The sequence below is a fragment of the Sphingobacterium bovistauri genome (assembly GCF_020295405.1).
Classification (GTDB): Bacteria; Bacteroidota; Bacteroidia; order Sphingobacteriales; family Sphingobacteriaceae; genus Sphingobacterium; species Sphingobacterium bovistauri.
The window spans coordinates 1-57,671 of record NZ_JADEYP010000023.1; the positions used below are offsets into that span (position 1 = coordinate 1).

General features: G+C 35.1%; 47 protein-coding genes (1 of these 47 running past the window's edge). 25 read left to right on the plus strand and 22 right to left on the minus strand.

Annotated features, from left to right (window positions below):
• Positions 1–166 precede the first annotated feature (166 nt).
• Genes IPZ78_RS11995 through IPZ78_RS12020 form a run of 6 tightly spaced genes read right to left on the minus strand, consistent with a single transcriptional unit; the run spans position 167 to position 6,361 of the window.
• Positions 167–1,495, minus strand: coding sequence for a DUF58 domain-containing protein (locus tag IPZ78_RS11995; protein WP_225554019.1), 1,329 nt, complete (start codon positions 1,493–1,495; stop codon positions 167–169).
• The gene (locus tag IPZ78_RS12000; RefSeq protein ID WP_394371243.1) at positions 1,495–2,493 is read right to left on the minus strand and encodes an AAA family ATPase; all 999 of its coding nucleotides are present in this window, start codon (positions 2,491–2,493) and stop codon (positions 1,495–1,497) included. The genes IPZ78_RS11995 and IPZ78_RS12000 overlap by 1 nt, the downstream gene beginning before the upstream one ends.
• On the minus strand, positions 2,493–3,698 hold the full coding sequence (locus IPZ78_RS12005; protein WP_225554024.1) for a DUF4350 domain-containing protein: 1,206 nt from the start codon (positions 3,696–3,698) through the stop codon (positions 2,493–2,495). Before IPZ78_RS12005 ends, IPZ78_RS12000 begins: the two co-directional genes overlap by 1 nt.
• Complete coding sequence (locus tag IPZ78_RS12010) at positions 3,695–4,522, minus strand: hypothetical protein (RefSeq protein ID WP_225554026.1); 828 nt, start codon at positions 4,520–4,522, stop codon at positions 3,695–3,697. The genes IPZ78_RS12005 and IPZ78_RS12010 overlap by 4 nt, the downstream gene beginning before the upstream one ends.
• Positions 4,491–5,408 carry an ABC transporter permease gene (locus IPZ78_RS12015; RefSeq protein WP_225554028.1) on the minus strand — a complete coding sequence of 306 codons (918 nt, stop codon included), beginning with the start codon at positions 5,406–5,408 and terminating at the stop codon, positions 4,491–4,493. Before IPZ78_RS12015 ends, IPZ78_RS12010 begins: the two co-directional genes overlap by 32 nt.
• Positions 5,396–6,361: a stage II sporulation protein M gene (locus tag IPZ78_RS12020; protein WP_225554030.1), complete on the minus strand. Its 966-nt coding sequence runs from the start codon at positions 6,359–6,361 to the stop codon at positions 5,396–5,398. Before IPZ78_RS12020 ends, IPZ78_RS12015 begins: the two co-directional genes overlap by 13 nt.
• A 31-nt stretch (positions 6,362–6,392) precedes the next feature.
• On the opposite strand from IPZ78_RS12020, the gene IPZ78_RS12025 reads away from it, so the two are divergent.
• From IPZ78_RS12025 to IPZ78_RS12060, 8 genes are all read left to right on the plus strand, one after another.
• Positions 6,393–7,121 (plus strand): RDD family protein, encoded by a 729-nt coding sequence (locus IPZ78_RS12025; RefSeq protein WP_225554032.1) that lies wholly within the window; start codon positions 6,393–6,395, stop codon positions 7,119–7,121.
• Positions 7,122–7,393: 272 nt separating this feature from the next.
• On the plus strand, positions 7,394–7,984 hold the full coding sequence (locus IPZ78_RS12030) for an RNA polymerase sigma-70 factor (RefSeq protein ID WP_225554033.1): 591 nt from the start codon (positions 7,394–7,396) through the stop codon (positions 7,982–7,984).
• Between the two features lie 80 nt (positions 7,985–8,064).
• Complete coding sequence (locus IPZ78_RS12035; RefSeq protein ID WP_225554037.1) at positions 8,065–9,207, plus strand: FecR family protein; 1,143 nt, start codon at positions 8,065–8,067, stop codon at positions 9,205–9,207.
• Positions 9,208–9,404: 197 nt separating this feature from the next.
• Positions 9,405–13,001, plus strand: a complete 3,597-nt coding sequence (locus IPZ78_RS12040; protein ID WP_225554040.1) for a SusC/RagA family TonB-linked outer membrane protein — start codon at positions 9,405–9,407, stop codon at positions 12,999–13,001.
• An 11-nt stretch (positions 13,002–13,012) separates the two neighbouring features.
• Complete coding sequence (locus IPZ78_RS12045) at positions 13,013–14,545, plus strand: RagB/SusD family nutrient uptake outer membrane protein (protein WP_225554042.1); 1,533 nt, start codon at positions 13,013–13,015, stop codon at positions 14,543–14,545.
• Positions 14,546–14,547: 2 nt separating this feature from the next.
• Positions 14,548–15,537 (plus strand): hypothetical protein, encoded by a 990-nt coding sequence (locus IPZ78_RS12050; protein ID WP_225554044.1) that lies wholly within the window; start codon positions 14,548–14,550, stop codon positions 15,535–15,537.
• 7 nt (positions 15,538–15,544) lie between these two features.
• The gene (locus tag IPZ78_RS12055; protein ID WP_225554046.1) at positions 15,545–16,501 is read left to right on the plus strand and encodes a fibrobacter succinogenes major paralogous domain-containing protein; all 957 of its coding nucleotides are present in this window, start codon (positions 15,545–15,547) and stop codon (positions 16,499–16,501) included.
• 10 nt (positions 16,502–16,511) lie between these two features.
• Positions 16,512–17,954: a thioredoxin family protein gene (locus IPZ78_RS12060; RefSeq protein WP_225554048.1), complete on the plus strand. Its 1,443-nt coding sequence runs from the start codon at positions 16,512–16,514 to the stop codon at positions 17,952–17,954.
• Positions 17,955–18,095: 141 nt separating this feature from the next.
• Here the strand turns inward: IPZ78_RS12060 and fabD are convergent, their stop codons facing one another.
• The 4 genes from fabD to IPZ78_RS12080 all read right to left on the minus strand — a co-directional run bounded on the left by fabD (position 18,096) and on the right by IPZ78_RS12080 (position 23,983).
• Positions 18,096–18,986: an ACP S-malonyltransferase gene (fabD, locus tag IPZ78_RS12065; protein ID WP_225554050.1), complete on the minus strand. Its 891-nt coding sequence runs from the start codon at positions 18,984–18,986 to the stop codon at positions 18,096–18,098.
• Between the two features lie 76 nt (positions 18,987–19,062).
• On the minus strand, positions 19,063–20,298 hold the full coding sequence (locus IPZ78_RS12070) for a M16 family metallopeptidase (RefSeq protein ID WP_225554052.1): 1,236 nt from the start codon (positions 20,296–20,298) through the stop codon (positions 19,063–19,065).
• Between the two features lie 93 nt (positions 20,299–20,391).
• Positions 20,392–23,217 (minus strand): outer membrane beta-barrel protein, encoded by a 2,826-nt coding sequence (locus IPZ78_RS12075; RefSeq protein WP_225554054.1) that lies wholly within the window; start codon positions 23,215–23,217, stop codon positions 20,392–20,394.
• Between the two features lie 16 nt (positions 23,218–23,233).
• Positions 23,234–23,983, minus strand: a complete 750-nt coding sequence (locus tag IPZ78_RS12080; protein WP_225554056.1) for a hypothetical protein — start codon at positions 23,981–23,983, stop codon at positions 23,234–23,236.
• 140 nt (positions 23,984–24,123) lie between these two features.
• Between IPZ78_RS12080 and IPZ78_RS12085 the strand changes: the two genes are divergently transcribed.
• The gene (locus IPZ78_RS12085) at positions 24,124–24,720 is read left to right on the plus strand and encodes a ribonuclease HII (RefSeq protein ID WP_225554059.1); all 597 of its coding nucleotides are present in this window, start codon (positions 24,124–24,126) and stop codon (positions 24,718–24,720) included.
• Between the two features lie 40 nt (positions 24,721–24,760).
• On the opposite strand, the gene IPZ78_RS12090 is transcribed toward IPZ78_RS12085, so the two are convergent.
• From IPZ78_RS12090 to rsgA, 5 genes are all read right to left on the minus strand, one after another.
• A complete protein-coding gene (locus IPZ78_RS12090) occupies positions 24,761–27,223 on the minus strand; it encodes a YfhO family protein (RefSeq protein ID WP_225554060.1) in 2,463 nt (820 codons plus the stop codon).
• Between the two features lie 76 nt (positions 27,224–27,299).
• Positions 27,300–27,965 carry a potassium channel family protein gene (locus IPZ78_RS12095; RefSeq protein ID WP_225554062.1) on the minus strand — a complete coding sequence of 222 codons (666 nt, stop codon included), beginning with the start codon at positions 27,963–27,965 and terminating at the stop codon, positions 27,300–27,302.
• 24 nt (positions 27,966–27,989) lie between these two features.
• Positions 27,990–29,777, minus strand: coding sequence for a TrkH family potassium uptake protein (locus IPZ78_RS12100; RefSeq protein ID WP_225554065.1), 1,788 nt, complete (start codon positions 29,775–29,777; stop codon positions 27,990–27,992).
• A gap of 37 nt (positions 29,778–29,814) precedes the next feature.
• On the minus strand, positions 29,815–31,641 hold the full coding sequence (locus tag IPZ78_RS12105; RefSeq protein WP_225554067.1) for a hypothetical protein: 1,827 nt from the start codon (positions 31,639–31,641) through the stop codon (positions 29,815–29,817).
• Positions 31,642–31,719: 78 nt separating this feature from the next.
• The gene (rsgA, locus tag IPZ78_RS12110; protein ID WP_225554069.1) at positions 31,720–32,640 is read right to left on the minus strand and encodes a ribosome small subunit-dependent GTPase A; all 921 of its coding nucleotides are present in this window, start codon (positions 32,638–32,640) and stop codon (positions 31,720–31,722) included.
• 114 nt (positions 32,641–32,754) lie between these two features.
• Here rsgA and polA point away from each other — a divergent pair, with 114 nt between their 5' ends.
• The 12 genes from polA (at position 32,755) to IPZ78_RS12170 (ending at position 46,656) form a co-directional block, all read left to right on the plus strand.
• Positions 32,755–35,550, plus strand: coding sequence for a DNA polymerase I (gene polA / locus IPZ78_RS12115; RefSeq protein ID WP_225554071.1), 2,796 nt, complete (start codon positions 32,755–32,757; stop codon positions 35,548–35,550).
• 13 nt (positions 35,551–35,563) lie between these two features.
• The gene (locus IPZ78_RS12120; RefSeq protein ID WP_225554073.1) at positions 35,564–36,682 is read left to right on the plus strand and encodes a toxin-antitoxin system YwqK family antitoxin; all 1,119 of its coding nucleotides are present in this window, start codon (positions 35,564–35,566) and stop codon (positions 36,680–36,682) included.
• Between the two features lie 46 nt (positions 36,683–36,728).
• Positions 36,729–37,382, plus strand: a complete 654-nt coding sequence (locus tag IPZ78_RS12125) for a phosphatidylserine decarboxylase family protein (protein ID WP_225554074.1) — start codon at positions 36,729–36,731, stop codon at positions 37,380–37,382.
• A gap of 55 nt (positions 37,383–37,437) precedes the next feature.
• Positions 37,438–38,475 carry a sensor histidine kinase gene (locus IPZ78_RS12130; protein WP_225554076.1) on the plus strand — a complete coding sequence of 346 codons (1,038 nt, stop codon included), beginning with the start codon at positions 37,438–37,440 and terminating at the stop codon, positions 38,473–38,475.
• A gap of 66 nt (positions 38,476–38,541) precedes the next feature.
• On the plus strand, positions 38,542–39,189 hold the full coding sequence (locus IPZ78_RS12135) for a DUF47 domain-containing protein (RefSeq protein WP_225554077.1): 648 nt from the start codon (positions 38,542–38,544) through the stop codon (positions 39,187–39,189).
• 31 nt (positions 39,190–39,220) lie between these two features.
• The gene (locus tag IPZ78_RS12140; protein WP_225554080.1) at positions 39,221–40,231 is read left to right on the plus strand and encodes an inorganic phosphate transporter; all 1,011 of its coding nucleotides are present in this window, start codon (positions 39,221–39,223) and stop codon (positions 40,229–40,231) included.
• 238 nt (positions 40,232–40,469) lie between these two features.
• On the plus strand, positions 40,470–41,849 hold the full coding sequence (locus IPZ78_RS12145; protein ID WP_225554081.1) for an OmpA family protein: 1,380 nt from the start codon (positions 40,470–40,472) through the stop codon (positions 41,847–41,849).
• Positions 41,850–42,020: 171 nt separating this feature from the next.
• Positions 42,021–43,433, plus strand: coding sequence for a tetratricopeptide repeat protein (locus IPZ78_RS12150; protein ID WP_225554083.1), 1,413 nt, complete (start codon positions 42,021–42,023; stop codon positions 43,431–43,433).
• A complete protein-coding gene (locus IPZ78_RS12155; RefSeq protein WP_225554085.1) occupies positions 43,426–44,175 on the plus strand; it encodes a shikimate dehydrogenase family protein in 750 nt (249 codons plus the stop codon). Before IPZ78_RS12150 ends, IPZ78_RS12155 begins: the two co-directional genes overlap by 8 nt.
• 2 nt (positions 44,176–44,177) lie before the next feature.
• Positions 44,178–44,750 (plus strand): gliding motility lipoprotein GldD, encoded by a 573-nt coding sequence (gldD, locus tag IPZ78_RS12160; protein WP_225554087.1) that lies wholly within the window; start codon positions 44,178–44,180, stop codon positions 44,748–44,750.
• Positions 44,751–44,767: 17 nt separating this feature from the next.
• Complete coding sequence (locus IPZ78_RS12165; protein WP_225554090.1) at positions 44,768–45,409, plus strand: MBL fold metallo-hydrolase; 642 nt, start codon at positions 44,768–44,770, stop codon at positions 45,407–45,409.
• Positions 45,406–46,656, plus strand: a complete 1,251-nt coding sequence (locus tag IPZ78_RS12170) for an FtsX-like permease family protein (RefSeq protein ID WP_225554092.1) — start codon at positions 45,406–45,408, stop codon at positions 46,654–46,656. Before IPZ78_RS12165 ends, IPZ78_RS12170 begins: the two co-directional genes overlap by 4 nt.
• A 7-nt stretch (positions 46,657–46,663) precedes the next feature.
• Here the strand turns inward: IPZ78_RS12170 and IPZ78_RS12175 are convergent, their stop codons facing one another.
• Positions 46,664–47,260, minus strand: a complete 597-nt coding sequence (locus tag IPZ78_RS12175; RefSeq protein WP_225554094.1) for a hypothetical protein — start codon at positions 47,258–47,260, stop codon at positions 46,664–46,666.
• Between the two features lie 126 nt (positions 47,261–47,386).
• Positions 47,387–47,665 (minus strand): NifU family protein, encoded by a 279-nt coding sequence (locus IPZ78_RS12180; protein ID WP_225554096.1) that lies wholly within the window; start codon positions 47,663–47,665, stop codon positions 47,387–47,389.
• Between the two features lie 208 nt (positions 47,666–47,873).
• Between IPZ78_RS12180 and IPZ78_RS12185 the strand changes: the two genes are divergently transcribed.
• From IPZ78_RS12185 to coaBC, 3 genes are read left to right on the plus strand one after another with little or no spacing between them, the layout of a single operon-like run.
• Positions 47,874–48,794 carry an outer membrane protein assembly factor BamD gene (locus IPZ78_RS12185; RefSeq protein ID WP_225554098.1) on the plus strand — a complete coding sequence of 307 codons (921 nt, stop codon included), beginning with the start codon at positions 47,874–47,876 and terminating at the stop codon, positions 48,792–48,794.
• A 27-nt stretch (positions 48,795–48,821) separates the two neighbouring features.
• On the plus strand, positions 48,822–49,151 hold the full coding sequence (locus tag IPZ78_RS12190; protein ID WP_225554100.1) for a DNA-directed RNA polymerase subunit omega: 330 nt from the start codon (positions 48,822–48,824) through the stop codon (positions 49,149–49,151).
• Positions 49,152–49,164: 13 nt separating this feature from the next.
• Positions 49,165–50,373, plus strand: coding sequence for a bifunctional phosphopantothenoylcysteine decarboxylase/phosphopantothenate--cysteine ligase CoaBC (gene coaBC, locus IPZ78_RS12195; RefSeq protein ID WP_225554102.1), 1,209 nt, complete (start codon positions 49,165–49,167; stop codon positions 50,371–50,373).
• Here the strand turns inward: coaBC and IPZ78_RS12200 are convergent.
• A complete protein-coding gene (locus tag IPZ78_RS12200; RefSeq protein WP_225554104.1) occupies positions 50,368–51,735 on the minus strand; it encodes a methyltransferase RsmF C-terminal domain-like protein in 1,368 nt (455 codons plus the stop codon). The genes coaBC and IPZ78_RS12200 overlap by 6 nt on opposite strands.
• A gap of 65 nt (positions 51,736–51,800) precedes the next feature.
• Between IPZ78_RS12200 and IPZ78_RS12205 the strand changes: the two genes are divergently transcribed.
• A complete protein-coding gene (locus IPZ78_RS12205) occupies positions 51,801–52,184 on the plus strand; it encodes an SRPBCC domain-containing protein (protein WP_225554106.1) in 384 nt (127 codons plus the stop codon).
• A gap of 49 nt (positions 52,185–52,233) precedes the next feature.
• On the opposite strand, the gene IPZ78_RS12210 is transcribed toward IPZ78_RS12205, so the two are convergent.
• The 4 genes from IPZ78_RS12210 to IPZ78_RS12225 all read right to left on the minus strand — a co-directional run.
• Positions 52,234–53,523, minus strand: coding sequence for a hypothetical protein (locus tag IPZ78_RS12210; protein ID WP_225554108.1), 1,290 nt, complete (start codon positions 53,521–53,523; stop codon positions 52,234–52,236).
• A gap of 3 nt (positions 53,524–53,526) precedes the next feature.
• Positions 53,527–55,284: a LamG-like jellyroll fold domain-containing protein gene (locus IPZ78_RS12215; protein ID WP_225554110.1), complete on the minus strand. Its 1,758-nt coding sequence runs from the start codon at positions 55,282–55,284 to the stop codon at positions 53,527–53,529.
• 53 nt (positions 55,285–55,337) lie between these two features.
• On the minus strand, positions 55,338–57,305 hold the full coding sequence (locus IPZ78_RS12220; protein ID WP_225554113.1) for a M60 family metallopeptidase: 1,968 nt from the start codon (positions 57,303–57,305) through the stop codon (positions 55,338–55,340).
• Positions 57,306–57,366: 61 nt separating this feature from the next.
• Positions 57,367–57,671, minus strand: the final stretch of a protein-coding gene (locus IPZ78_RS12225) for a LamG-like jellyroll fold domain-containing protein (RefSeq protein ID WP_225554115.1). 1,423 nt of this gene lie beyond the right edge of the window; the window shows 305 of its 1,728 coding nt (coding positions 1,424–1,728); its start codon lies beyond the right edge, outside the window; the stop codon is at positions 57,367–57,369.

Sequence of the window (57,671 nt, forward strand, 5' to 3'; positions counted from 1 at the left end):
TATAAACTCTTCTATTAGCAATAAAACAGAATCCAAAACTGTCAATAATTACAAAATATCCAAAATATCCTCTGTATCCAAGTATGCAGCTTAACAATTAGAAGTTTTCTTAAAAATCGAAATAAAACAAAGAAGCTGCCCTTTTTGGACAGCCTCTTTTATTTTTTTATATTAGGCCTCGCGCCTTTATTTCCAAGTATTTGTTAATAGATTTAATACTCAAATCTTCTGGAGCAGTATAAATCGTCTGCAAACCATTTCGATTTAACTCCTGAATAATCAAGCCTTTCTCGTAAACAAATTTTTCTGCTATAATCTTGTTGTAAATCTCAATAGAAGAATTTGCTTCCTCTCTTGCCATCTGAATAAGTTCCGTATTTTTAAAAACAACAACGACAATTATATGACTCTTTGCCATCATGCGCAAGTAAGACAGCTGGCGATTTAAGGAATCTAAAGTCTCAAAATTACTATACAGGAAGATCAACGACCTTTTATTGATATGTCTACGCATAAATGCATACAAATTCCCGAATTCGGACTCTTCAAAATTTGTATTAATACCATATAGCTTATCTGAAATTAACTTCATCTGCTTATTATTCTTCTCTGGAATAATATGGTTGTCAATTTTCTTTCCGAATGTCAACATACCTGCACGATCTTGCTTCAAAACTGCAGCATTTGATAAGACCAACGTAGAATTAATTGCATAATCCAATAGGGTCATCTCGTTGAAAGGCATACGCATCACTCTGCCAATATCAATAAAAGAATAAATAGGCTGTGACTTTTCTTCCTGATACTGATTGACCATCAGCCTCTTGTGTTTAGCCGAAGCCTTCCAATTCATTTTTTTGTATTCATCACCCTTGACATATTCGCGAATATGATCAAACTCCATTGTACTACCAATTTTTCGAATACGCTTCACTCCCATTTCCACCAAGCGATCCGTCGTTGCCAAAAGTTGGTACTTACGCATTTGAATAAATGATGGATAACAAGGTATTTCGAGATTATCATCCAAAACAAATTTTCGCTCGAAGAGCCCCAAATGACTTACCAACACATTACATTTACCGAATACATATACACCTCGCTTTTTTGGCTGCAATTTATACTCGACCAGATGCTGCTTTCTCGGGATAAGCTCAAGATTGAATTCATTATTACGCTGCTGCAATTCAACAGGAATTTCTTCCAGAACACGTGCATTTACTCTGAATGGAAAAGTACTTGTCAACCCAATACTAAATGGATTTTCATCTCCATTAGATAGCTTGTCTGGGTATTTGCGTTGAATAATAATTTGATGTTTTGGCAAATGCAAAATTGTCAAATCCCAAATACAAACAGCTACCCATACCCAAAGTAGAATCGTAGATATGATGCGTAGTGGTTCTATATAAAAAGACAGCGCAAAGCAGGCTGCTAATAATAACAGTATATAGAAAAACCTATTTGCAATATATAATCTACGTATGTATTTCATTATCTTGGAATTTCAACACTTTCTACTATTTGGTGAACAATATAAGTTGCTGTAAAACCTTCCATCTCCTTTTCAGGTGTTAATTGAATACGATGCGACAAAATAGCATCAGCGACGTACTTGATATCTTCTGGAGTTACGAAATCTCGCCCTTGTATTGCGGCTGAAGCTTTTGATGCCTCCAGAATTGCAATAGAAGCACGAGGAGATGCTCCCAACGACAAATATGGATTTGTACGCGTTTGGATTATAATTTGTGCAATGTAACTAAGAATGTCCTCATGCACGTAAACCAACTTCGTTAAATGCTGAAAATGCACTATCTCATCTACCGAGACAACCTCATGTACTAAATCTTCCTTATTTTTAGCCTTTTGCAGATGATGTTCCTTCAAAATATTAAGCTCCTGCTCCAGTTCAGGGTAGCTTACATCGATCTTAAATAAAAAGCGATCCAATTGCGCTTCAGGCAAACGATATGTCCCTTCGTGCTCTATCGGATTTTGAGTTGCAAATACTATAAATGGATGTGCCATCGGATAGGTTTGTCCATCGACGGTAACTTGATGCTCACTCATACACTCAAATAAAGAAGACTGTGTCTTTGCGGGTGCACGATTAATCTCATCTATGAGAATGATATTACCAAAAATAGGGCCTTTACGAAATTCAAACTCATTGGATTTAATATCCAAAATAGTGGAGCCTGTAACATCTGAAGGCATTAAATCCGGTGTAAATTGTATACGTTTGAAATTACTTCGTATAGCTTTAGCAATTAGTTTTGCGGTTAGCGTCTTTGCTACACCAGGTAACCCCTCAATTAAGGAATGTCCCCCAGCAAGAATTGACAATAACAGCATATTAATAACCCTATCTTGACCTATAATGACTTTTTTCACTTCAGCACGCACCGCCTCCAATTTCTCTTGCAATGCATTAAGATCCACACGGTTTTCAAAGTCTGGTTTATATTTTTCCAAATTTTCTTGTTCCATCATATCAAATTGGCTTTTTGTTTGAACTCTTCAATCTTTTGATTTATTATTTTGACATCATGTATTGATGCCTCTCTTTTATTTCTATACAATTCAACCATACCCAATAGTTGTTTTATTTCCTCCATATTAACACCTGATTTGGAAGACAATTGCTTTATTAATCGATCATCATCCAGCTTCAACGTATCAACCTGATAATTATTCCGAATGTCAAATAAGAAATATTCAATTTTCTTTTGAATAATATTTCCCGGCGAACCATTTTCGTAATAAAGATTTCCTATGGTTTGAGCAAACTCTTTTGACTTGTTGGGTTCTGGTTTTATAACAGGAACTGCTCTTTGTTCTCTCTTTGATTTAAACAACATCAATAAGACTAATCCTATTAACAACAAATACCACGCTTGCGCAAAACCTTGCTTATTTAATATTACGCGCAAAGGTGTACGAGGCTGCTCCCAATTGTATCCATAATCATAAAGCCAGACATCTTTGCTATTAATCACATTAATAACCTTGGAGGCATACTTATAACTATTCTCCTGCAACATGTAATAATTACCAAATACCGCGGGTACCATATGTAAATACAATGCGCCTTTACCATAACTAACCTTTACAAAATTTGGCAGAGCTCTACCCCTACTGTTCAAATGCCCCAATATCGTAGTGGTTTCCGGGTTTAACTTTGAAAAAACAGGAAAACTTGCGACTTTATCAAGGTACAATCTTGATGTATCCCTACCAAGTGTGTAATACACCGAATTTGGAAGTGGACGAAACTTCGCATAGTCTAATAATTCGAAATAAAGTCCAAGCGTATCCAAAAAATTATCAGGAAATGACTTGCCTGAGAGAAACACCTCTCCGCCTCGCTCTACATAATGCAATAATGCATCTGTCTGTTCCTCGTAAAAATCATGGTATTCATAAATATCTATAAGAGCAGAATTTACTTGAGCTAGAGAATCCTCTGTATAAAATAATTCATAATAGGAGTCCCCAGTATCGGTATATTTTCTGTCCTTAGACAATATATTCGGGAGTTCTTCGCGAAATACGTAGGTGCCGAACGGTATTTTTTCTTTGAAAAGGTAGCTTTCACGCCAATCAATAGGTCGCTTTGCACCAGCATCAATCAATACGATCCCCATAAAGACTATCACTATCAATGCAACTCCAAACCAAGTCCCCTTACTCATGACCACCTCCTTTGAAATTCATTAAACTCTTTTGTAATCTCCTCAAATTTTGTTGCATCTATTTCAAAGTCACCAAACCATACGTAATCAAATAAGGATGAACACCTTTTGAAATCCTGTCTAACACCTTCTTGCTTGATTTGATCCATCAATTCCATGTTCGTTTTTGTTTGATCCCATGCAATAATGTTTTTCTTAGCTAGCAATTGAATATTCAGCAATTGCTGATAACGAATAGCTAATGAATAATTGGTCGAGTCTATTGCACTCTTAATATATTCATGAATATCTATATCCAAAAGATTTTTCTCTACAAATGCTAACGTTGATTCTTCATCAACGGATTCTTCTTTCGGATTAATAAGAAATTGTCTTCCAGAGAAGAAAAATTTGTACAATAAAAATACGACAAACACAGCCCCTCCAATCCCTAATAAATTATAAAACCAATCCCCCGGATTAGCATCTATATCTGGAAATAAATCTTTAAAAAACTTATTAATCCAATCATAAATAGAACCCCATACCGAAATTTTATCTGAGATACTTTCTACATATTCGAATTCCTTTGTTTGATACTTACCTATCATTTCGTGATATTCTTGATTTTTTGGCTGATCAAGCGTATCAATACTTCTAATATCCTTGTAATAATCTTTTTTCCAGTACTCGTACTTAGGATGTACAACTTCTTCCGGAATAGATGCAGAATCCGTCATCTCTGATAACGTGTCCTGATGCGCCTTTAAACAATTATGCTGAACACAAAAAAGAAAAAGAATCAACAAATATTTACGCATTCGAGGACCCTCCCAATTTTTCAATTCGTTCAAAAACATCCTCACCATATTGTAATTCTTTCGCCGTTTCGTAAATTATACCATAGCTAATAACCGATAACATATAGTATACAATGAATAATAATACCACGACCAATCCCCCAAACGTTGCCATTGCTCTGCCTAATCCCGATTCGAAAAAATCATTATCAAAACCAATAAAGTTATATGCTATTACAAATGCAATTATCAAGGGCATAATAGTAATAATACTAAGTAGCGCTTGAAATATAAACGAGACAACATAAGACGCTAAGCCATATTCAAATATTTTTTTCTTCAGCATCCTAAAAGACGAGCCAAAGCAATCAATCAATTCTACATAGTTTTCCCGATACAACATGAAAGCTGAAAAAAACCACAACCCAATGATAGCAAATATAATTCCTGAAGCAAATGAACCTACAATAGGTATAAAAGCTGATAATAAAATAGATAACGCCGCAGGAATAGAGATTAAAACACCTACCACAAGCATAGCTATGAAAAACCGCAAATAATAGTAGATATGATTTCGGAATTGAAGCCATATATCCTTTGAAGTGAAAGAAATATTCTTCCTGTTACGTAGTAAAATAAAGTACTCTATAGCAAAGCCAAAAGCAAAAAGTGAGACAAGCATGATCAGTAGAACCAAACTTACGACACTGACCCCCACATTAAAGTAATCAATATTAGTATGGTTAGCATTCATACTCATTTGAGTAGATAAATAATAACCTATTAAAACAACTAAGCAAATAGGAATTACCAATAAGCGAAACAAAACAATTACTAAATGTTTATAAATAACCTTTAATAAGTTGATAAAATCTTGGACAAACTCGCCCAACTTACGCTCGCGCTTAAATTCGAAATCTATTTGTCCCATCCGTAAATTTCTGCCATTTGTTTAGGTTTTAGAATATAGACATACACAATTGCTATGGCGGATAGCAAGATGATGATTGCACACAACCATATTGAAACTTGATAGTATCGTGTTACATATCCTTCTAAAGTACCAGCCACTATAAAAAAAGGAATCGTACTTATTAATACTTTTGACGCATTTTTCACTTGTCTTTTGAACGACTCAAGCCTTGTGTATGATTTTGGAAACAAAATACTATTGCCCATCGCCAAACCACACCCTCCTGCTATTACAATCACAGACAATTCTATCGTGCCATGAATCCAAATCGCAGTCATCGCCTCACCCAACACATCATATTTGTAAAACAAATAATGGAAAATACCCACCATAATCCCATTAGTCATTAGAATATAACCTGTTCCAAGACTAAAAAATATTCCGAATATAAAAGCAAAGAAAGCTACACGAACATTGTTAATGGTAATCGCCAATGCACCACCCCAGTTTGATCCTTGTTGGTAAACGCCTGCTGGATTGCCTTCTCTAATATTCTCTAATGTCATATCCACATAATGGGAGCCCATAATAAACTTGAGAAAACTCTCTTCATAATGGGCGGATATAAAACCTATTACATTAGCCAATAAAAAAATCAATAACGAATAAAGCAGTTGTTTTCTTATTCGCCAAATTGACTCAAAAATTTCATATGTAAAAAAATGCTTAAGTTTATTACTCGAAGATTTTTGATCTTTATATATTAATTGATGAGCACGAATCGACAATTCATTTAGATAATCCTTGGTCTTACTTTGCGGATAAAATGTCTGGGCGTAGGCTAAATCATTGGTCAATTCAATATAGTTAGAAGCTAAAATATCAGGGTCAACATTAATAATATTGATTAAATTATTTTCAATTGACAACCATTTTTCTTTATTTCGTTCAACAAATGAGGCTTCACGCATATTTAAGCATAATTGACTTTAATTCAAATATATGAATAACCTGTTAATAAACACACCTCAAAACGTAAATTTTGAGTACAAATTAGCCTCTGTGGGCTCTCGTATATTAGCATTTGGTATTGACTATGGTATTATGCTGTTGTACGCCTTTCTTGTAGCACTATTTTTTCAAATTACCGACATATTAACGGGTTTAGATTCGTGGGCAACCTGGGGCATATATTCGTTGATGTACTTGCCTATTTTTTTCTACCCACTTTTGTGTGAAACATTTATGAATGGACAAACATTTGGAAAAAAAATACTGAAACTAAAAGTCGTTAAGATTGACGGCACACGTGCTACATTTTACCAATATTTCATTAGATGGGTATCAAATGCTGTAGATATATTTTTAAGCATGGGGGGAATTGGATTAACAAGCATTATACTTTCACAAAAAGGTCAACGTTTAGGTGATATTGCGGCAGATACAACCGTAATTAGTCTTAAAGAAAATTTAAATTTGAAAGAGACAGTATTTGAGGATTTAGCTGTGGAGCACGCAATAGTTTATCCTGAAGTCTATAAAATATCAGACAAGGATATAAATGAAATAAAAGACATCTACAACACGGGCTATCGTCGGAAGAATTATGAAATTATTAAAGCCTTAGCCTCAAAAGTAGAAGTTATGATTGGGAAGAAAGCATCAGAACGCCCAGAAGACTTTGTTGCACAAGTCATTCAGGATCACTACTATTCCTTCAAAGACAATTAATAAGAAAGATGACACTGAAGTCACCATGTACATCTATTATAGGTTATTAGTCTGCGGTTTGAACACAAAACATTTACACTTGTCTGTCTTCTTTTTCACCAATCCTTACTACACCTTTTCCTAAAAAAGTATCAGCACCTTAAGCTCACTATTTTATTTACTTGACAGCTTTATACCAATAGATTTATTTTTTTGGTTGGCTCACCCAAAATCCTAGTAGATATTTTCTTAATTTTGTGTGCGCTTATTATTAAAAAACATAGCATTACAAGATGAACTCAATTGCAGTGGATTATTCTGAATTAGAAGATTCAGACTTATGGCTGTTAATACGTAGGGATGACGAAAAGGCTTATACAACGATTTATAACAGATATCTACCACTATTATACATTTATGTACACAAAAAATTATTAAATAAGCAAGAGTCTCAAGATATTACGCATGAAGTATTGATTTATCTCTGGAAAAATAGGTTGACTATTCCAGAAAACACAAATTTAGCCGCCTACCTATTTGCAGCCGCTAGAAATAAAGCCTTTGATCTTTTCGCTCATCGAAAGGTAGAGGAAAAATATATAACCTCTCTACAAAATTTCATACCCACATATACAGGGACTGATTATCTCTTACGTGAAAATGAAATTAAAAAATTAATAAAAAATGAAATAGAAGCTTTACCTCCTCGTATGCAAGAAATATTTCAATTAAGTAGAAGAGACAAACTTACGAATAAAGAAATTGCAGCCTTATTATCATTATCCACCCACACCGTTGACACACAGATAAAAAGAGCTTTAAAAATCCTTAAAAACAGATTAGGACCTTATTTTTTCTTACTATTTCTATTTTTAGAAAAATAAATTCTATTCGTTGTACCCAGTTCCCCCCATCTATCCCGCTATAGTACTATATACCGTGTAAGATATATAGAAATCCAATAATGATTGATTCTAAATTACTGTTAAAAAAATATAGAGACGGCCAATGTACGCCCGAAGAAATAGACCTTTTACATTCATGGTTTCATGAATTGAATATTTCTGATAATACATCTCTAACAGAAGAAGACTTAAAAGACGCCTTAATTCCAGCCGTTTCATCCAATGAAGATGGAATTAGTGGAAAACAATATTGGAAAAAATTAGCCCTTACTGCGGCAATCGTTGTTCTAATTTCGTTAAGTGCATTATTAGTTTTTCAATATAACAATAACACTTCAGGTGAAGTATTCCCTGCTGACGCTGTAGTGTTAACTCTAGAAGATGGTAAAAAAATTAATTTAAAAGATGTCGAAAAAGAGACATTCGATGAAAAGTTAGGTTTTTCAATTGTGAAAACCGCATCTGGTCGGATACAATACAACTTTGATGTTCAAAACAAGCCTTCTACACATAAAGTTGCCTATCATACTCTTCAAACTCCAATTGGGGAAGTTTTTGAAATAATATTGTCCGACGGGAGTACTGTTGTTTTAAATGCACAATCTACACTCCGATTCCCAACTAGTTTCTTAGGATTGGAGGCTCGTCAAATGGAACTCGTTGGGGAAGCATTTTTTGATGTAAATAAAGAATATATAGACTCAACTAAAACAAGCCGCAAACCATTCATTATAAAATCAAAAGACCAATACGTAGAGGTATTAGGGACTGCGTTTAATATTCATGCCTACCCTAATGAATCGCTTTTCAAAACCACATTAGCACATGGAAAAGTGCGCGTATTTTCTCAAAATAGGAATAACCAAATGGTGATTTCGGCGAGTGGAGATCAAGTAATATTGCAAAATAATCAATTACAAAAAGGAAAAGTAAAGCTAGAAAATGAGCTTGCTTGGAAAAGTGGAAAAATTGTTTTTGAAGATCAAGACATCTACAGTATCATGCGCTCAATAGCGCGGTACTATCCTATTGAGGTAGAATACCTAGCTGATTTCAAAGGGGCCAACTTTGGAGGAGTTATTTCTAAAGATAAATCATTGGAAGACATATTAAAACTTGTTGAAGAAACAGGCGAAATCAAATTTGAAGTATCACAAATCACCAATATTAAGTCTGAAAGGAGGGTAAAAGTAATGAAATAACCATTACCTATACATACATACTGGTAATTCAAAACCAGAAGTGCGGGAACACTTCTGGAGTTGCTTGGGTCCAGTATAATTGAAGCTAAACTTTAAACGTATTTATCAATAAAACCCAAACTAATCAAATGTATGAATTATTGATTAAAAGAGTGTTACACTTACCTGAGTCCACTTTTTTTAAATTTATTTTAATTATGAAATTCATCTTGCTATTTCTATTTACAGCAATGATGCATGTTAGCGCTAATACAATGGCGCAGAAAGTAACATTATCTAAAACCAATGCTAGCTTAAAGCAAATTCTACTTGAGATACAAACACAAACTAATATTGATTTAGTGTATTCTAGTCGTCATTTAGATAAAGCGCATACGGTCTCATTAAATGTAAAAAATAAGCCATTAAAAGATGTGCTTGATATATGTTTTGAGAATCAACCTTTAATTTACTCATTCAACAATGGATCTGTCGTAATTAAAGAACGAGCTATAAAAACGCTTTCGGCAACTGAAAAGATCGTACAAGATTTTGCTCCACTAAAAGGAAAGGTTGTTGACCAAAGCGATAAGCCTATTGCTGGAGCAACGATTACAGTCTATGATTCCGATGTTAAAGTCTCTACAGATAAATCTGGAAACTTCACCATTCAAGTTCCAACATTCAAAAAAACTATAACGCTAGAAGCGACATACCTCGGTAAGAAAAAACGAGCAATTATCATACAAACTGACGATTTAAAATTCATTACTATTCGTTTAGAAGATTTAGTGGATGAAATCAATGAAGTTCAAGTTACCGGTTATCAGCGTATTGATAAGCGCTATTCTACATCAGAAATAAGCACCGTAATGGCTGAGGACGTTCTTGTTCCAGGTATGACAAGTATCGATCAAGCCTTAGAAGGACGTATCCCTGATTTAGTTTTTACAAATAATTCGGGTGAGGTAGGATCGACAGGTCGTATTCGTGTACGTGGAACATCTACTTTATTAGGAAATCGCGAACCTCTTTGGGTATTAGATGGGTTTATCATGAATGACCCCGTAAGAGTGAGCAATGATGAATTGAATGATCCGGATTACATCAATATCGTGGGTAATGCTATTGCGGGTATAAATCCACAAGATATTGAACGAATTGATGTTTTAAAAGATGCTTCAGCCACTGCATTATACGGCACACGTGCTGCCAATGGTGTTGTAGTAGTAACGACTAAGAAGGGTGCTATTGGACCTGCAAGATTTAGCTTCAACCATTCTACGAAGTTAACAGAGCGTCCGCGCTATTCGAATAGAAATATCAATTTGATGAACTCACAGGAAAGAATGTTGTTTGGACAGGATTTAGTCGATCTACATTACCAATTTCCTAATAATATGCCACTAGTTGGTTATGAGGGCGCAATCAACAGGTATTTTAATGGTTTGAATGATTATGAATCTTTTTTAAACGAGGTAAAATGGTATGAATCTGTAAACACAGATTGGTTCGACCTTTTAACGCGTGATGGTATTTCGTTAGATAATACGCTGTCCGTATCGGGAGGAAGTACGAATCAAAGATATTATGCTTCTGTAGGCTACAATCCTGAACAAGGAGTTTCTATAGGTACAAAAACAGATCGTTATACCGCTCGTATCAACTTGGATTTTACACTCAAAGAAAAATTCAAGACCAACATTTCTGTATATGGTAATACACAAAAAAGGAATAATCTAAACCAAGAGATTCAAGCAATTGATTATGCCTATAATACTACAAGGACACTTCCTGCATTCAATGATGATGGGAGTTTGAATTATTATTCAAAGGTAGCATACAATGGTATGAATCAAGGAAATAGAATGTTTAGGTATAACATATTAAATGAGATCAATAATTCTTCGAATACGTACGAAGGAGGCTCATTAGGTGCAAATATCAATATGCGCTATACTTTCATGAGAGGCTTGGATGCATCGGTTTCAGCTAATTATAACTCGAGTACTGCTTTGCAAGAACAATGGTGGGGTGAAGAATCTCACTATGTAGCGCGGCTTAAGAATGCAGAATATGGTGAAGTTCCAAGAACAGGTGAATTAGGTTATAGTGAAATGCCTTATGGTGGATTATTAAATACGACTAATACTCGTCAAGAAGGATACACATTACGTTCACAAATTGACTACAACACTTCATTTGGAGAAGATAATCAACATATGTTCACTGCAATGGGTGGATTTGAGCTCAATGGAAATACAAACAAAAGTATAGCCGACGAAAATAGAGGATTTGTAAAAAGTCGTGGACTACAATTTATTGATCAAATTGATCTCGATGCCTATCCTTACTATGCTACCTGGCTAAATAAAAATCGTCGCAATATTCGTCACGATATTACAAAACAAGTTTCGGGGTATAGTACAGTAGGATATAGCTACAAAAATCATTTTACACTAAATGCGAATGCCCGCGTTGACGCGTCTAACAAATTTGGGTCACGTGCGAATGAAAAGATGCTACCAGTGTGGTCATTCTCCGGAATGCTAAATATGAAACAAGCTTGGTTAGATGAAGTCGAGTTCTTAGACGATTGGCGTTTACGTTCATCAGTAGGTATTCAAGGGAATATGCTTGAGGACCAATCTCCAAATCTTATCATCAAACAGGGTACTGTGAATACGCAATATAATGAAAACATTTCCACGATATCGCGTTATCCAAATCCAAACTTACTGTGGGAAAGCACCACTCAATTCAACTTATCAATGGAAGCATCATTCTTCCGTAATAGATTAAATCTGAGTGGATCATTCTACAGCAAAAAGACGAAAGATTCATTTACAACGGTAAATGTGTCTTCTGTAAATGGAGTTCCAGGCCATAGCTATGTAATGAATGGTGGTGATTTAGAAAATACGGGCTATTCTGTTTCACTTGGTGTGACTCCTGTCAAAACAACAAATTGGTTGTGGAGATTCAATACGTTCTTTAGCGGAAATTATAATAAAGTAAAAACGAATGAAGTCGATGTGTACGCTATTGATGATTATTTAAATGGTACTGCTTTAGTACAGGATCAACCTATAAGTACGTTTTACTCTTACAAATTTATGGGTATAAATCCTGCTAACGGCACACCAATATTTGATGATTACATAGATAAACGTCACTTGCTGGAGAATAAATCATTAGAAGAAGCAGTGATGATGACTATGGTAAATTCTGGACAAAGAGACCCTATTTTCTCTGGCTCATTTGCAAACACAATCAACTATAAACGTTTATCATTAATGATGAATATGACCTATAGCCTAGGAGGAAAAGTACGATTATTTGCAATGTATGACCCAATTATTGGAGGAGTTTCAGCGGAAAAGAATGTAAGAAAAGAATTCGTTGATCGCTGGATGGCACCTGGCGATGAAGCTTTTACAAATATTCCAGCAATCATGAGTCCTTCGAATCCCGAATACATGAATTATATCAGCCATTACTCAAATAATCCTTTGGGTTCTACACCGATGCCAAAATTTGCATCGAATATATGGTCAATGTATGATCGTTCGGATTTACGTGTCGTGTCAGGAAGTTATGTTAAATTGTCGAGTGTGTCGATGCGCTATACGTTTAATGAAAAGCTATTAAAGAAAACACCTTTTTCTAATGCACAGGTAAGCTTTAATACGATTAATCTATTCACTTTATCTGCAAAAGAATTAAGAGGTCAAGATCCTACACAATCAGGATTTGCAACCCCAAATTTATCAGTAAGACCAACTTACACATTGCAGTTTAATGTATCATTTTAAAAATTAGGATTATGAATTGGAAATTATACATAGTTGCCTTATTTCTATTTTCCAGTTGTGGGAAATTCTTAGATGATTATTCACAAGATTTAGTCATTCCAAAATCTGTTCAAGATTTTGACGAAATCCTTTTAGGAAACGGATATTTGCCACGCAAAGAGGTTGCAAACTTAAATGGTGGCGGATTAGGTTGGTTTTTACAGATTCTTGATGATGACAGTAATACGGTACTAGAAGCCACAGCGATTAAAGGGGTAACAGAAATGGAACGCTCTTATTTCGGTTATTTCGCATGGCAGTTTGAAACCGGTCGTACATTTAACGGTTTAGATGTTACTCCAGATAATGGAACTTGGGATGAATTATATCAGCGCATAAATTCTTTAAATATTGTGCTTTCTGAAATAGACAATATGCCTCAAGACCATCAAAATGATCGTGAATCTGCGGCGAGAATTAAAGGTGAAGCTCTATTCTTAAGAGCTCAATTTTATTTGACTTTGGTCAATTTGTATGCTGACGCATATGCCCCAAGTACTGCAGCATCCAAATTAGGTGTGCCTCTTAAATTAACTCCTTTTGTAGAACATGATAATACAAAAGAAAGTCAATTTGAAAGAGCGCCACTAAATTTAGTGTATCAGCAAATAATACAAGACCTAGAACAATCAGTTTCGTCATTCGAACAAACCACCCAAGCTAAACCAACTTACAGAGCTTCGAAAGAGGCCTCTATGCTTCTGTTGAGTAGAGTAAATTTATATATGCAGAATTGGGAAGATTCGGCTAACTGGGGAGAGAAAGTATTGGAATCAAACAATACGCTTTTAAATTATGCCTCTATCGGCACTTCAGATGTAGTAATTAATGAAGAAAACCCAGAAATTATCTTTACACAAAGTGCATTGAATCTTCAAAATGCATTTACGGCACGTGCTGGTGACTTCTGTGTAACGGATGAGCTGTACAGCAGCTATGCAGAAGATGATTACAGAAAAGATCTATTTTTCGAAAAATCTACAATTACGGACAGTGTTGCTATAGCTCGTAAATTCAGAAAAGAAATTCATATCTCAGGTGTATCAGATTTGTTTTTACTACGTACTTCAGAAGTTTATCTGAATATAATAGAAGCATTGGTTATGTCTGATCAATTAAATGAAGCTAATACAATGTTAAATACATTTAGATCTTACCGTATGGCATCTGTTCCAGTGATTGCATCTGATAAGGCCGTTTTATTAGAAGAGATTCGCAACGAACGTCGCAAAGAGCTTTGTTTCGAAGGTCACCGATGGTTTGATTTACGCCGCTATGCTACAATAGAACAATTTGCCTATAAGAAGGATATCATCCATGTATTTAATGCTTATGATTGGAATGATAGAAATAGAGCCGTTAAAACAGTAGTTTACAAATTAAATCAAGATGATTTAGCTTATACTTTTGCCATTCCGAAATCGGTTTTAGAATTCGATAGATCTATGCCGAACAATCCAAGAGAAGGTAGAAAATCTATTTTAGAAATCCCTTTTAATCATTAATTATGAAAAGATTATTAATAATTATTGCTAGCGCATTTGTGCTTGCTAGCTGTCAAAAGGATGAGGAAATCACACCAGTTTTACAATTTGAGAACATCTATGCGATTATAGATAACCCAAATGATTCTGTTCAGCATCGAACTTATAACATATATAAAGAATTTGGTGTACCAGTTTATTTCAATGATACAATTGGACGTGTTCATGTGATGGATGATGTACAAGGAAATCCAATCTACAACTATGAAAAGATAGATTTATCGTGGTCTTTTCACTCTTATAATAAAAACACGTACGAATTTGATTATATGACTGACGATAAGCAAAAGATGAAGGCCTTAGATATTATAGAGACTTACTTAAAGGATGCTAGCCCATCTCTACGCCCGTTTTCATTTTTTGTGACTAATTCCACGCGTATGTATAATCAAGGTGTTTTGTCTACAACATATAGAAACTCAACATTCAACATTGGATTTCGTACGATCTTAATGACAGGAAATTGGACAGCAAAACAGTTAGCCGACCAACCAGGACTTATGAAGCGCCAAATGGTATTAAGTAAGATTACCAATTATGTTGAAGATGTTGCTTTGTTTTCTTCTGTTTCAAAATCTGTCTGGTATGGCGGTCTTGGATGGGAGAAAATTTACGATCCAAAAGGATTACAATTCGTAATTGGATGGAGAGACATGGAAATGCTGTATGACGACTGGTCTGGAGCGAGATGGTATACAGCTGAAGAGCTCGAAATTATGCGCAACAATGCACGCACTGTCGCTGGTAGTTTTGGTTTTATCAAAGGTAACCATACCACTAAAGGTTTAGAAACACCTAGTAATGCTACCTATGATTTACAAGACTATGTGATAGAAACCTTGAAATATTCACCAGAAGAATTTGAGCAGATATGGGGTAAATATCCATTAGTGATGAAAAAGTACGGCATTGTTAGAAACATTATAGAGAACAAATTACTAATAAAACTATAGATCGACAATGAAAAAATTAATAGTTCTAGCGATATCCATTTTTATATTACAGTCATGCAATAAAAAGGATTCTGAGTTGTCTATCAGTAATCCAGATATTACATACGGTGAATTTACGGATGACCGTGACGGGAATACATATAAAACTATAAAAATAGGTGACCAAACTTGGATGTCTGAAAACCTCAGGTATAGACTTCCGAAAGGGAGTTATGAAGGCTGCTACACCTACGGTGAAGCAAACATCGTTTTGACTCAATTGACTGTAAACAGAACGGTATGGGCGGATTCTGTCAAAGCATCTATCGCCAAAGGCGAAATTGTTAATCCTCCTGGATTACCTTTAGCACAACAACCTGTATTTATCTTAACAAATTTGATAAATATGTTTACGCCAAGTGTAATGATTGGTAGAATGGTAGCCTACCCTAATGTGCAAAATGTATTAATACGAATAAACAATAATTTATTAGTACCTGCATCAATCGCACAAGCTGCTCTAAATTTGAAAAATGCTGATAATACGCATAATGACTATAGTAAACGCTATGGTTATATGTATAAGCATGAAGCTACAACTCACATAGCTCCAGAAGGATGGCGACTACCTACTGATGAGGATTGGAAAATTTTGGAAAGTAATTTAGGAATGAGCGCTACAGAATTAGAGGAATTAAATACTTGGCGAGGAGATAAAGCCGATCGTTTCTTAATAAATACCAATCAATCCTCTGGGTTTGATGCGCAGTTAGCGGGTGCTCGAGTATATGGCTCATTTGCTTATGGCACACCTTTTATGAATAAGGACGTTTCTGGTTATTATTGGACATCTACAATTGTGCAAGATACCGATTCCACTGAATTAGGAATCGTGCGCAATTTTATGAGAAATAAGAATGGTGTATGGAGAGGAACTTCAAAAAAAGAAGCTGCTTATCATATCAGATTAATTAAAAATAATTAAACCCTCAAAAATGAGAAAAATCATATTAGGACTATTACTTATAGTTAATAGTATTGTATCCGTTCATTCACAGAGTATGTATGGTGATGAAGTGAAAGTTGATGTGAAGGTAAAATACGTACATTCCTTTGAAGAAGCATTAGCTAAAGCAAAAGCAACAAATAAATTGGTGTTTTTTAACTGTTTTGCAGATTGGGCATTACCTTGTCATGGCATGAATAAGAAAGTTTTCTCTGATCAAGAATTTGCAACATGGTTAGATAATAATTTTGTCACATTCATTACAGATGTTACTAAAGGCCCTGGTATTACATTAGCAGAAAAATATAAGATTCAGACTCAGCCACATTATTTGATACTTGATGCCAATGGCGAAGTAATCCATAGGATAGTTGGTGGTAGCGAAATCCCTGTATTCAAAGAAAGAGTTGCGCAAGCTTTGAGTCCTAAAACATCTCTTATTGGCTTAAAAGCACAATACGCAAAAGGGAAAAGGGATGTAGCATTTTTGAAATTATACTATACGACATTGCGCTACGCAGAAGAAAACAAAGAGGCTCGTTTAATTTTAGATCAAGTATTTGAAAAGTTAAAACCTAAATCATGGTCTAAAAAAGAAAATTGGGATATTTTCACTGCTCAAACAAGAAGTTTTGATGATCTCTATTTTACTTATTTAACGAACAATAAAGATAAATTTATTAAAGAAAATGGCCAAGAAGTAGTTTATAAGCTGATTTCTGATATGTTTACTAAATCTTTTTTTAAGCTGTCATTAAGTAGTCAAGAATATAATGAGCAAAAAATGCTAGAGATGTATTTATTGATGCAAAAACTTGATATAAATAAAGAAGATAAAGCGTACGTTTTTTATAATTTCGCTAAGTTCCGCTCTCAAGGAAATATGGAAGGAATGGTAAATATTTTAAATGCGCACGGTTCTTCGTGGGATCCAAACGTACTCCGCGTGACTGATTTATCTCTGTCTGAGTTTAAAGACTTATCTAACAAAGACGAGAAAATTTTGATTGAGTACTGGCAAAAACGTGCAGATTCATTTAATGGAACTACAAAAAATCATTATCTAACTGCGATAAAAAATCTTTCCGTAAAAACAGGCATTGTTTTCTCAGAATTATCATTTCAAGCTGCATTAGATAAAGCTGCTGCAGAAAATAAATTAGTTTTCTTAGACTGTTATACGACTTGGTGTGGTCCATGTAAATGGCTAGATGCAAACACGTTCAAAGAAAAAGCTGTTGGCGATTATTTCAATAAAAACTTTGTCTCGATTAAAATTGATATGGAAAAGGGTGAGGGTATTGAATTAATGAAAAAATATGAGGTAACTGCTTTTCCTACTCTTTTCCTTTTAGATCCAAAAGGTAATGTAGTGAAGAAAATGATGGGCGCCATGGATGGTACAAGATTACTAAATCAAGTGAAGAATTAAATTGAACTTGTATCTTTAAAAAAAGGGAGAATGTAGCGTTGCTACATACTCCCTTTTGCTTTTATAGCTTATTTTATCTCGTTCGTTACTGTGGCACTAAGACCAAATTCAAAAGATCATTTTTAATGCTGTTATAGCTTACTATTCTGCAACTGAAGCAGAAGATGTTTGTACTTGTCTATCTACTTTCTTTACTAATCCATGTAATACATTACCCGGACCAACTTCTACAAATGCTTCGGCACCATCAGCCAACATATTTTGTACCGTTTGTGTCCAACGCACTGCTCCAGTTAATTGCGCAATTAAGTTTGCTTTGATTTCTTGAGGATCAGTATATGCTTTTGCATCCACATTTTGATAAATAGGACAAACTGGTGATTGGATATCTGTATCTTCTATAGCTGCTTGCAATTCTACTTTTGCAGGCTCCATTAGCGGTGAGTGGAAAGCTCCACCTACGTTTAATTTCAATGCACGTTTTGCTCCTGCTTCAGTCAATAAAGCACAAGCTTTATCTACCCCTTCGATCGATCCAGAAATTACCAATTGACCTGGACAATTGTAGTTCGCTGCCACAACCACCTCTTCCACCTGCGCACAGATTTTTTCAACTGTCTCATCATCCAAACCTAAGATTGCAGCCATCGTAGAAGGTTGTAGTTCACAAGCCTTTTGCATTGCATTCGCACGCTGTGAAACTAATTTTAAGCCATCTTCAAAAGATAATGCGCCTGCAGAAACTAATGCAGAAAACTCACCCAAAGAATGGCCTGCCACCATCGCAGGTTGAAATTTATTACCTAAAGCTTTAGCTAAGATTACCGAATGCAAGAAAATAGCAGGTTGGGTAACATTAGTTTGTTTCAAATCCTCATCCGTACCATTGAACATGATGTCTGTAATGCGGAATCCTAAAATATCGTTAGCTTTTTCGAATAAAGCTTTTGTTTCATCATTAAGATTGTAAAGGTCCTGACCCATTCCTACGAATTGAGCGCCTTGACCTGGGAAAATGTAAGCTGTTTTCATCACGACTTATTTTTCTATGTTAAAGGTTATTATCTAATGGAAAATATTCGGCAAATATAACAAATATGTGGAAAAGCTATTCTTCTTCTGGCACAAAGCTTAAAGATGTCAACTTCGATTCATCAAAATACTGATTTGATAATTCTAATAAGTCCTCCGTTGAGACAACATCAATCTTATCAAAAACGTCTTGCAATGGCACTACTTTTCCGTAATCGATGAGATTTTTTGCTTCCGCAATAATCATACTCATACGCCCCTCTTCCGCTAAGGCAATTTGTCCTTTGAACTTTTGCTTAGCCTGCTTTAATTGATATTCAGATATTGGAGCTTGTTTCAATTTATTCAATTCCTTGAAAACTAAGGCAACAGCCTTTTTCAATTTTTCTTCATCCGTACCCAAATAAATATTGAAATGCCCCGTGTCAGTATACATAGTGAAATTAGATTCTATCGTATAGGCGATTCCATATTTCTCACGGATCCCTAAATTCAAGATAGAACTCATTCCGAAACCACCCAACATATTATTTAACAGCAACATAGCGGTTTTACGATCATCAAAAATACCAAAAGTCTGTACGCCCAACATATAGTGAGCTTGATTGATCGGTTTTTGTACTGTAATGATTTGACCTAAGTTTTCAACTATCTTTACTTCTTGACCTTCTCTCGTATTAGATTTAATCTTCCCGAAAATTTTATTGGAAAATCTCTGAACCTGAGCCAACGAATAGTTTCCTCCGATGGCTATTACAATTTCGTTTGTATCATAATTGCTTTGCATGAAATCAATGACATCTTCTTTTTGCAAAGCTTTCAAATCTTGTTCTAACCCCAAGATATTATGCCCAAGCCCCGTTCCTTTAAATAACAAATCCTCAAAGTCATCCATAATAGACTCTTCAGGACTGTCTAAGTACGAAGCCATCTCATCAAGGATAACACCTTTTTCTTTTTCAATCTCATTCGCAGGAAACGTAGAATGAAATAATACATCTTCGAAAAGATCCAGTGCTCTTTCAAGATGAGGATTCAAAAATGAAGCGTGTAGGCAAGTATATTCTTTGGTAGTGTACGCATTGAGATCGCCCCCCACTTGCTCTAGGCGGTTTAATATTTGATTCGTAGAACGACGCTCGGTACGTTTAAATAATAAATGCTCAATGAAGTGTGCAACACCAAACTTACCTTCCCTCTCATCACGCGCTCCGGCATTGACTATCATACAGGTATGTGTAATCGGAGAATCTTGGTAATGTAATAATATTCTGATACCATTATCCAGCTGGATAAGATTGTATTCCTTCATTCAGTATTAATTTAAACGACTGGCAAATCTACGTAATAAAAACAAAACGGCTGTAAGAACTTACAGCCGTTTTACTTATATAGTATTTTCAAATTACATTCTAGGACGTCTATGTCCTGGGAATTGTTCTTGATTCTGCATTGGGTTAATACCTGAGAATTTTTGCAATTTGAAAGTGAATGTCAACATAAAGTATCTTGCTAAACGATTTGTTTGGCTATCTCTCAAGATTTCACCAACTGTACGATTGATATTTGTCTGTTGATTCAACAAGTCAAATCCTTGGAAACGAATAGTTGCGCGCTGATCTTTCAAGAAACGTTGCTCAATGTAAGAGTTAATAATAAATGGATTCGCATTTGTACGGTATCCAGTATTGAATTCCTTAGAAACATCTGCCCCAAAAATTGTAGTCGGTGTAATATTTACCGAACCAATAATATTTGGTGTAATTTTTTGTGTATTTGCCGCTGCGAAATCTGGTAAAGTAGAGCTTGTCCATGTGTAATTATATCGTACACCAGGGTTTATTTCTAAGTTCTCAGAAGGATTATATCTAAAGAATAACATTTGCGTCAATGTTGTATTATTATTAACGCCTTTATCGAAACCTACAGCTTGTGCATTATTTTGTAAGCTAGCACCCTGATCATCTGTCAAATAAGAAATAGTACGTGAGTAATTTACACCACCACCATACATAATATTGTAGGTTTTCTCTTTAAAGGCCCTTGACCAGTGATAGAAAGAATTAATATTATACACTGGATCAGATTCATTAATGTAACCTATATCTTGTAATAAACCATCGGATCCAGCTCTATAGCGTTTGTTTAATGAGACAATTTTATCTTGGGTCAATTCCGAACGTAACATCGCAAAGAAAGATTTGCCCTTTTGAAAATCGCCCGTTCTGAATCTTACATTCATCGAATGTCTAAATTCTGGGTCAAGACTCGGGTTACCTAAAGTTGTAGTCGTTCTATTTGTACTCACTTCAAAAGGCAATATTTGCGAGATTCCTGGCTCAGCAGAACGTCCAGAATAATTAACTGTAATATTGGATTGACGAGAGAATTTATATTCGAAACGTGCAATTGGAATGATATTAAAGTTAGAGCGATCTATATTTACTGATTCACTCACCGAACGTGCTAAACCTTTAAGTTGAGAAGGTTGTACAGCAGCTCCTAATGAATATTTTACTTTTTCATTTTCGAACATATAGCTTGCGCCAAATCTGTGCGTAGTGAATCCATAGTCATAATTGTAATCAAAGTTTAATTTTTGACCTGGCAATGCACTACCATCTTGATTGAATGCACTTTGCTCATCATCATTATCGTAATCATTGGTATTATAATCGTAAGATAACTCCAATTTACTTTTCTCTGATAATGGTTCTAAATAAGATACAGAAGCTCCTGCGTTCCAGCTTTTGTTCAATGCCTCACGAATAGTTTGTTCGTAAATTTCCCCAATTGCCGTATTTTGATTTGCTGGATCATATGTCAAACGATCTAATACTTGATTAAATTCATTAGTTGTGGAAGCGTTATCATAATTAAAGTTGAAAAATAAATTACGCCCTTTGTCATTTAGTCTTCTATTATATAAACCAGAAAAATTATAGCGTGGACTTGTAGACTTATTATCAGAAGTACGAATCTGATTATAATCCAATATATTATTGTTGTATAAAATAGAATTAGCCGAATTTTCTGTTTTATTATCGTTAAAGCCAATCTGAGGTGTGATCTTGATATAATCTTTATCTGTGATATTCCACTCCAAATTACCTTCAAAACGATGGCTACCTTGGATACTATTGTTATCTGTTGTATCTCCCTCCGTTATATTTTGACCTATATATTCAGTAAAAGAGTTCGACAAGGTATTATTATCATCACGTCCATAAGAATACGAACCATAAGCTTTCAATGTTTCTGAAAAATCATGACGAATATTCACACCAATTGAACCAGTATTCGTAATCCCTTCTGTGCCGCCAAACATACCTCCACCACGACCTCCGCCACCACCTTGACGGCCACGTGCTCCTCCTCCCATCGCATTGAAATCAAATAATGGTGCATTCATATTATTTAAATTTCCCAAAACAGACACCTGAGACTTCTCTTTGAAGCCCATAAACATTCCTGTCGTTTGGTAACGCTCTTCTGTACCACCACCGATGCGTAAAGTTGTCGCGTAACCATTATTATATTTAGGATCAATTTGAATATTCAAAACTTTAGTAGACTCACCAGACTTGTTACCAGTAAGATTTGCCATATCACCAAAATCATCCACAACTTGTATTTTTTGGATAATGTCAGCAGGTAAATTTTGGGTAGCTGTTTTCACATCACCACCAAAAAAATCTTTACCGTTGATACGTACACGAGTCACTTGCTCGCCCTGTGAAGTTACATTACCATCCTTATCTACATCTACACCTTGCAATTTTTTTAATGCGTCTTCTGCCACTGCTCCTTGACGTAATTTCAAATTATCCATGGCGTACTCGACCGTATCACCTTTAACCTGAACAGTTACTACACCATTTACTACCACCTCCTCGATCATGTTCGCAACTGGCGTTAATTCTATCGTAGGAACAAGCATTCGAGATTCACCCTTGGGGTATGTATATTCCTTCTCGTAAGGTTGAAAACCTAGAGTAGTAATCCTGATCTTGAAGATATCAGATTTAACATTATTAAATGTGTAAATCCCTCCCACAGAAGAACTAGTATTCAACGTGTCATTAACAGACACTAATTGAACCGTAGCGCCAGACACTATACGTGATAATGAATCACGCAACAATCCCTGAACTACTTTGTTAGACTGGGCATGTAAATTAAAACCCAGACTTAAAAAAAATACAGCTAAAATCGCTCTATAAAACCTCATAATATTATGTGTGTAACTATTTTTTAAATTCATCTATAATCCAAACATCCGTATCTCCTTTAAATGGATTCTTTAACGTATTTTGTACCATAGGCCTTCCTCTCATAAACTGATAATATGAGGTATTGTTCCTTACATTCGAATTTTGTTGAGCTTTCTTCATAAGCATAAATTGTGTTGAAACACCAACTTGAACAGCTATTTTGTTGCTTTTGACGCCTACCAAATCCAGAGGTATTCGGGCTTCATATCGCAACATCTTTTTATCGATGTATTTGACTTCGGCACGGATATTATAATCATTATCCAATGTTAACAATCCATCTCTCACCTTTCCAAACCCCATTACATAATATCCATTGACATTATTTAAGAACTCATCTGCAATATTTTCAGGTACTAACTCCTCATTATTGATTAGCGCTCTTTTTCTCTCCCTGTCCCAATACGGAAAATAGAATCGAGCACCATCTTTCTTTTTATCATCGTAACTTATATTAATAAAAAAGCCACTACGAAACACCTCGTGCAATAATTGCTCATCCTCAACTTCTATAGCAACAACTAACTCCCCATTATGTTCATTTACCCCAAAACGAAATAAGTCACCATAGGCGGTATGCAATGCATCACCCCATTCTGTTAGATAGCCATCTACTTCAATTGTACTTAGATTTGAAAAAGTATAGTTAACTTTTTTGTTTTTCTGTGCAAATGATAGGTTAGGTAGAATAAAGCATAATAAAATAAAAGAAAGTTTATACATTAGTTTTTCTGCTTATTTTTACAATCTAGTTAGACGGCAAGATACTGACAAGGTTTAACTGTGTTACAAAAAAAACAATTACTTATTGTATAGTCTACAATTTTCTAACTTATCACAGAGAAGTTACATATAGAACTACTATGTTATTATCACATTATCAAGAGGATTTGATTGAAGCGGGTTGCGACGAAGCTGGTAGAGGTTGCCTTGCAGGCCCTGTATTTGCAGCAGCAGTCATATTCCCAAAAGACTATTACAACCCTATCTTAAATGACTCCAAGAAGCTGTCAGAAAAAAAAAGAATGGCACTAAGACCTATTATCGAGCGTGATGCATTAGCATATGCAGTGATGACGGTCAGTCCACAAGAAATCGATAGGATAAATATTCATAATGCTTCATATAAAGCAATGCACTTGGCGCTAGATATTTTATCTGTCAAGCCCGAATTATTATTAATCGATGGGAATAGATTTATCCCGTATAAAGACACCCCTCATCAATGTATAATAAAAGGTGACGGAAAATACCTCTCAATAGCTGCCGCATCGATATTAGCAAAAACGTATAGAGACGACTATATGATTGAACTTGGGAAGGAATTTCCAGCTTATGACTGGGCAACAAACAAAGGATACCCAACTGTAAAACATAGAAATGCTGTTTTGGAAATAGGATCAACTATACATCACCGTAAAACTTTCACGGTGAGTAAGCCACAATTAAAACTGTTTTAAAACAGAAAAGGCTTTTCAAATGAAAAGCCTTTTCTGTTTTTTATACGGATTGTTTTTTCCGTCTAAGAGTAAGGAATATTCCTGCTACTAACCCTAAAACCAAAACAATAGATCCGATTAGAGAAACAATATTGCTAATTTTCACCGTTGATGGATCAAATACAAATTCCACTTTATGATTCCCTCCAGGCAATTGAAGTGCACGAAGGATATAATCGGCACGTAAGATAGGTACTTCTTCCCCGTCTACATAAGCCTTCCATCCCTTCTCGTAATAAACTTCAGAGAACACCGCAAACACATCATTAGGTGCGCTATATTCATATTCCATTCTATCTGGATGATAAGAAGTCAATTTAATTGATGCATTATTTGCTAATCTTAAACGCTTCTCGTCGATTTTACTTTTGAACTCCTCATGTACAAAAGCTTCTTTTGAAGGATCGAAACTACTAATAGCTTGCATTTCTTGGTTATTGTCCTTTACAAAAGTTACCTTATCTACAAACCATGCATTACCTGCTGCTGTCGAACGTCTCTGAATACGGTCTACATTATTTTGTGGATCTTTAGAAATCAAATAACGTACGTTGAACATATCCAACACGTCTTCATTAATAGCTCCATTAAATTGGTGCTCTAATATCTCTTGAAAACGCATTAATTTCGCGGCATGGTAACCACCTAGACTTTTGTGGTAAAAAGAAGCCTTAGCATCTGAGAATGGATTTGTCGTTAAGTCCAACACTCTGTAGCTTGGATCTTTATCCAATTTTATCAATTGATCAACCTCACGCTCTTCGATAGGATTCTTTAAAACACTCTTATCAACGAATGTATCATTGTTTAGATAGCGTCTGTCCACCGTCCACAAATCCACCAACGTTACCACCCCAAGTACAATTACTAAGACGGTAGCAGATAGCTTCTTTTTTATAAATGCAAAGATTAAAGCAAGAATAATCACGACGATAAAGAACGAACGCCATGCATCAGCTGAAGCCAAGTCCGCTCTATCCTTTACCAAAGCATCCGCCAATTGATTTGCCATACCCGCATCACCAAGCTGCTGTCCTAACATCGCCACGAAGTTTTGATGATCAGTTATTTTGAAGCTTAAGAGACTTGGTATTATCGCAACTATTAGACACAAAAGCGCAACACCTCCGAAACTATATAGCACCTTTTTATCAAGGTCAACTATTTCGTCTTTTCTAAGAATCAACTCATGTACAGCCAAAACCGCTAACAATGGAATCAATATAGAAGGAATAATAAGTATTGATTCTGGTGCTCTAAACTTATTATACAATGGCGCATAATCGAAGAATATATCAGATACTATAGGGAAGTTTTCTCCCAATGCTAATAACATTGTCAAGACTATTGCCGATACAATCCACCACTTTAACCTATCTTTTACAAGAAATAATCCTAGAATAAATAAAGCAATTATACCTGCTCCAAAATACCATGGGCCAGAAGTAAATGACTTATCTCCCCAATATGTAGGTATACCTTGAGCATACTGAACAGCTTGTTGTTGTGGCGCACCTACACTTGTAAAAAACTTAGCTACATGTGACTCTTCGTCTAATAAACCACCTGATTTACCTCCATAAGCATTAGGTATTAACAATGTTAAATTTTCACCAACGCCTTGACTCCATGCGTACGCATATTCTTTGTCAAGACCGGCAGAAGCCTTTCCATCATCTGTTTTAGTAATATTTGCTTTGCCTCTAGTCGTCAATTTACTGTATTCGTAGGTAGGGAATAATACTGTAGCATTTACTGCAACTGCAACTAGCACTGCACCTACTTGGACAGCTGTGTTTTTCGCAAATTCTGGTAATTTTTTGTCACGAATAGCATAGTACAATTCGAAACCAACATAAATCAACAACGCTATAAATAGGTAATACGTCATCTGGACGTGGTTCGTACGAATTTCTAAAGCTAAAAACAATGCTAATAGAATAGAACCCCACAACCTATTTCCGCGATAACACATGATTACAGCGCCTATAATTGGTGCTAAATAGGCTATTGCATAGGCTCTATTGAGATGTCCTGCTTCTATATAAATGAAATTATAGGACGAGAAAGCTATTGCTATTGCCCCAACCGCAGCTAACCATGGTTTAACACGTAATACACTTAATAAGAAATAACCTCCTAATAGATAAATTAAAATTATATCTGCCGGAACTGGAAAAACTGATTTAATAGCACGGTTAATGTATGTCCCAACGTTGGTTGCATGTTCATACCAAATTTGAAAAGTTGGCATACCACCAAACATGGAGTTTGTCCAATTGGGTGCAGGACCATCTTTTGCCTTATAATCGAAAAGCTCCTTTTGGCTACCTATAGCCTGTACCACGTCATGTTGCGATAGGGTTTTACCTTGCCAAACTGGCGAAAAATAGAAAAACACTAAAGCAAAAAATATTGCAATGACGATTAAATGTGAGGAGTTATCTTTAAACCAATTTTTCATGTATAATTTAGTGGTTATTTTTTGTCAAAGCCCAAAAATATAGAATTGATTTTAATAATTACTATGACTTTGATGATTAGTTTCCTTTTTCAATTAACTTTTTAATATCGGATAATTCGCCAAAAACGACTAATAGATCATTTTCACGTAAGACAGTATCTGATTTTGCGATACCCGAAGCCTCTTTGTGCAAACCCTCAGATACTTTTACAGTGGTCAACACAATAACTTTATACTTATTCGTTAGATCGGCCTCGCGTAATGTAAGACCCACGTATTTATTTGGCACTTTCGTCTCGATGATTTGGTATTTATCTGAGACTTTGAATGAATCTACAATATCAATATTATCCAAACGCATTGCTAAACGCTCTGCCGCCTCTTCCTCAGGCATGATGTATTCGTCGATCTGCATAGCTTCCATAACGGTACGTTGCAAATCCGAAACTACGCGTCCAATTATCCGCTTTACGCCCAATTGTTTCACGAGAGCTGTAGTCATTAATGTCGCCCCCTCATCTTCACCAATTGCAACGATGACACCATCACAATCTTTCAATGGCAGCGAACTTACCGCTTCCCTATCTGTAGTGTCGAGACAAACTGTATGTGTAATTTTATCTTTTAATTGTTCGACAATCTGAATATTGAGATCAGCACCTATCACCTCATGTCCCAGTTCTGTAAGATGTATTCCTAATGAACGACCAAAATGTCCCAATCCTAAAATAATATATTTCATGCTATTGCCTTTTTCATATAAAAACTAGAAAAGTAGCTTTTCTGTTGGATAAATATAACTTTTGTTTTTTGTATTCTTGATAAACGCCACAAGCAATGTCAACATCCCCACACGCCCCACAAACATGGTGATGATTACCACTAATTTTCCTGCAGCACTCAATGATGGCGTAACCCCCATACTAAGTCCACATGTTGTATACGCAGAGACGACTTCAAACAACAATGGAATCATCTCTTGTTGTGGATCAGTCACATTGAGCAATATAAAAGAAAAGGTAATCGTCAACACCGAAAGAATTATAATAGCAAATGCTTTATTGATTGACTCTGCAGCTATTCTACGTCTAAAAATCTCAATTGAATCTTTACCTCTTGCTAATGCAATTATATTCATAAAGGCCAAAGCAATTGTTGTCACCTTTACCCCCCCACCAGTTGACCCTGGAGCAACTCCCACCCACATAAGCGTAGTAATCATTATTAGGGTTGGAATATTTAGAAAATTGATGTTTACACTATTAAAACCAGCTGAGCGCGATGCATTTGCCATAAAAAAAGAAGTCACCCACTCGCCAATCACACTTTTATCTTCTGATAAAGTATAATTTTGCTCCATCACATAATAGGACACGGTAGCCAACACAAGCACGACCATATTACAAAGAACAATAAACTTTGTATTGAAAGAAAACTGCTGCGCTTTGTGTTTGAATCGCTTCTTATTAACTACAGCCTGAATTAATGCTTCGATTTGAGATTTGACATACGTATAAAAATTATAAACCGTTCCGAATCCCATACCTCCCAAAACAAATATCAGTGCGAGCACAATTTGAAAACCATAGTTGTACCTATAATTATCATTTGCAATACCATCAGGCAATATCGTAAAGCCAGAATTACAAAATGATGATATGGAGTGAAAAACAGAAAAGAAAATTTGCTGACCTACATTGTCAAAATGTGCTGATTCAATTGAAAAAAAGATAAATACCGCTCCAATTAATTCGAAAAGTAACGTAATAGATATAATAGTCAATAATGTAGAAATGACAGAATTTAGCTTGTTTTCACCTAATATTTCTCCAAACATTAGTTGATTTTTAAAGGAAAACCCACCTGAGAAGAAATAACCAAAGAAACCTGTAAACGTCATAATCCCTAAGCCTCCCACTTGAATGAGCGTCAAAATCACACTTTGTCCAAAAAGAGAAAAATTACTCGATATATCTGTAACTGCCAATCCAGTGATACAAACCGCACTTGTTGCCATAAAAAATGCGTCTACAAAACTGAGTGGTGCATGCAATGTGGTACGTGGCAACATCAACAATAATGTGCCAATCAAAATCAAACCTATAAAACTGATTACAAATAATATTGTAGGATTAAAATAAAAATTATCAAAGAAAAGGCTACTCTTCGATAGCTCAGACAGAAATATTACACCAATCCCAAAATACATCCATTCATCTCTTGCGAAATAAGATAGGAAATCAACCCCGCTTATACGGGCCAAGACAATAACAAAGATGCTGGTGACTACAACTATACCCGAATATTGGGACACATTGATACGCTGACTTGCATAAATATACGAGCCTGTACGAAGCAGTTCCATGAAAAACAAGCCATAAAACATTATAACTATAGCCTGTCCTGTGTATAAAGCAATATTTGGATTGGTTATATACCCTACATGAACGATAACTGTAAGCGCACAAATCATGCTTACATAAAACATCACTCTGTCGACTATCCCCTGACGATAGCGGAATACAAACTTTAGAAAACTGGCAATGGATTCCATAGTACAAACATAGTAATATACTTTACTTTATAAGCAATTACTGTTTAGAATCCTCCTCTGATTTCTTGTCCTTTTTGAAAATTCCCTTTATAAAATTTCCTGTTTTCTTTCCTACATCCTTAGCGCCTTCGACGATATGCTTTCCTTTTTCTACAACATCTTTACCCGTTTCAGCAGTTCCCATTAATTTTGCTTCTCGCTCTTTACTTATTCCCGCACACTGCTTGATACCGTCAAGCAAACTTTGCCACACTGTTTTGAAGAAAGTATGTTCTGGCACCCGTGTGTAATTTATCTTACCTATAGTATATACCCCTTTGTTGTCAGGATTACTATCGTTGATCAATAGATGATTGACAAGATATGAAACAACCTTTTTTGAAGATTGCTCACCATTTTCATCCCTTTTATTGAGCAAACTAATCTTTAAGTCACTATAATCAAATCTAAATTCCCCCCAATTCTTCCGATCTGTCCCTTCCATATTAAAAGATATCTTTTTAATATTTCCAGAGGCCAACTCAACATTGAGTAAAGGCGCCAAGATTCGATTAAATGACGTAGCTTGCATGGCGCCCAATGTGCCGCTATAAGTATGATGTCCTGTTTTGCTTAACATATCAAACCCAAACTTCATATGAATATTCCCTGCGTTCATAATTTTTGCGCGCAAATCGGCTCGCATATACTTATCCTTTTTCAGTGCCAAAGAATCATTCGTTACATTAGTTAATACACCATTGGCGTTATTAAAACTTATTGACCCTTCTCTGAAGAACTTACCGCTCATTTCATGATACGTTATGGATATATTATCGACTACAACTGTATCCAAATGAAGTAATTTCTTCATTTTCATTATCTGTTGATGTGGAGATCTACCGACTTTTACAATTGGATATTTGGGGTAACGCTTATCTGCATATAAATCAACTGTACCATTTTTAAGTTGAACTTTAGAAGCGATTGTTTGTTGATTATCAATTAGAGCTTTGAAATCTAAACGTTCCACGCGCAACGTATCGAACTTCATCACGGCCATGGTCACATTTTGATTCTTTTGTTTATAAAATGATGCCTTATTCATCTTAGGTTGATAAACGACATCTGTAAGCAATATATTTTGGTCACGAGTATTAATCTTCAGCCCTTTAAATTTTGCTTTGTAAAAACCATCTGGCAAATCATATTCAAAGCCCGGAATATCAACATCAACCATTTTAGTATAGAAAAACCTTGTGCTGTCTTGCAATGATGTTTCATCGACTAATACGTCATGAACCTTGATCGTAATCTTATCCAAATCAATACTACTTTGCTTTCCTTCCTCAAACTTCGAATACTTAAACTTGACATCTTCAATATTTATATCCTTCACATTTACAGATGAGAAAATATCTTTCACATTCTCATAGAGTGTTTTTTTAGGCTTATTACTGATCGTATCATTAAAGGAATGATGTTCACTCAACAAATGAATATTTGGCTCTTCAAAAGAAATAGACTTGATATTCAACTTTTTCTTAGAAATCACATCCATCAAATTGAATCGACGGACTTTTAGTGCTTTTAATTTAATGTGAAACCGATTATTTGGTGCATCTTTCGACAATATCATTTTTTGGTAGACGACAGAATCAGGAATGAGTTCAGCATTCGTCAGAGTGACATTTCCCAATCCGATATTCAAATCTAAATCATCATATCGAAGTGAATAAAGACCATTAGTAGAGTTGTAAACTACCTCTTTGAGTTTAGTTTCAACTATTGGCTTCCAGTTACGACTATAATACCACACTACCGAAATTAGTATAACAATGATAGCTGCAATAATTCCCAGTATCCACTTCCAAATTGGTCTCATAGAAAAAGCGTTGTATATTGATTTATAACAAAACAATATACAACGCTTTTTGTTTTCAGTCCATTAACGGCTTATTAGTTAACTCCTGTTGTCATCATTATTATACATACTAATGTAGCTTTCATACCTAGATGATTCGATATGTCCAGCCTCAACCGCATCTAACACCACACACCCTGGTTCATTAATGTGTATACAATTATTAAATCTACATTTATTCAGAAAAGCACGCATCTCGGGAAAGAAATGAGACAATTCTTGCTTTTCTATATCTACTATGCCCAATTCACGAATACCTGGAGTATCAATCAATTTTCCTCCAAAAGGCAGCTGTATCATTTCAGCAAAGGTGGTTGTATGCTTTCCTTTATCAGACGAATCCGAAATATTCCCTGTTCGCAAAGACGCTTTCGGAACGATGCTATTAATTAACGTAGATTTCCCTACACCAGAATGCCCTGAGACCAATGTCACTTTATCTTTCAAAAGAGCTATAACATCGTCTATATTTGTTCCTTCTGCTGCCGATACCTGATAACAAGGATATCCTAGTTTTTCATAAATTCCTCTGTAGTCCGCCAAAATTTCTAAACCCTCATCACTAAATAAGTCCAGTTTATTGAACACCAAAATTGCAGGGATGCTATACGCTTCCGCAGTCACCAAAAAACGATCTATGAAACCTAATGAAGTCGGTGGTGATGCTAATGTGACCACTAATATTGCTTGGTCTAGATTTGCCCCGATTATTTGTGTTTGCTTAGAAAGGTTCACCGATTTACGAATAATATAGTTTCTTCTTGGCTCTAGTTCTGTAATTATCCCCGTGTTTTGATCAGCCTCCAATTCAAAATTCACCCAATCACCTACAGCAATAGGATTAGTAGTTTTAATACCTTTGGTTCTAAATTTACCCTTTATACGACAATCGTATTGATTCCCCAGCTCATCTTGTACCTGATACCAACTTCCTGTAGATTTTATTACCAATCCTCTCATGCGATTTTGTCTCAATTATATTTGAAATGACATTCCTACAAAAGTCGCAAAAATTTGTTAATATCAGCCTTATTCATTTTATTACCTTTGTAAGTACACATAAATATATATTAGGTGAAAAAACTATTTCTTCTAGACGGAATGGCTCTTATTTATAGAGCTTACTTTGCATTAAGCAAAGTGCCTCGTTTGACTTCATATGGATTAAATACTGGTGCTATTTTGGGCTTTACCAACACCTTATTGGATGTTTTGAAAAATCAAAATCCATCGCATTTAGCCGTTGTTTTCGATACTGCAGCCCCAACAAATCGCCATATCGAATTCGAAGCGTACAAAGCACACCGTCAAGAGATGCCAGAGGATTTAGCTAAGTCAATTCCTTATGTATTCAAACTTATTGAAGGATTCAATATCCCCCTAATTACAAAAGATGGCTATGAAGCCGATGATATCATCGGTACGTTAGCAAAGAAAGCGGAACTAGAAGGTTTTACGGTATATTGTATGACACCAGACAAAGATTTCGGTCAGTTGGTATCTGACAATATTTTCATCTATAAGCCTGCGCGTATGGGAAATGGAGCAGAAGTATTAGGTGTACCTGAGATCTTGGAAAAATGGGAAATCACTGATGTATCGCAAGTCATTGATATCCTAGGCCTGTGGGGCGATGCAGTAGATAATATTCCGGGCATACCAGGAATTGGTGAAAAAACAGCGAAGAAGCTCGTTCAAGAATATGGTTCTGTAGAAGGTCTAATTGCAAATGCGGACAAACTTAAAGGAAAGCAGCAGGAAAATGTTATCAACTTCTCCGAACAGGGTCTTATTTCTAAAAAATTAGCAACTATCCTTCTTGACGTCCCTGTAGAATTAGATGAGGAAAGCCTCAAAGTGATCGAGCCAAATAAAGAAATTTTAGAACCATTTTTTGCAGAACTAGAATTTAGAACTCTAGGAAAGCGTGTTTTTGGAGAAGATTTTACAGTAGTAGATAGTGCTAAAAATACTTCCGCTCAAATGGATCTATTTGCTGCACCAATCGCGACAACAGACAACACAAATGAATCAGAAGATATCCCTACTTCTGCTGCAAACAACATTCACAATACGCCGCACAAGTACACATTAGTCGAGAATATTAAAGAAATAGAGGGATTAGCTACTGATTTATCTAAACAAAAAATATTCTGCTTCGATACAGAATCAACCGGCCTGGATGCGCTAACCGCTGAAATAGTCGGTTTATCCTTTTCTTTCGAAAAAGGGAAAGCTTACTATGTGCCAACTCCAGCAAATGCTGAGCAGGCACAGCAAATTGTCAATATTTTCAAACCAGTTTTGGAAGACAAAGACATCACAAAAGTTGGACAAAACATCAAATATGATATTCTTTTATTGGCAAAATACGGCATTCAAGTAAAAGGAGAATTATTTGATACGATGTTGGCTCACTACCTAATTGATCCAGATACACGTCACGGTATGGATATATTGGCTGAAACTTATCTTGGCTACACACCAGTTTCTATCACAGAATTGATTGGTAGTAAAGGTAAAAACCAAGGCAATATGCGTGATGTGGAAATTGAAAAAATCAAAGAGTACGCATCTGAAGACTCGGATATAACATGGCAATTGTATGAAAAACTAGTGCCGCAATTAAAAGAAACTGAAACACAAGATTTGGCTCAAAACGTGGAATTTCCACTCGTTTATACATTGGCTGAAATCGAAAAAAACGGCGTTAAAATTGATGTCGATACACTAAAAACTTTTTCTGAATCTCTTGAAAAAGACATTGCTACTCTTGAAAACAGTATTTACGAAAAAACTGGGGTGAAATTCAATATCGCCTCACCAAAACAGCTCGGAGAAGTTTTATTCGACAAACTTCAACTCGACCCCAAAGCAAAGAAAACGAAAACAGGTCAATACAAAACTGGTGAAGATATTTTGTTGGCGTTAGCACACAAATCGGATATTGTACAAGATATTCTAGATTTTCGACAATATCAAAAACTAAAATCTACTTATGTGGACGCTCTCCCAACGTTGATCAATCCGAATACAGGATTAATTCATACGTCATACAATCAAGCTGTAGCTGCCACAGGGCGCTTAAGTTCGACAAACCCCAATTTACAAAATATCCCAATTCGTACAGAAAAAGGACGAGAGGTACGCAAAGCATTTATTCCAAGGTCGCAAGACCATGTATTACTTTCAGCCGATTATTCACAAATAGAATTGCGTATCATGGCTGAATTAAGCCAGGATGAAAATATGCTAGAAGCTTTTTCATTAGGACTTGATATTCACAAAGCTACAGCAGCTCGTGTTTATGGCGTTTCTTTAGATGAGGTTACCTCTGATCAACGTCGCAATGCAAAAGCGGTGAACTTTGGTATTATCTATGGTCAATCGGCTTTTGGTCTTTCTCAAAGTTTAGGAATACCTCGCCGTGAAGCGGCTGAAATTATTGAACAATATTTCAATCAATACCAAGGTATCAAGCAGTATATGTCCAAAGCTGTTGAATTTGCCAAGGAACGCGGATATGTAGAAACAATTTTAAAACGTCGCCGTTATCTAAGGGATATCAATTCCGCAAATATGACTGTAAGAGGTTTTGCAGAACGAAATGCAATTAATGCGCCAATACAAGGTTCAGCTGCAGATATGATCAAAGTCGCAATGATCAATATTCAAAATGATATCAATGAACAAGGACTCACAGGCAAAATGATTATGCAGGTGCATGATGAGTTGGTTTTTGATGTTCCTACACATGAGATAGATTCATTTAAAAATATTATCTTAGATAGAATGAAATCCGCTATTACTATGCGCGTACCGATTGAGGTAGAAATCGGAGAAGGAAGTAATTGGCTAGAAGCGCACTAACAATTTAGGTATTATGGTAAAAAAATATTGCTTCTTTGTTGTATTCTTTCTTATTAATTTCTTTTCCTATGCACAAGACATTGTCTTCAAGGAAAAGATAAATAATGACTACACCAGGTTCTTTTATGATGACAACTATTTTTTAGTTGATAAGAACTGTGAATTTAAATCAATTGAGCGTGTAGCACAATTTGATACAATCACTTTAAGGTTTCACGGAGAATTCAAAGACTTCAATAATCAAGGGAAATTAATCCTTCATGGATTCTATAAGAATGGAAAAAAAGACGGAGCATTCACGGCTTATCATCCTAATGGAAAAGTGAAATGGAAATCAACCTTTATTGATAATGACGAATCTGGGCTATGGAGCTACTATTATCCTGATGGAAAACCTATGTTAGTAATATCATTAGATAGTGCAGATTTCAAGTTCGTAGACTTTTGGGATACATTTGGCAATCAAAAAATTAAGTCCGGTGAAGGTAAATACAATATAAACATACCTATAAAAGGGTTCACGGATCATGGTTATGCCAGTTACAATACAAAGGGTATTATTAAAAATGGAAAACCTGATGGCAATTGGTCTACATCTTTTATTACCGATGGAAAGAAAAAAGAACTTGTCCAAGTCTTTACAGAAACATTTGCTGACGAGAAAAGAACCTCAAGTCACCTATCTCCTGACTTCATCGGATTATTCATCCCATATGAAGACTTCCAATTGGTTCCTTCTGATTTTTTTGGCAGGAGTGAATTATTTATATTCAATAATTGTTCTTTTGATGAATATAGTGGCTTTAAGAATTTTACCGCCAGAAAGATTAATCACAACCTAAGTACGTTTACGTTCAATATTCCTAATACCTCCTTTCAAGTTGAAGTTAAATATGCCGTAACCAAAAAAGGGTTTCCTTCAAATATCGAGTTAATAAATAGTCCCGATGATTTAAATAAAAATGTTAAAAACAGAATTATGGGAATATTCAATGCTATAGGATATTTTATTCCTTCAATATTGAATGGAGAACCTATAAAAGACAACATTACAATAACAGGAGACTTTATCAACAACAATGGAAATCTAAGATTAAGTCACTTGGACATAAAAAGAGAAAAGGGACAATAGTTTATTATTCCACCTAGTTGTTTATATTTGCACAAAACAGAGATTCATGAAATTTCATAAAGAAGGGTATACAAGTTTAGCTTTAGTAGTTTTATTTATTTTTATAATCAACGCTACAGCTGATTATTTTGATGCAAATCAATATGTTAAATGGTTTTTATATCTTTTATCAGCATTTTTATTTATTACAATAGTTCAATTTTTCCGCAGCCCTAAGAAAATAATAGCCTTAGACGAAAATGCAGTATTGTGTCCCGCTGATGGTAAAGTAGTGGTTATTGAAGAGACTGAAGAATCAGAATATTTTAATGACAAAAGATTACAAGTATCAATTTTTATGTCGCCAATTAATGTTCACGTGAATAGGAATCCCATTTCTGGAATTGTATCATATTTTAAATATCATCCAGGTAAATTTTTAGTCGCTTGGCATCCGAAATCTTCTACTGAGAATGAAAGAACGACTGTCGTTGTTAAAAAATCTAATGGTGTCGAAGTTCTTTTCCGTCAAATTGCAGGTGCATTAGCACGTAGAATTGTGTGGTACGTAAAAGAGGAACAACAAGTTCAACAAGGTGAAGAGTTTGGATTCATTAAATTTGGATCTCGTGTTGATGTATTTTTACCAGTCGGAACAAAAGTTTCTGTGAATATTGGCGATAAAGTTGTCGGAGGAAAAACAGTTATAGCACGCTTTTAATATTATCTTAACATTAATATAAGTAATTTAGCTTCACATATGTGAAGCTTTTTTTATGAACTTTAGACTGTTAGTATTCTATATATCTGCTATAATAGCACTTTCATTGGCAAGTGTAAGCTATTTTTATGTCCAAAACTGGACACACTTTGCCTTTATTGCAGTCGTTTCACTCATAATATCCTTCATTCTACTTACAAATATCCTTCATCGCCATATTCTAAATAGGATTAGTAACATATATAAACTCATCCGTAGTCTAAAACTAGGTAAAGACATGAAAGTGTTGCTTGCCGAACATGCTAGTGAGGATCCTATATTAAGCACAGAGCGTGAAGTTAAAAATTGGGCTATTCAAAAATCTTCAGAAATAGACCAACTAAAGGCGCAAGAAAAATTCCGCAGAGAATTCTTATCTAATATCTCACATGAATTTAAGACTCCATTATTTGCAATTCAAGGATACATCGAGACGCTTAAGGATGGTATGATTGAAGATGATATTGAGATGGCAAACAACTTCCTGAACAAAGCCTCCCGAAATATTGATAGGCTGACATATTTATTAAACGATCTTGATCAAATCTCAAAATTAGAGACTGGTCAAATCACCATTAATAAAGAAAAATTTGATGTCATAGAACTCATTCTAGAGACTGTCGATCATTTAATAGACAAAGCACGGAAACAAAACATAGACATAGTTATCGATATAAAAAACAATAGCCCAATCTATGTTAAAGCTGATAAACAACGAATACAACAAGTACTCGTCAATCTAATTGACAATTCAATCAAGTATGGTAAGCAAGATGGTAAAACTAAAATTAACATCTACCCCCTATTTGATCAAATACTAGTTGAAATTACAGATAATGGATTTGGAATAGAAGAGAAAAATATTTCTCGAGTATTTGAGCGATTTTTCCGTACCGACAAAAGTAGATCAAGAGATATAGGTGGCTCTGGACTAGGATTATCCATCGTAAAACACATTATCGAAGCACATCAACAGACCGTTCACGCAAGAAGTACAGAAGGAATAGGTACTACATTTGGGTTTACTTTAGAAAAAGCTAAAGGTAACACCTAAAAAAATATAGGAAGACTTAACATTAACTTAACATTAAGATCATACATTTGGTGAAAATATAAGAATATGTCATTAAACAGTATTTTTCAGTACTTTGTCCCAAAGGATAAAAAGTTCTTTCCATTATTTGAACAAGCTGGTGCCAATTTAATCGATATGGCTAAATTGTTGAAGGAATTGGTAAATTCACCCAACATCGAAGATAGAAAATCTATCTCTAAAAAACTTGAAGATTTAGAGCATGTAGGTGATAACATCACACATCAGATTCATATGGAACTAGGGCGTAATTTTATAACTCCTTTTGACAGAGAAGATATTCACGCATTAGCAAGTTCATTGGACGATGTTGCTGATTTCATACACGGTGCATCCAATCGCATTCAATTATATAAAGTAGATAAACCTACTGAACCAATGATTGAATTGACTGATTTAATCCTTGAAGCGACTGAACATGTTGCAAAGGCATTATACGAATTAAAAGATTTAAAAAACATCCGTAACATTACAGACTCTTGCGTTCGTATTAATAGTGTGGAGAATAAAGCCGATTATATTTTTGATAAAGCAGTAGCTGATCTTTTTGAATATGAAAAAGATGCCATTATGCTTATCAAACAGAAAGAAGTGTTATCAGCAATGGAAGACGCTACTGACAAATGTGAGGATGTAGCAAACGTATTAGAAAGTATTCTTGTTAAGAATGCATAAACATTGATTTAAATTATCTAATTAATTCATTATGATACCAACTCTACTGATTGTAGTTGTCGTATTAGCTATAGCATTTGATTATATCAATGGATTTCACGATGCAGCTAATTCTATAGCCACAATAGTCTCTACCAAGGTATTAACTCCATTTATGGCAGTACTTTGGGCCGCGATTTTTAATTTCGCTGCATACTTTTATTTCACAGACCATAAAGTTGCAAATACAATCGCAAAAACAGTTATTGAAGAATACATTACACTTGAAGTGATTTTTGCTGGTTTAGTAGCTGCAATATCATGGAATCTATTTACATGGTACTATGGTATCCCATCTAGTTCTTCACACACCTTAATTGGTGGATTTGCTGGATCAGGAATGGCCTACGCTTTATTCCTTGGAGTCAATCCTATCGAAGCAATCAATGTAAGTGCAACCTTAAAAATAATATCTTTTATTGTCTTGGCACCCGTCATTGGTATGACCATTTCCATCATAATTACACTTATTATTATTAATATTTGTAGAAACGCTAAACCAAGAGTCGCAGAGAAATGGTTTAAAATTCTTCAACTCATCTCATCAGCAGGCCTTAGCTTTGCACATGGAGGTAATGACGCACAAAAAGTAATGGGAATTATTTTTGTAGCAATGATCGCCGGAGGTGCTGCTACAGCAGGCGAACAAATGCCAGAGTGGATTCCTATTTCTTGTTATGCCGCAATCGCATTGGGAACAATGAGCGGAGGTTGGAAAATCGTTAAAACTATGGGAACAAAAATCACCAAGGTAACTCCATTAGAAGGTGTGAGTGCAGAAACTGCAGGAGCGGTGACTTTGGGGATAACAGAACATTTTGGAATTCCAGCATCAACTACACACACAATAACAGGTGCAATCATAGGGGTAGGTGTAGTCAAAAGAGTATCAGCAGTACGATGGGGAGTAACCATTAGTTTATTATGGGCATGGGTATTAACCATACCTGTTAGTGCAATACTCGGAGGATTAACTCTCGCTATTATACATTATATTTTATAATAAATTAAAAAAAGAGATGTAAATAAAGAACTACATCTCTTTTTTTAATTTATTACTTTAGAACTTTTTGCTGATTTGGTTTGTTTCATTATGAGCAAATATTTACCTTTATGACAAATTATACTTAAAATTAATAATGATTACAACATTTTGAGCGATTATTTTTGGCATCATTATTGTTAAGTATTGTTAAATTTAGAAAACAATTAAAAATTTTATAACCTTAAACAAAAAGAGTATGAACTATTCTACAATTAAAAAAACAGCTGTTGCCGCTTCTCTAGTAGCCGCTTTAGGTTACGCTGATGTAGCTCAAGCACAAACTCCTACTGTATTCGGTGGCCGTTCTCAATACAGAACTTGGTCAATCGGTTTACAAGGCGGTATCACTACACCTAACGTATTAGTTGGTGGCACGAATAACTTTGGTCAAAAAGTTGGTTATTTCCAAAACAAAGTTGGTGAGTACTACGGATTAACTGTACGTAAACAATTTTCTCACTTATTCGGTTTAGAATTAGAAGGTAACCGTGGTTCGATCAAAACTTACAACCATGAGTTAGCGACTCCAAGAGCTGAAACAGCTAATGGCGCTATCGCAGCTAAAACTGATGTTAATTGGGCAGCAAGCTTAAATGGTGTATTCCAATTAGGTACTATCGATTTCTTAAGAAGAGAAAACGCAGTTAACTTCTACGCTAAAGTAGGTTTAGGTGTTTTAGCAAACAATCCTGTTCAATACAACAACGAAGACTTCAATGGCACTCCAGTTTATAACAATGAAGGCAAATGGGGTTCTGAAGTTTTTGGTGACCGTGAACCAACAGGTGATAGAGACAACAAATTAGCAGCTTATGTTCCTGTAGGTGTAGGTGTTAAGTTCAAATTATCTGAGGTTGTTGCTTTAAACTTAGGTTACACAATGAACTTCACTGATGACAATTTATTGTACGGACCAGGTCGTTCAGATGTTAAAGGTAAATTCTCTAACGTATATGGTGGTTTAGAATTCACTTTAGGTTCTCGCGATAAAGAAAACTTAACTTTCGCTAATCCAGTTGCTACATTATATGATGAGTTGAAAGACCCTTCATTACGTAATGAAGTTGAAGCGTTAAAACAACGTGTTTCTTCTTTAGAAGGTACTGTTGATCAGTTAGGTAAAGATTCTGACGGTGACGGTGTTTCTGATAAATTTGACAAATGTCCTAACACTCCTGCTGGTACAGTAGTTGATGGTTCTGGATGTCCTATCAAATTCCCTGAAGCTCCTAAACAACAAGCAACAACTGGTGCTTACTTTGCTCCTATCGCTTTTGAATTTGATAGCTCAGTATTGAAAACTGAATCTTACTCTACTTTAGATAAATTAGCTAAAGAATTACGTGATTCAAACGGATCTGTTACTTTAGATGGTTATGCTTCAGCAGAAGGTACTGAAGAGTACAACAATAACTTATCAAAAGATCGTGCTAATGCAGTAAAACAATACTTAGTTAACGCTGGTGTTGCTGCATCAAGCATCAATGCTAATGGTTACGGTGAAGCTAATCCTATCGCTTCTAACGCTACTGAAGAAGGTCGTGTTCAAAACCGTCGTGTTGAAATCAAAAAATAATTATAATTTATAATTATAATCAACATATAAAAGCCGCCACAATTATGTGGCGGCTTTTTTGTATTTAACCTTTTGAAATACAATGCATTCCAAAACGCATGCACACATGTTGAAAATAAATTGCATGCACATGATACAAAAAAATGTATTTTTAACTATATTGAGTAGGATATGGAAGAGGAATTTGATTTTGGATCAGCAGAAGAACAAAGAGAATTTGTTAATCGTTTCGAAGAAATGATTCGAAATGAAGATCAATATTTCTTTGATTCAAGCACATTTGAAAGCATCATAGATTATTATTCTGAGAAGAATGAATCTATTAAGGCATTGCAAGTTCTTGAATTTGCGACTAGTCAGCATCCCTATGAGGCTACTTTCTACACTAAAAAAGCACAAATTCTTACTCATATGCGCCAGTTTTCACTGGCCTTAGAAGCTATTGAGAAGGCGATTTCTTTAGAGCCTTCGGATTCTGACACGTTATTAGTTAAAGCTTCTTTATATTCTGCGCAAGGATTGTTGGAAGAGTCTGAGGAACTATTAAATCAAGCACTCGAGAATGCTGAAAATAAAGCTGAAATCTACCATCAATTGGGTACAATCTGCGAATACCAAGGTGACTTTAAAAAAGCTAAAGATTTTTTGAAGAAATCTTTAGAAATGCATCCTGATAATCCAGATGCGCTTATGGAGATTAATATGTGTTTCGATGTCTTAGATGAGAATGAAGAGGGGTTGCAATTTTTCTCTCACCTCATTGATGAAGACCCATACTCTTATAACTGCTGGTACTACTACGGAAACTCATATCACAAATTAAGTAGATTCGAAGAAGCAATAGATGCATATGACTATGCAATCTTAATCAATGAAACTTTTTCATCAGCGTACTTTAACAAAGGAAACGCTTTAGTAAATTTAGACAGATACGCTGAAGCTATTGAGATCTATAAACAAACCTTTGAATACGAACCACCTAGCGCTGACACGTATTGTGCAATGGGTGAATGTTACGAAAAATTAGAGCTGATGGATACAGCTCGCGATTACTACAAAAAAGCAGTCAAATTAGATAACAATATGGCTGACGCTTGGTTTGGTATTGGGGTAACATTAGATTTTGAAGAACGCTATTTTGAATCATTGCATTTTTACAAAAAAGCACTAGAACTGGATGATGAAAATCCAGACTTTTGGTTTGCTATCGCTGACGCACGTTACAAACTAGGACAAATTGAAGAGTCAGAGGCAGCATACTATAAAGTGGTAGAACTCAACCCTACAGATATTGAAGCGTGGTTAGATTTTTCATCCATCTACTTTGAACAAAAGCAATTAGATCAAGCTATAGAAACAATTTCGGAGGCTATTAAAATCAATACTGATGCACCTGAGTTATACTATAGGCTTGTCGCTTATTTATTTGCAAATGGACAATATACCGAGGCCTTAAATTTTCTTGAATTAGCTTTAGCTTTTGGTCCAGAAAAGCATCATATTCTATTTGATTATTTACCACAACTAGAGGGTAATCAGATAATTTTGGAAATTATAAAGAAGTACACTGATCATAATGATTAAATTAGGGTTAATCGGCTATCCTTTGGGGCACTCGTTTTCTAAAAATTATTATTTAGGAAAATTCGAAAGAGAGAATATCAAGAATATTCATTACGATTTTTATGCAATAGAAGATGTTGCAGACTTTCCCAATCTGTATACAAACGACCAATCCTTCAGAGGATTTAATGTCACAATACCACACAAACAAGCCGTTATACCATACCTGGACGAACTGTCAGAGGAAGCCGCTAAAATGAAAGCTGTTAATTGTATAACTATCTCAAAAAAAAATGGTAAAACAGTTTTGAAAGGATATAATACAGACGCCTTTGGTTTTCAAAAGTCCCTAGAACCACTTTTGCAATCCCACCACAAACAAGCATTAGTCTTAGGTAATGGTGGAGCAGCTAAAGCTGTTTTCTTTTCATTAGATCAATTAGATATAGCTTATAAAATTGTAAGTCGTAATAAAACCACTGGCGACATTACCTACGATCAACTTACACCAGAAATACTTACTGAACATCATATTATAATTAACTGCTCTCCTGTTGGGACATTTCCCAATATTGACACGTGCCCAGACATTCCGTATGATGCCATTACAGCAGATCACCTGCTTTATGATTTGATATACAACCCAGAAGAGACACTCTTCTTAAAAAAGGGCAAAGAAAAAGGAGCACAAATAAAAAATGGTTATGAAATGCTAATTTTGCAAGCAGAGCAAAATTGGAAAATTTGGGAAAGTAATTTTTAGTAATGCTCAGATTCCTAGGTTATATATTCGTTTTCATAGCATTATTGAGTTGCAGCAATGAAGATTATAGTCCAAAACCTAGAGGATATCATCGTATTATTTTCCCCGCAAAAGAATACATTCATTATAAGGATGAAAAGTATCCATACAGCTTTGAAGTTCCGAAATATAGCCGTCTTGTAGATGAAAACAACTCACAACCTTATTGGAAAAATTTAGATTTCCCACATTTTAACGCACGTCTTCACCTAAGTTACTTTAATATCACTAAACAAGCCACTTTGCAAGCTTTAACAGAAGACGCAAGGTCTTTTGCTTTTAAGCATACACCAAAGGCTTCAGCTATAGATCAACAGGCTATTAAATACCCCCATAATAATGTCTATGGTCTAATCTATAATATTCAAGGAAATACGGCTTCCAACTTTCAATTCTACGCAACCGATAATAATAAACATTATATACGTGGAGCTTTATATTTTAACGAAAAACCAAACCTAGACTCTATCCAACCAGTTTTAGATTTTATTAAATCTGATATTCAACATTTAATTACTACTATTAGATGGAAATAAATAGTTAAATTTGATTCATGTTAACTATTGAGACACTCACATTTAATCCTTACCAAGAAAACACCTACCTACTTATTGATGGTGAAAAGAATTGTATTGTTATTGACCCTGGAATGCATAATTCACAAGAACAATCATACTTCAAAGATTATATTGAGAAAAATAACCTAAATCCTACCATTTTATTAAACACACACTGCCATATAGACCATGTACTTGGCAATCATTTCCTTTTTGAAAATTGGGAACTAAAGCCAAATTTCCATGAAGATGAAGTTCCCGTATTGGTCTCTGTAGAAAATTACGCTCCTCAAATGGGTTTTCGTTACGAAACCTCACCTATTCCGAATACGTTCCTTCAAGACAATGAAATAATAGAATTTGGCGGTCATCAGATACAATCCATTTTAGCACCGGGACATTCTCCTGGCCACTTATGCTATTACATCGCAGACTTGCACATATTAATCGGAGGTGATGTCCTATTTCGCAACAGTATTGGTCGCACAGACCTTCCAGGAGGAGATCATCAAACACTTTTAAATAGTATTAAATCAAGAATTTATGTTCTTCCTGATGATGTTGAAGTATTTCCAGGTCATGGACCGTCAACTTCAATTGGTTTCGAAAAACAAACAAATCCATTCGTAAGAGGATGAAAAAATTAAGTGTTCCATTATTTTTTGCACTTAGATATCTTTTTTCAAAGAAATCTGTGAATGCAATAAATATTATTTCAATAATCAGTATTGTAGGCATCTTTGTCAGTACCGCTGCTTTGGTTATTGTTCTATCATTTTATAATGGAATGGAAAAATTCATCCTATCAATGAATAGTACCTTTTCTCCAGATTTAAGGATAGAAGCATCCAAAGGAAAAACATTCATTCCAGATCAAGTATTTTTTGAAGATCTATCAAAAAATACTTTAGTAAAAAATTATTCAGAAACATTAGAAGATAAAGTCCTGATCCAATATGATGGCAAACAGATTGTCGGTCAAATGAAGGGCTTGACTCAAGCTAGCCTCGATAAACAATCAAAAGATCATATACTTCATATTGGAAATTTCAAAATTAAATCTGACTCGACAAATTACACCTTAATAGGCCCTCAGATTCAAACCAATTTACAGGTTCCGATTTCCGAATTCGACAACGTAATTGATCTATATTTCCCTCGCAAAGAGTCTTCTGTTAACAATTTAAATCCTTTAGAAGACTTTAATATTCGACAGATATCTGTTAATGGAGTTTTGACTTTTGAGCCAGAATTTCAAAATTTAATAATGGTTCCTTTGGACTTTGCACGAGATATATTAGGAGAAGATCGAGCAATTTCAGCTGTAGAATTATTCTTAAATAATCCACTAGAATCTCATCAATTACAAAAAGAAATACAAAATAAACTAGGTGAAGACTTCAACGTAAAAAATAGAGAGCAGCAAAATCCAACACTTTATAAAACCATTAAGTCCGAAAAGTGGATAGTTTTCTTTATTCTCACGTTTATAGGTATAATTGCGATTTTTAATATTATTGGCTCACTGACAATGCTAGTCATTGACAAAAAAGAAGACATGAAAATTCTTCAACATTTAGGAGCTAACAAATCTGTAATCGAAAAAATATTCTTTTACGAAGGTATTATGATTACATTAATAGGTAGTACAATTGGAATTATTATAGGTTATATATTTTGCTATTTGCAAGATACCTACGGTTTGATTCGTACAAATAATGTTAATGGTGGATTTATTGATGTATACCCTGTGGATGTTAGACTGCAGGACTTCGTATTGGTGTTTATGACTATTTCAATCCTGTCTATTATTGTATCTTATTTTTCTTCAAAACTTAGTGTTAAGGAGTTAGGTACTATAACTGCTTTGAAAAATGATGAATAGAATAATGCTAATATTTTAATTTTTCACGGCTATAATCTCCTTTCTTGATAGAGTTTATCAATTGATACCAATTAAAAGGATTTAAGAACGGATTATTCATGCGCTGATTAATATTTTTATTTTGCATGTAATGATGTCTCTGCAAGGAATTAAAAGTTTGAATTTCCTCCGCGCTCCTAGGCACAACACGAGCTAAAGCAGCTAACGCGTCTGGACTCAAATTTCTACGTGCTGTAGCAATCGGATCATCTCCTCCCAACGCCATAAATTCTGAAAGATAATCTTCGTAACTAGCCCAAGGAAAAGGTGTCACAGCAGGAAGCTCAATTATCTGTGCTAACATTTTAATTGATGCTGTATGCCTATCAGATTCGACATCAGGAATAGTGTAAGTAACTGGATTAAAACCAACGCTAGTAAATTCAATTTCATCCCCTACGTGAGCAACAAAAGAGAAATAGCCTTCATTATTCGAAATGAAGGATTGATTGTTGAAAGAAGTATTTTTGATTGTTACAAAACCAACAGGAAGATCAGATCCTGTTGAAGTTATTAATCCACTAAATTGAAGAATCTTCTTGCTTTGTGCAAAAACAATATTCATTGTGAGCAATAAAGCTCCAACAAACACAAAAAGATATTTAGAAGATTTTTTATACATTTTAACAAAAATAAAATTTAAGTCTACTCGATGCTGTTAAAATGTGTTAATCAATAAACAACATTTTTGTTACAATGCTTGTCCAGGCAAAGTAGCATTTGGGTCGTTCATGTCAGTTATATTGATTGCCTCAACAGCCACAATCTCAGGCACAGCCTTTTTAATTGCTTGCTCTAGACCTGCTTTAAAAGTCATTATACTCATAGAACAACTCGCACAAGCTCCCAACAATTTCAACCGTACAACCTTGTCTTCCGTAATCTCTTCTATGCTAACATTTCCGCCATCGGTCTGCAAATAAGGACGAATCGTCTCCAATGCCTGTTCTACTCTTTCGCGTAAGCTCATTTTTATGTTACTTAATAATCTGTAAATATAATGAAATTTATTCCCATCTAAAATCAATGCTGTATTAATAGCAAAATAATGACATTAAGAATAAATGGTTAAAGTTTGTTAAAGACAGTGTGGAATGTATATTAGTAACTTAAAAATCAAGTAAATTGCGGTTTAAAATTTAATTGAATATTATTTTTAATTGACGTATCTTTGTAAAATGTTTTTGAATAGACGTACACCTGTAATTTTGGCTTTATGCATAGCTACATTGTTTTTTGTAGGCTGTAAGAGTAAGTTTGAAAAGCTTCGAAACAGCAACAATATAACAATGAAATATCAAGAAGCGGTAAAGCTATATGAAAAAGGCAAATATTCCAAAGCACTCATATTGTTTGATGATTTGGCGGGCAAATACCGTGGTAGAGCTGAGGCTGAGGATTTATTTTACCTTATTGCCAATGCAAACTATAAGCTAAGAGACTATACATCCGCACGTTTTCATTTCAAAAACTTTGCGAATACTTACCCTAACAGCCCTAGATCTGAAGAATGTAGGTATATGGCTGCTTATTGTTATTATATAGAATCTCCTAGGTCAAATTTAGATCAAGAAAATACACGTAAAGCCATTGATGAATTACAATTATTTGTCAATTACTATCCTGAATCAGAAAGAGCTGCCAAAGCAGGTGAACTGATTCAAGACCTTCGTGTAAAATTAGAGAAAAAAGCATTCGACAACGCTAAGCTTTACTATAACATGGGGCTTTCCGATGATTATCGTGCTGCTGTGATAGCCTTAGAGAATGTCTTGAGACAGTATCCGGACACCAAATTTGCTGAAGAAATTGAATTTTTAATGCTAAAATCACAATATCTTTTTGCGGACAATAGTCGTGTTTTTCGTCAGGAAGAGCGATTTAATGACGCTATAGATTACTACAATAGCTTTAATGAACATTTTCCAAACAGCAAGTTCAAATCAGACGCCGATGCTCTGAAAAGAAGTGCGGATAAAAAGATATTAGCTGCTATTCGTCTTGTAAATGATTACAATAAAGAGATAGAAGAGAGAAATAAAGAATTGGGTATAGAAACCAAAAAAGAGGAAGAAAATACAAGCAATTCTACAAAATAAAAGAAATTAATATAATATTGAGTTAATATGAGTCAAGCAAAAAACAACGCCATCCCAAATTCTACAGTAACTCGTGATTTGAGAGAATTGGACAAAGCTACTGACAATCTTTACGAGTCAATCGTGATTATTAGTAAAAGAGCAAACCAAATTGGTGTAGAAATAAAAGAAGAGCTAAACGGAAAATTAGCTGAATTTGCAAGCAACAATGACAACTTAGAAGAAGTTTTCGAAAATCGTGAGCAAATTGAAATTTCTAAACACTACGAGCGTTTACCAAAGCCATCTTTGGTCGCTATTGACGAATTTTTGAAAGACAAAGTGTATTTCAGAAATCCTTCTAAAGAACAAGAATAATTAATAAGAAGCAATGTCTTCTCTAAAAGACAAAAATATTGTGCTAGGTGTATGCGGCAGTATAGCCGCATACAAAATAGCTTCTTTAATTCGACTCCTTATTAAAGAAGACGCTGCTGTACAAGTCATTATGACTCCAGAGGCGACACAATTTATCACTCCACTTACCTTATCTACATTATCCAAAAAGCCTGTATTGGTAGATTATTACGACTCTAAAACCGGAGAGTGGAATAATCATGTTCATTTAGGGCTAAACGCTGACCTGATGTTAATAGCTCCTGCATCTGCTAATACTTTGGCTAAGATGGCAAATGGATTTTGTGATAATTTATTAATGGCAACATATCTTTCCGCAAAATGTCCTGTTTACTTTGCTCCAGCAATGGATTTAGATATGTGGAAGCACCCAGCTACACAAAAAAATTTATCACTCTTATCGAGTTACGGAAATATCATCATTCCTCCAGGTAATGGAGAATTAGCTAGTGGATTAGTAGGAGAAGGAAGGCTTGCTGAGCCTGAGCAAATTTTAGATTTTCTTCAGCATAATACAGAGACATTAAAGCCTTTATTAGGCAAAAAGGCCTTGGTAACAGCTGGTCCAACTTATGAGGCAATCGACCCTGTTAGGTTTATCGGCAATCATTCTTCTGGTAAGATGGGTTATGCCATAGCCGAAGAGCTCAATAACCTAGGTGCAAAAGTAACTCTAGTTAGTGGACCTACTTCTCTGCAAGCTTCTGAAGCAATCAATACTATTGGTGTAAAATCGGCACAACAAATGTTTGAAGCTTGTGACTCTCACTTTGATAATGCAGACATCATTGTAATGAGCGCAGCAGTAGCAGATTATACACCGAAAGAACCTGCTAACGAGAAAATCAAAAAGAAAGCTGAAGATTTTACGATAGAGCTTAAAAAGACTACGGATATACTTGGCACACTTGGCCAACGTAAATCCTCATCTCAAACTTTAGTGGGTTTTGCTCTAGAGACCAATAATGAATTGGCTCATGCCCAAGACAAACTTGAACGTAAAAATGCTGATTTCATTGTCTTAAATTCGATGCAAGATAGTGGAGCTGGTTTTGGTACTGACACGAATAAAGTTACGATCCTTTCACGTAAATCAGCCGCAAAAAATTACGACCTGAAGTCTAAACTAGAGGTCGCAAAAGATATTTGTAAGATTGTTGTTGAACACCAACAAAGTTTATAAATTCCAAATCCTTACCTCTTTCGGGCAATAATTATTAATTCTATTATCCATCGCCTTTATCCATCCTAAGTTAACATCCTTATACCTCACGACTACCCACCCCCTCAAATTCGAAGAATTAATAGCAGTTGACATATTTTCCTTACGTAGATAGTTTTGAGCTTGATCCAATTCTAAATCCAAATGCTGTAAATCCTTTCTTACCAGATTACTTAAAGCCAAATCATGACTTGGAATCAGATCCTTACCCTTTAATTCACCAATCTCTGTACCTGCATTTTTTAAATAAAGGACACTCTGCAATGCAAGAAAATCGACTTCGTACATTTTAGGAAATATATGCAAGAAATTACTGTGTGTAAATGAATAATGATTTTCTGTATTAATCCAATCTTGAGCAAGATCCTGTGGTGCTGTATTCTTCTCTCTTTTAACTCTCTTCATGGAGAAAGTATCTTGATCTGCCTTCTTACGTAGAATACTAAGAAAAAAACCTTCTCCTTTTAATATATGTGGATAAAAGCGAAATCCAACGGCATCGTTTTTTTCAGATTCAGTAACCGTTATTCCCCAACTATCATCTATTGACAAAGAAACGCTTTCCATCCCAAAATCATCGATCAACCAGTCGACTATATCTTCGTTTTCTTCCTTAGAATAAGAACATGTTGAATACAATAAATAGCCTCCTGTTTTTAAAGCAGACAAACTCTGACTTAAAATTCGTTGTTGACGTTCACGACATAACTTTACATTAGCTAATGACCATTCATCAATTGCAGAATGATCTTTATGAAACATTCCAGAACCTGAACAAGGAGCGTCTACCACCATTAAATCAAAAAAGCCTGGTAATCGTGAAAAAGCAGATGGATCATTATTGGAAATGACCACATTAGAATTTCCCCAACGCACCAAATTTTGAGTCAGTATATTCACCCGCGTTTTAATAATTTCATTTGCAACAAGTAAACTGTCCTTATGCAAAGTGGAATTTAATAGGGTAGACTTCCCTCCCGGAGCAGCACACAAATCTAACGCCCTAATAGGAGTTAAATTCAATTTCAACTCACGTAAGACATGATCAATAAACATAGAACTAGCTTCCTGCGAATAATAACAACCGCTATGAAATAACGGATCTAACGTAAACACAGGTCTTTCTTTTAAATAATAACCATTAATACACCAAGGTATTTCCCTTTCTATATTATAGTCATTGATATTTATATTTTTCGATGGGTTAAAACGTATTGATGTAGTCCTTTCCTCAACATCATGTACTGCAACAAATGCTTCATAATCGAAAGAAGGGTTACCTTTTAAGGAATTAATTAAATCATTAGGAAGTCTATTACTCATAGTCAAAAGTAAAAAATCGAAAGTAAAAACCGAAATACTATACAATTGCATTATCTTTGAATAGCATGAAAAATTTTAAGAAATATTACATCATCACTGCTGAGCCAGAAGATATATATAAAGCCATCACTACGGAAATAACCACCCAATTGTGGACCGGAGACACGGCAGAAGTTAATCCAATTGTAGGAGGAGAATTTTCATTGTGGGATGGTGGAATAACAGGTAAATTCCTTGAGTTGGAGCCATATAAAAAGATCGTACAACAGTGGTATTTTGGTGATCAAGAAGAACAATCAATTGTAACAATAAAACTTCATGAACACAAAAAAGGCACTTCATTTGAAGTGAATCATATTAATATTCCTGATGAAGCATATGATGATATTGTAGACGGTTGGGACAATGAATATGCGGGTAGCTTGATTGATTTCTATACTGAAGAATAAAAAATGCCATGAATATTCATGGCATTTTTTATTCAACATAGTCTTAAACTTACATCGAAGTTTTAACTCCTGTTACATAAACCTCTCCAAGTCCAATAATATTTTCCCAATTATCAGAGTTTGTATCACTTCCAATAGTAGATGAGGTTATCTCTGCTTTAATGCCTTTAAATGTGGCGCCATCATAACTATTTTGAGGTACATCTACGACTAGCATTTTTACATGATCTGGGTCAATTTCATCCCTACGAACCATCTTACTTACAGCATCGCCAATAGTAGTTATTAACACCTCAGTACCATCACTTTTGATACCATATACTTTAAGCTGGCTTGGCCAAACGGCCCAATCCTTCGGCGCCTTAAACACGAAAGACAACTTCTGAACAAGTATATTATCATACGGACCAGCAGGAGATCTATTTACCGTATTATATTGTGAATCTCCGTCATTTGAGTTTGCTCTCTTCTGCGTAAATGTAAAATATACTGTTCGAATACGTCTGTCAGAATTAAGTTTAGTGACACCATTAATTGATACAGCGTTTAACTTTGCCGTACCATGCAGATCTTCATTTCTGGTATAATCACCATCAAAGGCTTCTCCAACATTCCACCACCCCGCATCATTATAAGGCGCATCATAAAAGATAGTCCATTTACGTTTATCCTCCACAGGAAATTCGACTCCTTGAACTTTAAATGCATACGACTTACTACCTTCTAAACCTGTAGATTTATCCACCAAGCTAATCACCAAATCCTGTTGACCATTATCCAAAATAGGGATAAATTGCTCTCCTTGTGCTCCGGAGATATTCACAGATTGGTTTATTAAAGAATTTTTAATGGACATAGTCATATCTTTTAATAAAATGTTAGACCATCTCAAACGTATATAACGACCAAATTGTGTAACCTGAGCTTCATTTAATAATTGCCTTGCATATAAATCTTTATTAATAGATTTAATCATAGCTACCCTAGATTTATTCCCATCAGCATCGAATGCTTGAACATTGAACGTGTATTCACCATATTCCTTCACAGAAAAAGCAAAATCAGACTTTAACTCTGTAAACTCCATGGATTTTAACTCCCCTGTATTCTTTTCCGTATATGTAATCAATACTTTTTTGACTTTATCACTTAAAACAGGCCATTTTATGGTATAACCATAATCGTATTCAGGAACAAATTGCACGTCAATAGGTTTTGCAATTAAATCAATAACACCCACTTCGTTCACATCCCCAGATACGGGAATCATCAATTCAGCTTCTCTACAATTGACTAAAAGTAGACCGAAAAAAAACAATATAATATTAAACTTATTCATTGATTAGTCCCTCCAAAACTCTTCTAAAAATCTGGTTAAAAACTCTTTACCCGCTAATTTATTATCTTCTGCCAACTTCAAGTTGAACCAATAGAACACCTGTGGTAGCACATCAACAGTTTCAGCATATATTTCATCTAAGTTTGGCTCACACAAACTATAAAATCTTGTAATCCTATTGGTGCCTGCACCAGACAACATTAAATCTGGCGCTGAAGTGTTAGCAGCATTTAACCACCTGTGGTCTATTGAGAAAAATTGATAATTGGCTATTAGGCTATTAGATAAAGCATCACTCGATGATATAGAGTTCTGACAAGCCAATTGCTTTATCTCTGCGTCAGTAAGTACTTTATTCCATACCCTAAAATTGCTAATTTGAAAATTAGGGAAAGAGTATATACTTGATATAGGTGTGAAACCGACATTAAGAGGATCCAAATTTTCAAAACTTGAAAGCCCCATATTTATTGTAGTATTGGCTTTACGAACCCCATTCTCATATATTTCCACAGCAATCGAATTTGATGTCAGCTCCTTCAATGTAAATACAATATGATTCCATCCACCCGTATTTTTCACAAAATCTACATTTTCAGAATCTGCACCATTTTGAAATATTAGTCTATGCTCCCCTGAAGATCCTGTAGAGTAAGACCAACCTTTCGTCTCTACCTTATCATCCAAATCTTTACCTAATAAAAATGTACTGCGATAGTCTGCCGATGCTCTCCAAAATCCTTCATTTAAGAAATTAATTTTGAATTCGTAAGTAATAGATTTTGAAGCATTATTTGAAGCATTAAATACATTACTTACTATTCCGGTAGGTGATTGCGCTCTAACACCAAGACTTGTAACCGCACGAGGTCTATTTAACGAAACATCATCATATGGATAATATGTACCCGGAAAATATCCATTCGCATGCAGGTATGACATAGATTCTGCGCGAATTTCTTTAGACAAGAAGCTTTTATTATAATACATGCTAAATGTGTTGATCTCATCCAACGATGACTCTCCATATTTACCCACAGAAGTTCCCCCTTGTGGTGAACACACAATTATCAACCATTTTTCCTTATTGTAATTCTTTCTCTTTTCAATGCCCGAAACAATATTTCCTATATAAGCATCGATCTGATCCAATGCAGATTTATACTTCGCATTACTAATCAAAAAACCTCCATCCACACCAGCATTAACAAGTCCTTTAAATTGACCTATCAACAAATCCGTTTTTTGAATATTAATTAAGTTTAGCAGTTCTTTTTCCACCTTTGCATCAGAATCCACTACTGCATTGGTGTCTGCATTAGCCAAAAGCATAGCATTCATCGTTGCGTTCTGAACAACACTTGCTGTTCTAATTTTTAAATCAGCTCTTTCTAGACGATAAAACAATGATGGCGTAAAATCATATGAAGCATGCTCCTTTTTCAAATCAATATCTACCATAAAGGATTCCTTTGTAATCTTATGATCATACGATTTGTAACCCGTTAGCAACGTAGCCCAACTAGCATATCCATTTGTATTGTCATCGGCTTTAGTTTCGTATGAATATTTAGCATGCTCCATCATCTTTCCAATATTAGTTGGCTTATAGATTTTCACTTGACTACCAACTAGCCCGTCTACTGCTATTATTAATACTTTACGTTTTACCGTGGTATCTGCTATATCATTATATTCATCAAATTGTGGCTCAGGATTGGCAAATTTTGTACAAGACGTACTTAATAATACTATATGCATTACACATATAAGCCATATATTTATTTTAAGGTTTTGGGTTTTCATATTTATGGTTAGTTAGATTCATAAAATGCTCCCGCCTCTGCTAAAGCAGTATGAGGACTATTATCAAAATTGTCTTCTATGAATGAAAAACGTATATACCTAGCATCCACAACTTCTGCAAATTTGAACTCTTTACGAGCATCTTTGGTTGGATCATTATTATCATTGGCAAGAACTAATTCCCCCTGTTTTACCCACGCAGCTGTTTCTACAGTTCTTGTATAGATGATCGCACGTCTTCTATATGTGTTACCCTGTCTATTTTGAAGATAAACACCCGAAATAAGACGAATCAACTTCGTGTCCAAATCTAGATTAGTAGGACTAGATTCTGAAGCGGTCGTATTTATCGAACAACCATCCCAGCAAGTATGCCAATATGTATTTGTAAGCCCATCACTTAAAGCCTTGAAGCTCCCTAATGACTCATTCGTAGCCGTTGCCATATTACTTGTCCATAAAAAATCAGGACTGCTCATATCATATTTTGCACTCAATGACTCATCACCTCCTGAATTTGTAATAGGATTGTATTTCCAAACGGCAACATCTAATGCAGGATACAATTTTCTCATATCTTTTTGAGCTAACACACTCACAGGAATACCCCATGCCTGCATAAATCTCGCATAATCTTTACCCGTAAATGCACATAATGCACGATAAAAATAATCCATTTTCGCTTGATCTAAACCGCCAAAATAATAACTCGAGTTTCTAGCCTCTTTATATAAAAATGTAAAGAAATCCCATCCATTCTCTCCATTCTTACCCTTTACTTTTTCAAAAATTTGCAAAAATGGTGTCAATCTATAGTATGAATCGTCTCCATCACCAAAACTCGTATTAAAATTCTTAATCGTATTTTTATCTGCAAAAGTTAAAGACTTTGTAATTAATCTCTTTACCTCTTCGCTTAATGAATTTTCAGCTAATCCTACGCGAGTTGCAGCTTTCAAAATGAAGAGATTGTTTGTTACTTCTTCTAATCCTTTCCAGCTCCAGCCACCCCACATCTGATAATTGTGACCGATAAGGTGATAAACATCCCAAGAATCAGCAATAGAATTTTTCAGTAAATTATCCGTTGATGTCATCCTATTGAACCAATATTTATCCATATAAGCAGTCCAAGGATAACCAGGCAAAGAATAATAAGGACGTCTAACCTGAATATCTAACACGCCTCGCTCCGGCAACTCTGGATAGCTGTTTTTTGTTATAGCATTATGAGGTGTCAATCCCATCACCTTATAGAAATCTTCTTCATAGATCTCCTTCCATTTTAATAATGTCGATTCAATATTAATTTCACTTTTATATTGGAGTACTAAAGATCGCGGAACTGTAAAGACCACGCGCTCTGATCGAATTTCTAACCAAGGAACATCATTATTTTCTACATCTTTCAGCCATTCAACTTGATTAGATTTACCTTGTACATAATCAGAAGACCTAACGACATTACTAAATTTAAAGTTCACTGGATTAGCTATAGCAATAGAAGGCTTAATCCAGATCAATCCTCCATAAGGATTACGGATATAATTAGTACCTACTACTAATGATTTAGATGTTACCACATTAGCATCTCTATACATTATACTTTCTTCAGACAAATCATTTGATTGTGATCCAATTTGAACTGTAATTCCTTCTGCGCCAGCAGGCACTTCAATTTTTATATTCTCACCTGCCGGAGCATACACCCCTGTACTATACACAGGCATCGGTGCATAATTTACCATGAGATCCTCAGCTGTAATTGATCTAAAATTTAGATTCAAAGTGACCGTTGTATCTTGAGCTCTACGAACGTTACTACCTACAAGCCCTGGAAATATCCTTGCTCGATCCAACTTGGATCTATCTATATAGGTAAGGCTCGTATCAACTGGATCTGTTCCAGTCTTGTCACCCTCTTGCCATCCATCTGCAAAATCATATCCATACTTGCCACAGGATAGGATACTCATTGTTAATATTACTGCAGAGAGAAAAAATAAACTTCTTTTCATAATCTTCAAATAGTGAGATTTAATATTCTAACACTTTATAGGGTGGAGTCCACGACTTACTTTCAAGTTTCCAATCACTTTTTGGGATTACCCCAAACCATTGCATAATAAATAATGGAATGTCTACCGTATTTGGGACAATTCGATAGGTTTCACTAGTAATATTTGGCATAATATAAGCGGACTGATCCGAAAATGTCTGCCACCTTACATTATTAAATAATTGCAAATCTCCAGCCTTCGTTGTTACATCTGTCACGACATTCTCACCATTATTCTCATAAAAAGGCCAATAGGCTAACAAATTGTTATAGTAAGGTGAAT

Excerpts from the sequence above, each read along its gene's own strand:
- IPZ78_RS11995 (WP_225554019.1), bottom strand. The coding sequence starts at position 1,495 with ATGAAATACATACGTAGATTATATATTGCAAATAGGTTTTTCTATATA.
- IPZ78_RS12000 (WP_394371243.1), bottom strand. The coding sequence starts at position 2,493 with ATGGAACAAGAAAATTTGGAAAAATATAAACCAGACTTTGAAAACCGT.
- IPZ78_RS12005 (WP_225554024.1), bottom strand. The coding sequence starts at position 3,698 with ATGAGTAAGGGGACTTGGTTTGGAGTTGCATTGATAGTGATAGTCTTT.
- IPZ78_RS12015 (WP_225554028.1), bottom strand. The coding sequence starts at position 5,408 with ATGGGACAAATAGATTTCGAATTTAAGCGCGAGCGTAAGTTGGGCGAG.
- IPZ78_RS12020 (WP_225554030.1), bottom strand. The coding sequence starts at position 6,361 with ATGCGTGAAGCCTCATTTGTTGAACGAAATAAAGAAAAATGGTTGTCA.
- IPZ78_RS12025 (WP_225554032.1), top strand. The coding sequence starts at position 6,393 with ATGAATAACCTGTTAATAAACACACCTCAAAACGTAAATTTTGAGTAC.
- IPZ78_RS12030 (WP_225554033.1), top strand. The coding sequence starts at position 7,394 with ATGAACTCAATTGCAGTGGATTATTCTGAATTAGAAGATTCAGACTTA.
- IPZ78_RS12035 (WP_225554037.1), top strand. The coding sequence starts at position 8,065 with ATGATTGATTCTAAATTACTGTTAAAAAAATATAGAGACGGCCAATGT.
- IPZ78_RS12040 (WP_225554040.1), top strand. The coding sequence starts at position 9,405 with ATGAAATTCATCTTGCTATTTCTATTTACAGCAATGATGCATGTTAGC.
- IPZ78_RS12045 (WP_225554042.1), top strand. The coding sequence starts at position 13,013 with ATGAATTGGAAATTATACATAGTTGCCTTATTTCTATTTTCCAGTTGT.
- IPZ78_RS12050 (WP_225554044.1), top strand. The coding sequence starts at position 14,548 with ATGAAAAGATTATTAATAATTATTGCTAGCGCATTTGTGCTTGCTAGC.
- IPZ78_RS12055 (WP_225554046.1), top strand. The coding sequence starts at position 15,545 with ATGAAAAAATTAATAGTTCTAGCGATATCCATTTTTATATTACAGTCA.
- IPZ78_RS12060 (WP_225554048.1), top strand. The coding sequence starts at position 16,512 with ATGAGAAAAATCATATTAGGACTATTACTTATAGTTAATAGTATTGTA.
- fabD (WP_225554050.1), bottom strand. The coding sequence starts at position 18,986 with ATGAAAACAGCTTACATTTTCCCAGGTCAAGGCGCTCAATTCGTAGGA.
- IPZ78_RS12070 (WP_225554052.1), bottom strand. The coding sequence starts at position 20,298 with ATGAAGGAATACAATCTTATCCAGCTGGATAATGGTATCAGAATATTA.
- IPZ78_RS12075 (WP_225554054.1), bottom strand. The coding sequence starts at position 23,217 with ATGAGGTTTTATAGAGCGATTTTAGCTGTATTTTTTTTAAGTCTGGGT.
- IPZ78_RS12080 (WP_225554056.1), bottom strand. The coding sequence starts at position 23,983 with ATGTATAAACTTTCTTTTATTTTATTATGCTTTATTCTACCTAACCTA.
- IPZ78_RS12085 (WP_225554059.1), top strand. The coding sequence starts at position 24,124 with ATGTTATTATCACATTATCAAGAGGATTTGATTGAAGCGGGTTGCGAC.
- IPZ78_RS12090 (WP_225554060.1), bottom strand. The coding sequence starts at position 27,223 with ATGAAAAATTGGTTTAAAGATAACTCCTCACATTTAATCGTCATTGCA.
- IPZ78_RS12095 (WP_225554062.1), bottom strand. The coding sequence starts at position 27,965 with ATGAAATATATTATTTTAGGATTGGGACATTTTGGTCGTTCATTAGGA.
- IPZ78_RS12100 (WP_225554065.1), bottom strand. The coding sequence starts at position 29,777 with ATGGAATCCATTGCCAGTTTTCTAAAGTTTGTATTCCGCTATCGTCAG.
- IPZ78_RS12105 (WP_225554067.1), bottom strand. The coding sequence starts at position 31,641 with ATGAGACCAATTTGGAAGTGGATACTGGGAATTATTGCAGCTATCATT.
- rsgA (WP_225554069.1), bottom strand. The coding sequence starts at position 32,640 with ATGAGAGGATTGGTAATAAAATCTACAGGAAGTTGGTATCAGGTACAA.
- IPZ78_RS12120 (WP_225554073.1), top strand. The coding sequence starts at position 35,564 with ATGGTAAAAAAATATTGCTTCTTTGTTGTATTCTTTCTTATTAATTTC.
- IPZ78_RS12125 (WP_225554074.1), top strand. The coding sequence starts at position 36,729 with ATGAAATTTCATAAAGAAGGGTATACAAGTTTAGCTTTAGTAGTTTTA.
- IPZ78_RS12130 (WP_225554076.1), top strand. The coding sequence starts at position 37,438 with ATGAACTTTAGACTGTTAGTATTCTATATATCTGCTATAATAGCACTT.
- IPZ78_RS12135 (WP_225554077.1), top strand. The coding sequence starts at position 38,542 with ATGTCATTAAACAGTATTTTTCAGTACTTTGTCCCAAAGGATAAAAAG.
- IPZ78_RS12140 (WP_225554080.1), top strand. The coding sequence starts at position 39,221 with ATGATACCAACTCTACTGATTGTAGTTGTCGTATTAGCTATAGCATTT.
- IPZ78_RS12145 (WP_225554081.1), top strand. The coding sequence starts at position 40,470 with ATGAACTATTCTACAATTAAAAAAACAGCTGTTGCCGCTTCTCTAGTA.
- IPZ78_RS12150 (WP_225554083.1), top strand. The coding sequence starts at position 42,021 with ATGGAAGAGGAATTTGATTTTGGATCAGCAGAAGAACAAAGAGAATTT.
- IPZ78_RS12155 (WP_225554085.1), top strand. The coding sequence starts at position 43,426 with ATGATTAAATTAGGGTTAATCGGCTATCCTTTGGGGCACTCGTTTTCT.
- gldD (WP_225554087.1), top strand. The coding sequence starts at position 44,178 with ATGCTCAGATTCCTAGGTTATATATTCGTTTTCATAGCATTATTGAGT.
- IPZ78_RS12165 (WP_225554090.1), top strand. The coding sequence starts at position 44,768 with ATGTTAACTATTGAGACACTCACATTTAATCCTTACCAAGAAAACACC.
- IPZ78_RS12170 (WP_225554092.1), top strand. The coding sequence starts at position 45,406 with ATGAAAAAATTAAGTGTTCCATTATTTTTTGCACTTAGATATCTTTTT.
- IPZ78_RS12175 (WP_225554094.1), bottom strand. The coding sequence starts at position 47,260 with ATGAATATTGTTTTTGCACAAAGCAAGAAGATTCTTCAATTTAGTGGA.
- IPZ78_RS12180 (WP_225554096.1), bottom strand. The coding sequence starts at position 47,665 with ATGAGCTTACGCGAAAGAGTAGAACAGGCATTGGAGACGATTCGTCCT.
- IPZ78_RS12185 (WP_225554098.1), top strand. The coding sequence starts at position 47,874 with ATGTTTTTGAATAGACGTACACCTGTAATTTTGGCTTTATGCATAGCT.
- IPZ78_RS12190 (WP_225554100.1), top strand. The coding sequence starts at position 48,822 with ATGAGTCAAGCAAAAAACAACGCCATCCCAAATTCTACAGTAACTCGT.
- coaBC (WP_225554102.1), top strand. The coding sequence starts at position 49,165 with ATGTCTTCTCTAAAAGACAAAAATATTGTGCTAGGTGTATGCGGCAGT.
- IPZ78_RS12200 (WP_225554104.1), bottom strand. The coding sequence starts at position 51,735 with ATGAGTAATAGACTTCCTAATGATTTAATTAATTCCTTAAAAGGTAAC.
- IPZ78_RS12205 (WP_225554106.1), top strand. The coding sequence starts at position 51,801 with ATGAAAAATTTTAAGAAATATTACATCATCACTGCTGAGCCAGAAGAT.
- IPZ78_RS12210 (WP_225554108.1), bottom strand. The coding sequence starts at position 53,523 with ATGAATAAGTTTAATATTATATTGTTTTTTTTCGGTCTACTTTTAGTC.
- IPZ78_RS12215 (WP_225554110.1), bottom strand. The coding sequence starts at position 55,284 with ATGCATATAGTATTATTAAGTACGTCTTGTACAAAATTTGCCAATCCT.
- IPZ78_RS12220 (WP_225554113.1), bottom strand. The coding sequence starts at position 57,305 with ATGAGTATCCTATCCTGTGGCAAGTATGGATATGATTTTGCAGATGGA.